Raw genomic sequence first — 57087 nt, 5'->3', positions numbered from 1 at the left:
GGCCAGGTGGCCGGCGTGAGCCTGTCCGAGGAAGGTCGCCTGATCGCCACCTACGCGCTGTGCGGCTTTGCCAACTTCAGCTCGATCGCGATCCAGATCGGCGGCATCGGCGGCCTGGCCCCGGAACGTCGCCACGACCTGGCCAAGTTCGGCCTGCGCGCGGTGTTGGGCGGTACCATTGCCACCTTCATGACGGCGACCATCGCCGGCGTGCTGACGCACTTCAGTTGAACCCTTGGTTGAGAAAAGATTCCCTATGAGCAGCAGTGTCGTTGTCGTCGGTTCCTTCAATGTCGATCACGTGTGGCGGTGTGAGTCGCTGCCGGCACCGGGTGCGACCATTGCCGGCCGCTACAGCACCGGCCCCGGGGGCAAGGGCTTCAACCAGGCGGTGGCGGCCTGCCGCGCCGGTGCCGACACGCACTTCGTGTGCGCGTTGGGCGATGACGCCGGTGGCGCCACCGCGCGTGAACTGGCTGCGCAGGATGGCTTCGCGCTGATCGCCGAGGCCAGCAGCGAACCGACCGGCACCGCGGGCATCTACGTGGACGCGCGTGGCCGCAACACCATCGTGATCGGCCCGGGTGCCAACGCCGCGCTGGGCACCGATTTCCTGCAACAGCAGCAGGCCCTGCTGACCCGCGCCAAGGTGGTGCTGGTGCAGCTGGAATCGCCGGTGCAGACCATCGAAGCGGCGCTGGCCACGGCCCGCGAGGCCGGTGTCACCACCGTACTCAATACCGCACCGGCCGATGCGCCCTCGACCATCGGCCTGCTCAAGCTGGCCGATGTGATCACCCCGAACGAAACCGAGTTCGCTGCCCTGCTCGGCCGCCATGTCGGTGAGCGCGTGGATGCCAACGACGTCGCCGCGCTGGATGGCGCCAGCCTGCACGCGCTGTGCCGCAAGCTGGTCGGCAACGGCACCGTGGTGGTGACCCTGGGTTCGGTGGGCGTGTTCGTGTCGCATGCCGACGAGAACCTGCGCGGCGATACCCAGCCGTACTACCGCGTGGGTGCCGAACAGGTGCAGGCGATCGACACCACCGGTGCCGGTGACGCCTTCAACGGTGCGCTGGCCGCGTCGCTGGCGCAGGTGGCCGACGCCCCGTTCGCCCGCCACGTGCGCTTCGCCAACCAGTTCGCCGGCCGTTCGACCGAGAAGGAAGGCGCCGCTGCGGCGATGCCGCGCTTCACCCCGGCCGACGCTGAAGCCAGGTAATTCCACGCCACGCGTGGATGACAAGGCCCGGGTGTGCAGACACCCGGGCCATTCTTTTGCCCATTGCCCAGCCCCTGCGACCGCCTGTCGCATTGCCCACATCCTGCCCCTCGCCCACCATCCGCGCAGCTTCCTCGCACGGGCAGGACATGGACGGATTCCCCTGGCTGCTGGTCGCGGCCGCCGGCAGTGCCGTGGCGGCGCTGCTGCATATCGGCTGCATCGCCTTCGGCGCCGCGTGGTACAGGTACTTCGGTGCCGGCCAGCGCGTGGTCCGGCTGGCGCATGCGGGGCACTGGTGGCCACCGCTGATGACCGCCGGCATCACTGCCGTGCTGGTGGCCTGGACCCTGTACGCACTGGCCGCCGCGGGCTGGCATTCGCCGCTGCCGGCCAGCCGCCTGGTCCTGCCCGGCATCGCCGCGCTGCTGTTGCTGCGTGCCGCGATGGGCTTCGGCCTGGCGCTGTTCCGGCCGGGGTACAACGGCACGCGCTTCTGGGCGGTCAGCTCGCTGGTCTGCCTGGGCTTGGGGCTGGCCTTCGCGCTGGGTACCCGCCAGGCCTGGCAGAGCCTGGGGTAGCCGCCCACCATCGCCCGCCCGTGGGGGCGGCGGAAGCAACCGTCAAGCATCTGCTGATGCCGGTACGGCATGAGGTCGGTGCCGATCGGCCTGAACCGGACCGCGCGCGGCACGGCCGTACCGCCGCCCGCGCCCTACAATGGGCGCATGCAGATCGGCCCGTACACCATTGCCCCGAACGTCGTGCTGGCACCCATGGCCGGCGTCACCGACAAGCCCTTCCGCCTGCTGTGCAAACGGCTGGGTGCGGGACTGGCCGCCTCGGAAATGACCATCAGCGACCCGCGCTTCTGGAACACGCGAAAGTCGATCCACCGCATGGACCATGACGGCGAGCCGGCCCCGATCAGCGTGCAGATCGCCGGCACCGAGCCGCAGCAGCTGGCCGAGGCCGCGCGCTACAACGTCGACCACGGCGCGCAGATCATCGACATCAACATGGGCTGCCCGGCCAAGAAGGTGTGCAACGCCTGGGCGGGCTCGGCGCTGATGCGCGACGAGCAGCTGGTGGCGCGCATCCTCGAAGCCGTGGTCAACGCAGTGGACGTGCCGGTCACGCTGAAGATCCGCACCGGTTGGGACTGCGACCATCGCAATGGCCCGGTGATCGCCCGCATCGCCGAGGCCAGCGGCATCGCCGCGCTGGCCGTGCATGGCCGCACCCGCGACCAGCATTACACCGGCCAGGCCGAGTACGCCACCATCGGCGAGATCAAGGCTGCGCTGCGCATCCCGGTGATCGCCAACGGTGACATCGATTCACCGCAGAAGGCCGCCCACGTGCTGCAGCAGACCGGGGTGGATGCAGTGATGATCGGCCGCTCCGCGCAGGGCCGGCCGTGGATCTTCCGCGAAGTGGCGCACTACCTGGCCACCGGCGAGGAACTGCCGCCGCCATCGCTGGCGGAAGTGCGCGACATCCTGCTCGGCCACCTGCACGCGCTGCATGCCTTCTATGGTGAACCGCAGGGCGTGCGCATCGCGCGCAAGCACCTGGGCTGGTATGCCAAGGACCGGCCGGAGAACGCCGCCTTCCGCGCCGTGGTCAACCGTGCCGAAGACCCGCAGGGCCAGATCGCGCTGACCACGGAGTACTTCGACCGCCTGATCGCCGGGGAACCCGCGTTGTCATCTGCTGCCTGAGCGTACTGCCATGCCGTCGAGTCGAGCTTGCTCGACTGAATTTCCAGAGCCGTCGAGCACGCTCGACGCTACAAGAGCCCGCCCCATGACCCCGCCGATTTCCTCCCCGACCTATCTGCACGGATTTTCCGGCACCGAACAGCAGCGCCTGATGACCCAGGCCCGGCTGCTGGAATCGAGCATCTTCGGCCAGATCGACTACAGCGGCGCGCGGCGCCTGCTGGAAGTCGGCAGTGGCGTCGGTGCGCAGACCGAGATCCTGCTGCGCCGCTTCCCCGAGCTGCACGTGACCGGCGTGGACCTGAGCGAAACGCAGCTGGCCACCGCGCGCGAGAACCTGGCGCGCACGCCGTGGTGCAGCGACCGATACACCCTGCAGCAGGCCGATGCCGGCGAGCTGCCGTTCGAGGCACGCAGCTTCGACTCGGCGTTCCTGTGCTGGGTGCTGGAACACGTGCCTTCACCGGCGCGGGTGCTGAGCGAAGTGCGCCGCGTGCTGGCACCGGGTTCGCCGGTCTACATCACCGAAGTGATGAATGCCTCGTTCCTGCTCGACCCGTACTCGCCGCACATCTGGCGCTACTGGATGGCCTTCAACGACTTCCAGTACGACCATGGCGGTGACCCGTTCGTCGGTGCAAAGCTGGGCAACCTGCTGCTGGCCGGCGGCTTCCGCGACGTGCACACCGAGATCAAGACCATCCACCTGGACAACCGCGAACCGGCGCGTCGCAAGACGATGATCGCGTTCTGGGAACAGCTCCTGCTGTCGGCCGCCGACCAGCTGCTGCAGGCCGGCTCGGTGGACGAGGAAACCGTGGAAGGCATGCGCCGCGAGTTCCGCCTGGTGCAGAACGACCCGAACGCCGTGTTCTTCTACTCGTTCGTCCAGGGCCGCGCCACGGTGTATTGATCCGGTGTTCTGCTGCCGATCGGGGGCGTAGAGCCACGCCATGCGTGGATCCAGTGATCAATGCACGGCGGTGTGGTCGGCCGCGCCCGGCGCCGCCGCCGGCTCCTGCCAGATCCGCTGCCACATCGCCGCCAGGCGGCGACCGGCGTCGGCACGCGCGGCGGGACTGCTGTAATCCACCCGCACCTGCTCGGGAACGATCGCCCGCCACTGCCCGTCGGCCTGCCCGGCCACGACGAAGTTGAAGGTGTAGTACGGCTCCAGCCCCATGCGCAGGTCACTCAGCACCAACCGGCCGTCAACCACCTGCGCACGCATGAAACCGCGGTTGAACCACGTCAGCTGCTGCACCGCCGGGATGGCCTGCGCTTCGCGCAAGGCCTGTACGTTGGACGCATGGCCTTCGAACCGCATCGGCCCGTGGTCGGCCACCAGCGAGCGGTCACCCACCACGTAGCCATTGGGCGTCATCGCCACCACCCGCCACAGCAGGGTGTTGAACGGCATCGGTACCGAGAAGCGCGGCGCATCGCCCAGGCCCATCGCGGCCAGGCTCTGCTGTGCGGCACGGTCGACCTGTGACTTGGCGATCAGGCCCCAGCCCAGGTAGCCACTGCTGAGCAGCAGGGCCACGCCCAGCACCTTGCCCGCCCAGGGCCGGGCGCGGCCGAACCAGGCCAGCACGCAGCCCAGCAGAAGCCACACCGTATACCCCGGATCGATGATGAAGACACTGGATCCCATGGTCGGATGCGGGCGCAGCGGCCACCACAACTGGGTGCCATACACGGTGAACGCATCCAGCACCGGATGGGTGACCAGCGCCAGCTGGATCGCCCAGAACCAGCGCAGCGATGACTGCGCGACGCGGCCATTGCCGAAGCGCTTGAACAGCCACCAGATCAATGCCGCCACCCATGGCAGTACCAGCAGCGAATGACTGAAACTGCGGTGCTCGATCATGTTCGCCACCGGATCGGCTGCGGTGAAACCGAGCCACAGCGCGTCGAGGTCCGGCAGGGTGCCAAGCGCGGCACCAGCGAGCAGGGCCGCGCGGCGATGTCCGGGCGGGGCGATGGCAGCGGCGACGGCGCCACCGAGCACGATCTGGGTCAGGGAGTCCATGGGCCGATGCTAGCGGCTTGCGGGCGGTGCATGTAGAGCCGAGCCCATGCTCGGCTGCGCTTCGTTCGGCGCCACGTCAGCCGAGCATGGGCTCGGCTCTACAGTAGGACAGACGCGCGTTATGCCGCCTGCGACAACCGCGCGCCTGGCAGTTCCACCAGGGTCTGGCCGTTGTGGTCGAGCAGGCGCAGCGCACCATCATGGTCCTCGGCCAGTGCGGTCAGGCTCTCCACCCAGTCGCCGTCGTTGGCGTAGACCAGGCCATCGCGTTCGACCAGCGCCGCGCGGTGGATGTGGCCGCAGACGATGCCATCCAGGCCGCGCCGGCGCACGTCGTCCAGCCCGGCCTGCACGAAGCGCTCGATGTAGCGTTCGGCGGCCCCGCTGCGCTTCTTCAGGAACTCCGACAGCGACCAGTAGCGCATGCCAAGCCGGCGCCGTACCGCGTTCAGCGCCTGGTTGCCGGTCAGGATGCGGTAGTACAGCCAGTCGCCGAACTTTTCCTGCAGGCCACCGAAATGGGTCACGCCGTCGTAGTCGTCGCCATGCGCGACCAGCAGCCGGCGGCCATCGGCGGTCACGTGGATGGCACGGCGGCGCACCTGCATGGCCGGCAACATCAGCCCGCACACCTGGCGCAGCGAGGCATCGTGGTTGCCGGGAATGTAGATGATCTCGGTCCCTGCACGGCGCAGCGCGTGCAGGGCCTGGATGACTTCGCTGTGCGACTGCCGCCAGTTGGCGCGGCGATGCGCCATCCACCACAGGTCGATGATGTCGCCGACCAGGTACAACCGCTCGCAGCGCAGCTGCGAGAGGAACCGCGCCAGCTCGGTGGCATGGCAATGACGTGAGCCCAGGTGCACGTCGGAGACGAACACTGCGCGCCGGTGCGGCGACAGGTTCGCCAGCGTGCTCATGCCGGCGCACCCGCGTCGCGCAGATAGCGTTTGCGCTTGTTCGGCCGGATCGCGTACAGGTCCACTTCGATCAGGCCGTCGATCGAATCGCTGAAGTCCGGGTCCACGCCGAAGGCGAGGAAGCGCGCGCCGCCGGGTTCGCACAGATCGGTGTACTGGCGGTACAGCGTCGGCACGCCGGTACCCAGTGCGGCCAGGTTGGCCTTGAGCACATCGAACGCGGCACCAGCATCCAGCTCGCCGAAACTTGGCGGTGCGGCGAAGTACTGGAAGGGGCGGTTCGATTCGGCCAGCCCGGCGGTTCCGCCGTAGTAGCGCTGGTAGTAGGCCACCAGCTGCTCGCGCGCATCGCGCGGCAGCGCTGCGCTGATCGAGACCGCGCCGAACAGGTAGCGGATGCCCGGCCGGCACTGCAGGTAGGCGCCGATGCCCTGCCACAGGTAGTCCAGGCTGCGGCTGCCCCAGTAATCGGGCACCACGAAGCTGCGGCCCAGCTCCAGGCCCTCGGCAATGTGGGTGATGGCATCGTCGGAATAGCGGAACAGCGACGCGCTGTAGAGCCCGGACAGGCCGTGCCGGGCCAGGGCCTGGGCGCCGCGCATGATGCGGTAGGCACCGGCAATGCGCTGCGCCGCCGCGTCCCAGATCACGATGTGCTCGTACTGCGGATCGTAGGCGTCCAGGTCGCGGCTGCGCCCGGTGCCCTCGCCCACCTGGCGGAAGGTCAGCTCGCGCAGGCGGCCCAGTTCCAGCAGCAGCGGTGAATCGGCGGTACAGGTCGCCAACAGGATCTGCTTGCCATCGGCGGTCTGGCCCAGCTGGGTGGCCGCGGCAATGCCGGCGGCGACCTGCGAAGGCGGCACCGGAGACGCCAATGGCTCGGGGCCAGCGCAGGCAGCGGCATTGCCGGCCGCGCCGTTGCGGCCCAGCGCGTACAGCGCGCGGCGCACCGCCAGCAGCTGTGCGCCCGGGTCACCGCCCTTGCCCAGCTGCATCGGCTCGCCGATGCTCAGCCGCAGCGGGCGGCCACGGCGGGTGAACATTTCGCGCGCCAGCAGCGCAGTGCCGGCCGGCTTGAACAGGGTCGAGGCGCCGTAGAACAGCGCCGAGTTGCGCGCTTCCACCCGCACCGGCAGCACCGGCGCGCCGGCTGCGCGGGCAAAGCGGACGAACCCGCGCTGCCAGCGGCCATCACGGATGCCGCGCAGCGACAGCCGCGAGACCTCGCCGGCCGGGAACACGATCACGCACTGCTCGGCGCTCAACGCTTCCTCCACGGCATGCAGGCTGCCGCGCCGGGCCTTGCCGCCGAGGATGCGCACCGGCAGCAGCAGGTCCTGCAGCGGCGCGATCGCCCCCAGCAGATCGTTGGCCACGATCCGCACGTCGCGGCGGATACGGCCAACCGCGTCCAGCAGTGCGAGGGCATCCAGTGCCCCGGAGGGGTGGTTGGCGACGATCAGCAGGCGGCCGGTGGCCGGGATCCTGGCCAGCGCGGCCGGATCCACCTGGTACTGGCCGCCGATGAATTCCAGGCCGGCGGCGACGAAACCGAAGCCGCGCAGTCCTGAGCTGCGCTGCAGGAAGGCTTCGATCTGGTCCAGGCGCGACCAGCGCCCGACGCTGCGCAGCAGCGGCCGCGCCAGTTGGCCGCGACGGCCATGGAACCAATCGGGGAAACGTTGCTGGAGACGCTGTTCGAGTTCCTGCATGGCGGATCCACTGATGCCCGGCGGCCGGATTGGCCGACAGCCTGCGCCCGGCAGGCGGCAGCCAGATGGCGGTTTCGGGGCAGAACGATGACGGCCGGCCCGCCTTCGCGGCGAGGTCGCTGCCTGCGCGGTCGGGGCCGGCAGCCGTCCCGTCTGTTGTCACGCTGGTGGAACACTGGGCCTCAAGGCTGGGCCCCAATCCCCAAGGGACGGCCCCTCCAGGCCTACGCGGGCTTAACCACCGGCAACCGGCACAGGTTCACAATGCACAGGCGGCGCACCCCGTGTATCATGCGCGCCCATCTTTCCATCCGAATCAAGGGATATTACGCCTGATGTCCAGCTATCTCTTCACCTCCGAGTCGGTCTCCGAAGGCCATCCGGACAAGGTTGCCGACCAGATCTCCGATGCGGTGCTGGACGCGATCCTGACCCAGGACCAGCGCGCCCGCGTGGCCTGCGAGACCATGGTCAAGACCGGCGTTGCCATCGTGGCCGGTGAAATCACCACCAGCGCCTGGATCGACCTGGAAGCGCTGACCCGCAAGGTCATCACGGACATCGGCTACGACAGCTCCGACGTCGGTTTCGACGGCGCCACCTGCGGCGTGCTGAACCTGATCGGCAAGCAGTCGCCGCACATCGCCCAGGGCGTGGATCGCAAGAAGCCGGAAGAAATGGGCGCTGGCGACCAGGGCCTGATGTTCGGCTATGCCACCAACGAGACCGACAGCTACATGCCGGCCGCGATCCACCTGTCGCACCGCCTGGTCGAGCAGCAGGCCAAGATCCGCAAGAAGAAGAACTCGCCGCTGTCGTGGCTGCGTCCGGACGCCAAGAGCCAGGTCACCCTGCGCTATGAAAACGGCGTGGTCTCGGCCATCGACGCCGTGGTCCTGTCGACCCAGCACGCCCCCGGCATCAAGCAGAAGGACCTCATCGAGGCCGTCCGCGAAGAGATCATCAAGCCGGTGCTGCCGGCCAAGTGGCTGCACAAGGGCACCAAGTTCCACATCAACCCGACCGGCAAGTTCGAGATCGGTGGCCCGGTGGGCGACTGCGGCCTGACCGGCCGCAAGATCATCGTAGACACCTACGGCGGCTGGGCCCGTCACGGTGGTGGTGCCTTCTCCGGCAAGGACCCGTCCAAGGTCGACCGTTCGGCAGCCTACGCGGCCCGCTACGTCGCCAAGAACGTGGTGGCCGCCGGCCTGGCCGACCGTTGCGAAGTGCAGGTCTCCTACGCCATCGGCGTGGCTGAGCCGACCTCGATCTCGGTCACCACCTTCGGCACCGGCAAGATCAGCGACGACAAGATCGAGAAGCTGATCCGCAAGCACTTCGACCTGCGCCCGTACGGCATCATCAAGATGCTGGACCTGGTGCACCCGATGTACCAGCAGACCGCGGCCTACGGCCACTTCGGCCGCAAGCCGAAGGAGTTCAGCTACCTCAACGGCGAAGGCGAGACCGTCAACGCCACGGCCTTCTCCTGGGAGAAGACCGACCGCGCCGCCGCCCTGCGCGCCGATGCGAAGCTGAAGTAAGAAACGCGAAGGGCCGCTCACGCGGCCCTTCTGCTTTCTGTAGAGCCGAGCCCATGCTCGGCTTTCTTTTTCCTGCGACAAGAGCAGCCGAGCATGGGCTCGGCTCTACAAGAGCTACGCCACGCCGATACAATCGCCGCATGTCGACCGAACTGAAAACCCACCAGCTGTCCATGACCGTGCTGATGTCGCCGGAGATGGCCAATTTCTCCGGCAAGGTCCACGGCGGCGCCATCCTGCGCCTGCTCGACCAGGTTGCCTACGCCTGCGCCAGCCGTTACGCCGGCAGCTACGTGGTCACCCTGTCGGTGGACCAGGTGATGTTCCGCCAGCCGATCGCGGTGGGCGAGCTGGTCACCTTCCTGGCCTCGGTGAACCATACCGGCACCTCGTCGATGGAGATCGGCATCAAGGTGGTGGCCGAGGACATCCTCAAGCGCAGCGTGCGCCACGCCAACAGCTGCTTCTTCACCATGGTGGCCGTGGATGAGGAAGGCCGGCCGACGCCCGTCCCGCCCCTGCAGCCGGCGACGTCCGACGAGAAGCGCCGCCAGGCCGCCGCGCAGATCCGCCGCCAGCTGCGCCAGGAAATGGAACAGCGCCATCTGGAACTGCTGGCATCGAATCCGCCGTCACCGGAGGAATGAGGTAGTGCCGGCCGCTGGCCGGCAACCTCGCGCGTGCTGCCGGACATCATGAGGTTGCCGGCCAGCGGCCGGCACTACCATTGCGAATTCGCCGGGCCATGCCCGGCGGATGCGGATCAACCGGTGTTCTGCACGCCCTGCGCAACACCGTTCACGCAGGCCACCAGCGCGCGCAGCAACCCGTCATCCTCGCGCCCGCTGGCCCGCCAGCGCTGCAACAGGTCCACCTGCAGCACGCTGATCGGATCGACGTAGGGATTGCGCAGGCGGATCGACAGCGCCAGCCGCGCATCGTGGTCGAGCAGCGTCCGCTGGTCCATCAGCGCCAGCAGCCAGTGCCGGGTGAGTTCCAGTTCGCGCTGCACCTGCGGGAAGAAGTGCCCGTGCAGTTCACCCGACAACAGCGAAAACTGCTCGGCGATGGTGATATCGCCCTTGGACAGCACCATCGCGATGTCGTCCAGGAAGGTGCGGAAGAACGGCCAGTCCCGCGCCATCTCGCGCAGGGTCTGTTCGTGGCCGGCAGCAACCGCCGCCTGCAGGCCACTGCCCACGCCGTACCAACCAGGAATCACCGCGCGCGCCTGGCTCCAGGCGAACACCCAGGGAATCGCACGCAGGTTGCCCAGCGCGGCGTCCTGGCCGAGCCGGCGCGATGGCCGCGAGCCCAGCGTCATGCGTTCGATCACGTCGATCGGCGTGGCGGTGCGGAAGTAGTCCATGAAACCGGCCTGGCCAACGAACGCGCGATACACCTCGCTGCTGGCCGATGCCACCGCGTCCATTACCGGTCGCCACTCATCCTCGCGCGGCTCGGCGGCACGCGGGCGCAGGCTGGCACGCAGCACCGCACCGGTGGCCTGCTCCAGCGAGCGCAGGGCCAGCGCACGGATGCCGTACTTGCGATGGATCACCTCGCCCTGCTCGGTCACCCGCAGGCGGCCATCGATGCTGCCGCGCGGCGATGCGTCCACCGCGTGCGTGGTCTTGCCGCCACCGCGGCTGATCGAGCCGCCACGGCCATGGAAGAAGGTCAGGCGGATGCCGGCCTCGGCCGCCACCTCCAGCAGTTCCACCTGTGCACGCTGCAGGCCCCAGCGCGATGCGGCGATGCCACCGTCCTTGCTGCTGTCCGAATAGCCCAGCATCACCATCTGCACGTCATCGCGTGCTTGCAGGTGCGCGCGATAGATCGGGTCGGCCAGCAGATCACGCAGGGTCACGGTGCCGCGCTTGAGGTCCTCCACCGTCTCGAACAGCGGCGCGATATCCAGCGGTACTGATCCGTTCTCTTCCACCAGGCCGCCACGGCGCGCCAGCGCCAGCACCGCCAGCACGTCGCTGCGGTCATGTGCCATCGAGATGATGTAGCTGCCCAGTGCATCGCCACCATGCCGCGCACGGGCATCGGCCAGCGCGGCGAACACGGCGTCCAGTCGCCGGTTGCCTTCGTCGTCGCCCTTCGGCAACGGCGCGTCACCACTGGCATGCGGCGCCAGCAGGCGCGCGCGGCCCACTGCATCCAGGCCGTCCCACGCTGCGTCGCCGCCCAGCACCGTGGCCAGCGCGCGCGCGTGCACGCTCGATTCCTGGCGCACGTCCAACCGCGCCAGGTGGAAGCCGAAGGTCTTCACCCGCCACAGCAGGCGCTGCACGGCGAAGCCACCGGCATGTTCGCCGCGGTTGGCGCGCAGGCTGTCGAGGATCAGCTGCAGGTCGTCGATCAGTTCGTCCGGGCCGGCGTAGGCGCCCTCGCCATCGTCCAGCGTTGCCTGCAGGCGTGCGCGCATGCGGTCGTTGAGCAGGCGGTACGGCATGTCGGCATGGCGCGGGCGCGACTGCACCTGCGGCAGCAGCTGCTGGTAGTGCGCCACGCGCGCCTGCAGCGCCTCGCTCACGCCCACCCGCTCGGTGGACTGGCTGAGCAGGCTGGCCAGCTGCAGCAGTTCCTTCTGGTAGCGACCCAGCACGGCCTGCCGTTGCGCGTCCAGCGTAGTGCGGATGGTGTGGGCATCCACGTTCGGGTTGCCGTCCATGTCGCCGCCCACCCACGTACCGAAGCGCAGCAGGCGCGGCAGCGGCAGTTCTTCGCCGTAGGTATCGCGCAGCGCCTGCTGCAGCGATTCGTACAGCACCGGGATCACCCGGTACAGCACCTGCACCAGATAGAAGCCGACGTGCTCGCGCTCGTCATCGACGGTAGGCCGCACCGGCGAGGAATCGGTGGTTTGCCACGAAGCGGTCAGCGCCATGCGGAAGCGCGCAGCATCGGCGGCCGCTTCCCCCGGCGTGCGCTGGCCGTCGAGGTTGTCGACCAGGCTGGCCACCATCAGCTGCTCTTTCTCCAGCAGCGCGCGGCGCACCGCTTCGGTCGGGTGCGCGGTGAACACCGGTTCGATGTCGATGCGCGGCAGCCACTGCGCCAGCTCATCCAGGCCCACGCCCTGCGCCTTCAGGTGCTGCAGCGCATCCTGCAGGCCGTCGGGCTGCGCCCCGGCGGTACCGGCACGCTGGTAATCACGGCGGCGGCGGATGCGATGCACGCGCTCGGCGATGTTGACCACCTGGAAGTAGGTGCTGAAGGCCCGCACCATGGTCTCGGCCTGCTGCGGCGTGCGCCCGGCCAGCCCTTCGGCCAGCTCCGACAGCGGCGCCTGGTTCTCGCGGCGGGCAATGGCGCGGGTGCGCACGTCCTCGACATCGTCGAGAAACGCGGCCGAAACCTGTTCGACCAGCAGGTCACCCACCAGTGCGCCGAGCCGGCGCACGTCATCGCGAAGCGGAAGATCGGGGGAAGCAAACTCGATGCTGCTGCGGTACTCGTTCATCGGCGACGCACAGGCCTCGGTCAACGGATCCAGACCCCAAGCCTATCCCAGATCGGGCGTCGTGCTGCGATGCAAGAATGGTTTCATCTGCACGTATCCATGGCGGACGCAGCCGAGCATGGGCTCGGCTCTACAAGCGTCATGGCGCGTGACACCGTGTAGCGCCCGAGCCCATGCTCGGGCGGCGGCGCAGCCGCACAGGCGGCCGCTGTTGCAGCGGCCACCCTCATGCACGTATCAGCGCTTCTTCTTCGCCGTGCCCTGCTCGGCCGGGCCGATGGTCTGCTCCAGCCAGCGCTCGCTCTCGGCCAGCATGGTCATGATCGATTCGCGTGCGCGGTAGGCATGCGATTCGTTGGGCAGCATCACCAGCCGCGCGGTGCCACCCAGGCCCTTCACCGCCGCGAACATGCGCTCGCTCTGGATCGGGAACGTGCCGGAGTTGTTGTCGTCCACGCCGTGGATGAACAGGATCGGATCCTTGATCCTGTCGGCGTAATTGAACGGCGCCATCTTCTGGTAGACGTCCTGCGCCTGCCAGTAGTTGCGCTCCTCGGCCTGGAAGCCGAACGGCGTGAGCGTGCGGTTGTAGGCGCCGCTGCGCGCAATGCCCGCCTTGAACAGGCGGGTGTGTGCCAGCAGGTTGGCCGTCATGAACGCACCGTACGAATGGCCACCAATGGCGATGTGATCGCGGTCGGTCACGCCACGCCGCACCACTTCATCCACGGCCGCCTGCGCATTGGCCACCAGTTGTTCGATGTAGGTGTCGTTCGGCTCCTTGTCGCCCTCGCCGATGATCGGCATCGACGGGCTGGCCAGCACCACGTAACCCTTGGCCAGGAACGCCTGCGGGCCCCAGTAGCTGACCGCATTGAAGCGATACGGCGAATCGGTCACCTGGCTGGCCGCGGCCGCGCTCTTGAACTCGCCCGGGTAGGCCCACATCAGCAGCGGGCGCGGGCCGTCGCGCTTCGGGTCGTATCCCGGCGGCAGCAGCAGGGTCGCGGTCAGGTCGACGCCGTCCTTGCGCTTGTAGCGGATCTGCTCCTTCTGCACACCCTTCAGCTGCGGCAGCGGATGCGCGAAATGGGTCAGCGCGCGCGGTGCGCTCCCAGCATCGGCCAGCGACTGCACGTAGAAGTTGGCCGGCTCGTCCGGGCTCTCGCGGCTCAGCAGCAGCGAACTGCCCTGCTTGTCCAGCAATGCCACCGGCAGCGCATAGCTCGGTGCCTGCGAGTGGAACAGGCGCGTTGCCTTGCCCGTGGCGATGTCGAAGCGGTCCACGAACGGACGGTCGCCTTCCGGCGAAGCACCGGCGCCGGCCAGGTACAGGCTGCCGCCATCGGCGCTGGTCTGCAGCAGCGAACGGCCGCGCTCGTCGCTGGCCCGCAGCGGCCGGCCCGGATCGGCGTAGCGGTCCTGCGCATCGCGATCCCACAGCAGGCGCGGTTCGGCGCTGGCATTGTCCGGGGCGATCAGCCAGGTCTTGGTCCTGCGGGTCTTCCACCACGATTCGGTCAGCAGGGCCAGGTCGCCACGGCCCCAGCTGATACCGGCCAGGCGGCTGCCCAGCTGGGCCAGCGTCACCGGCGGCGTGTCGAACGGCGCGGCCTGCATCAGCACCGCATCGCGCACCTTGGCATCCCTGTTCGGGTCGCCACCATCCTGCGCTTCGGCCCAGACCAGGGTCGCGTCGGCATCACCACGCCAGCCGATGTCACGCACGCCGGTCACTTCGGCGTCGTTGCCGGTCGGCAGGCCTTCCACCAGTGGACGCACGGCCACGGTATGCACCAGCTTGCCGCTGGCACGGTCGATCACTTCAATGCGGCGCGGGAAACTGCTCACCGGCACCACGTAGGAATACGGGCGCTGCACCGGCTGGCGCAGCACGAAGCGGCCATCCGGCGACACGGAGAAGCCCATGAAGATGCCGGCCGCGCCGATCGGGCGGGTGCTGCCATCCAGGCTGACTTCCACCGGCTGTGTGGTGGCGTAGTAGTCGAACTGGCGCGCGTCAGCCTCGTTCTTCAGCAGGTCCTGGTAGGTACGGATCGACACCACGCCATCGCCCCGGCGGGTCTGCTGCACGGCCGGGCCGGTCGGGATGCCGTCGGTGGCCGGGGCCGCACCGAGGTTGGCCGGGCGGGTGAACACCACCAGCCCGCGGCTGTCCGGCAGCCACTGGTAACCGCTGCCGATCACCGTGTTCAGGCCGGCAACCAGGCGGCGGGCGCTGCCGGAGGCCACGTCCACCAGCCACAGTTCGTTGGCGCCGCTGGTGGCGTCGACCTGGTTGAAAGCGAGCCACTTCTGATCCGGAGACCACATCAGGCTGGCGATCGACAGCGTGGCCGGCAGGCCGCTGATCTGCCGTTCCTTGCCATCGGCCACGTTCATCAGCCACAGCTTCTCGCCGAAGCTGAAACGGCTGTCGGAGAACGTGCGCGGGTTGATGCGCAGGCCGGCCAGCTTCAGTTCCGGCTGCGCCACCACCCGGATCGACGGCAGCGACGGCATCTGCATCAACGCGGCCATGTCGCGGCGAGGCGACAGGTGCAGCGACGGCGCGCGCGGTGCGTCGACCACCGCCTGCAGCGCCGCCGAGGGCAGTTCGTAGCCATTGACGCCCTGGGCCTGTGCTGCAGCGGGCTGTGGGGCCACCGCCCAGGCCAGCGGGGCCACGGCCAGCAGTCCCATCGACAGGACCAGGCCGGTCCAGCGCCGCGTACGGCGCGCGTGCATGCTCATCGTTCTACCTGCGTGATGCGTGAAAGCACCGACCTTAACAGGCCGTGCACGCGCCCCCATCTGCCGATGGTTGGGTCATCCGGATGTCATGCCGGGGCCGCGATATAATGGGGGTTCTCCCCTGCCGAGGGGCGCTGCGACCGGATCCGATGAGGCCCGGCCAGGCTCGGTAAGGTGGCTTTGTAACAACGGCGCCCGGCTAGATGCGAGCACCCGCTCGCCCACAACCGGAGCACACGAATGAACGCTGTTGCCAAGACCTTCTCCACCGAAGGTGATTACAAGATCCGCGACATCACGCTGGCCGACTGGGGCCGCAAGGAACTGGACATCGCCGAGCACGAAATGCCGGGCCTGATGTCGATCCGCCGCAAGTACCAGGCCGAGCTGCCGCTGAAGGGCGTGCGCGTGACCGGCTCGCTGCACATGACCATCCAGACCGCGGTGCTGATCGAGACCCTGAAGGACATCGGCGCCGACGTGCGCTGGGCCTCGTGCAACATCTTCTCGACCCAGGACCACGCGGCTGCCGCCATCGCCGCCACCGGCACCCCGGTGTTCGCCTGGAAGGGCGAGACCCTGGAAGAGTACTGGGACTGCACCCTGGACGCGCTGACCTTCACCCTGGCCGACGGCACCCTGACCGGCCCGGAACTGGTGGTGGACGACGGCGGTGACGTGACCCTGCTGATCCACAAGGGCTACGAACTGGAGAACGGCAGCGACTGGGTCAACACCGCGTCCGCCTCGCACGAAGAACAGGTCATCAAGAACCTGCTCAAGCGCGTCGCCAAGGAGCGCCCGGGTTACTGGGGCCGCGTGGTCAAGGACTGGAAGGGCGTCTCCGAAGAGACCACCACCGGCGTGCACCGCCTGTACCAGCTGGCCCAGGCCGGCACCCTGCTGATCCCGGCGATCAACGTCAACGACTCGGTCACCAAGAGCAAGTTCGACAACCTGTATGGCTGCCGCGAGTCGCTGGCCGACGGCCTGAAGCGCGCGATGGACGTGATGCTGGCCGGCAAGGTAGCCGTGGTCTGTGGCTACGGCGATGTCGGCAAGGGCTGCGCCGCGTCGCTGCGTGCCTACGGCGCGCGCGTGATCGTCACCGAGATCGACCCGATCTGCGCCCTGCAGGCGGCGATGGAAGGCTATGAAGTCAACACCATCGAATCGACCCTGGGCCGTGCCGACCTGTACGTCACCACCACCGGCAACAGGGACATCATCCGCATCGAGCACCTGAGCGCGATGAAGGACCAGGCCATTGTCTGCAACATCGGCCACTTCGACAATGAGATCCAGGTCGACGCACTGGTGTCCTTCGCCGGCATCAAGCATGTCAACATCAAGCCGCAGGTCGACAAGTACATCTTCCCGAACGGTAATGCGATCTTCCTGCTGGCCGAAGGCCGCCTGGTGAACCTGGGCTGCGCCACCGGCCACCCGAGCTTCGTGATGTCCAACAGCTTCGCCAACCAGACCCTGGCACAGATCGACCTGTGGGCGAACAAGGACAGCTACGAGAAGAAGGTGTACCTGCTGCCGAAGAAGCTGGACGAAGAAGTGGCTCGCCTGCACCTGGAAAAGATCGGCGTGAAGCTGACCACCCTGAGCCAGGAACAGGCCGACTACATCGGCGTGCCGGTGGAAGGCCCGTTCAAGCCGGACCACTACCGCTACTGATCGTGCGCGGTGCCGGCCAGCGGCCGGCACTACCGGCGCAGGCGGGGTCGGATCCCTTTCCGCAGGAAAGGGCGCTGACCCCGGCAACAGATGCAGACAGAACGGGCGCCTTCGGGCGCCCGTTCTGCGTTGCGTCGCCCCGCAGCAGATCCGCGCGCCCTGTCACAGTGCCCTAAGAAGCCGCTTGCTAGTCTCTATGCCCCCATGGACTGCCAACTGCAGGCCATGCGCCGGGACGCAGACAGCAAAGGACAGGACATGCCGCGCAACAATGACCGAGTGACCCGGGCGATGAAGCCCCTGATGATCCTGTGCTGGGTGGCCCTGCTGGCCGCCTGCAGCCCGCCTGGCAGCGATGCCGGTGCCAGCGCGCCGGCAGCGAACACCGGCCAGGCAAGCACCGACGGCAAGGCAATCAGCCCCCCGGCAGCGGCCACGGGCAGCAGCGCTGCCTGCGCCGAGGGGGCATCACAGGTGCAGACCCTGATCTGCAACGACCCCGCCCTGTTGCAGCAGGAAGCTGAGCTGGCCAAGGCTGAAGCCTCCGCACGCGACACCCTCGATGCCGCCGGCAAGGCCAAGCTGCAGGCCGAGCAGCAGCGCTGGATCCGGCATACGCGCGACCTGTGCGGTGACGCGCACTGCCTGCAACAGGTATTTGCCGATCGCCTCAAGGTGCTCTCGGCCACGCGCGACGGCCTGGTCGACCAGGACGCCTGCGAAGTGCCCGACGGCCAGCAGCAGTGCGTGGACCTGCTGGTGCTGCGCGACCCCAACAGCCAGTTGGCGAACTTCAACACGCTGCTGGGAGAAAACGGCCAGGAAGGCCGCCTGCTGGGCTGTACGGCCGCCACCAACGTGGGCGGTGGCCCCAACGCCGTGCTGGCGGCCAACTGCATCCAGGAAACCACCGCCGGCAAGCGCAACGTGCAGTTGTGCAGCAACCAGATGGTCGGCCAGTTCGCCCTCGAACCGGCATCGGCCGCCTACGGCACCCAGGCCGTCCGCCAGCTGCTCGGCTTCACGCAGCAGCACTGCGCCGGCTGACATCCGCTGGGTGCGCCCGGCGCTTTTTCCCACATTGAAGGACGATGACCATGGCAAAGGATTCCACCCTTACCCGCGAACAGCTGTCCACGCTGTTCCTCAACACGGAGCTGGGCGGCAACACCCGCCACCTGGACCACTTCTCATACGCGCAGAAAGGCGCAAGCACCTACTCGTTCGGACTGGTGCAGTTCGATGTCGGCGGCAATCCGCAGGCCAGGCGTTTCCTGCGCGACAACGGCTTCACCGCCGCTGACATCGAACTGCTGTCCCAGCAGGGCGGATTGAGCACCCGGCAGCTGGCGGCGCTTGACGCCAAGTTGCAGGCCATTCCGCAGGCGAAGATGGACCAGCTCACCAACGACAAGCTGGACAGCGCCATCGAGCGCGTCGATGAAGCCATCGCCAAGGTGCGTGCCACCAACCCGGCCGCCGCCGATGCCATCGCGGCCAACCCCGAACTGCAGCTGGCCATGGCCGACTATGACAACCAGTTCGGCGGCATGGGCCCGCAGTTCATCAGCTATCTGGCCGGCAACGCGGAAAAGCTGCAGGGCGGTACGGTCCAGGCCGGCAATCCACCGACCCGCGGCGACGTGCAGAACTTCGTCGATGCCACCAAGTACGGCATCCAGTCGCCGGCCGCGGTGACCAGCCGCGATGAGCGCTTCGACCGGGCCATGACCCAGCTGGGCATCACCCCCACCCATGCCCCCTCGCACGGGTCGCCCGGCGCGCCCGGCGGCAACGGCGTACTGGTCAGCGGCGCCAGGGGCGATGAGGTAAAGGCGATGCAGCAGAAGCTGGCCGACCTGGGCTATCTGGGCAAGGACGGCAAGCCACTGGTAGCCGATGGCGATTTCGGGCCCGGCACCCTGGAAGCGGTCAAGCAGTTCCAGCGTGAGCACCAGCTCACCGTCGATGGCAAGGTCGGTGCCACCACCCTGGGTGCGCTCGACAAGGCCATCGCGCAACAGCAACAGCAGGCCGCCGAACCGACCATGGCCACCCCCGGCCACGCCGACAACCCGCGTTACCAGCAGGTCGTGGAAAAGCTGGAAACGCTGGAAGAACAACGCCGCCAGGGTGGCCTGGCGCCACTGTTCAATGACCGCAGCCAGCTCGAGAACGCCGCAGGCCTGGTGGCTTACGAGTCCAAGCTGGCCGGCATGAGCCAGGTCGATACCGTGCTGGCGCGGCCGGACAACCAGGGCGTGTTCGCCGTGCAGGGCCAGCTTGGCGATCCCGCCATGCACCGCACTTACGTCGACCTGTCGCAGGCGGCGAACCACACGCTGCAGGACAGCACGCGGCATAGCCAGGCGCTGGACAACGAACTGTCGCAGCGACAGACCCAGGAACAGATTCAGACGCAGCAGTCGATGTCGCGCTGACGCGGGATGCCGACGATCACAGCCGGGACGGGCGCCTTCGGGGGCCCGTCCTGCGTTGATGCGCGAGTTTCGGTCAAGGCAATATCCCTATCTCGCGCTAGGATGCGCCCATGACCCCGGCCATCAACCTGCTCAAGCGCGAGAAGATCGCCCACACCGTGCGCAGCTACGTGCACGACGCCCACGCCGAATCGTATGGCGGCGAAGCCGTCGACAAGCTCGGCCTCGACCCGGCCCAGGTGTTCAAGACCCTGCTGGCCAGCACGGAAGCACGCGAACTGCTGGTGGCGATCGTGCCGGTCGCCGGTCAGCTTGACCTGAAGGCGCTGGCTGAAGCCGCCGGCTGCAAGAAGTGCGAGATGGCCGCCGCCGATGCCGCACAGCGCGCGACCGGCTACCTGGTCGGTGGCATCAGCCCGCTGGGGCAGAAGAAGCGCCTGCGCACGTTCCTGGACGCCAGTGCCGAAGCGTTGCCCGCGCTGCATGTCAGCGCCGGGCGCCGTGGCCTCGAGGTAGAACTGGCACCGGCCGACCTTCTGCGCCTCACCGCCGGCCACTACGCTGCCATCGGCAAGTCACGCTGATGCGCTGGCCGTGGTCTGCAGCGCCGGTACCCCGGCTCGACGATGCACAGGCCGACGTGCTGCTGCAGGACCTGCTGTCGCGCGATGCCACGCGCATCACCGATGCCGCACGCACGGTGGCACGGCTGTTCAGCACCGCGTCGTTGGACGCGTTGGTCGCACATGTGGATACGATCGAACGCAGCTGCGAGGGCATCGCCCTTGGCGGCATGCTGATCAGCAACCAGGCGCACCTGAAGGCGGCCCTGCAACGGCTGCGCTACTGGCAGGCGCGTGAGGGGTGCCTGTGCGCACTCTACCCTTCTTATGTGTTCTTTAACCCTGCACCGCTGCTGGAACAGGGCCACGTGCTGCTGCTCGGACGAGGCGAGGCCGAGGATGGCTGGGGTGAGTGCTACCGGGTGACGTGCACGTCCTGCACGCAGCCGTGGAGCGCCACCGAGCGCGAATACCACTACCCGTGGTGGGAGTGGAAGCGCCTCTGACAGTGATGCAGCCACGCACGGCGTGGCTCCGCTGCGGTACGTCCAGATCCGTGCCATGCATGGATGACGCTCACTCCACGAATTCATACCGCATCGGCATGCGCACGAGGGTCAACGCCGGCACCGTACCCTTCGCATCGGCGCGGCTGAAACGCCAGCCCTGCAGCTCCTCCGCTGCAGCGTCATCCAGCAACGCATGACCGCTGGAGGTCTCCACGATCACGGCCGCAACGCGCCCCCGCGCATCGACCAACGCCTTCAGCATGCTGCGGCCGGACAGCCCCTGCCGCATGGCCTCCACCGGATAGCGCGGCGACACGCCGTGTGGAGGCAGCCAGGGAATACCTTCACCCGCGAACAGATCCCGTTTGCTGCGTGCCGTGCAGGGCGTCGGCAGGCGCAGCTGCAGGGATACCTGCACCTCATTCACGGTCACGTGCGCCGGCGCGGCACAGGCATGCTGCACCAGCGCCTCCAGCATTCGTTGCTGCCGACGCAGCGCGTTGCCATTGGCCGCCGCCACTTCAATCACGCAGCGGCCGTCCTGCGGCTGCATCGACAGCGCGGTCACGCCCGCATCGCGCAGCCCGGGAAGGCGTGCCATGGGTTCGCAGGCCATCCCGGCAGAGGGCTTCGCGGCCAGTACCGGGGTGGCGGGCAGCGTGCCCGCCAGCAACATCAGGATCATCCTTGCCCAGACCGCCATGCCCTGCCCTCCTTGGGTTTGCCTGGCCCGATCATAGCGCGCGCCTGGGGTCGGATCCCCTCCTCAGGGAAAGGCTTCGACCGGGGGCTCGAATGATCGGGTCAGAGCCCTGCGATGCGGGGATCCGACCCCGGCCGCCAGTTGGCGTTGTTCTCCCAGAACTCCACCGAGCGCCGGTAGGCCTCCTTGTCCAATGGCACGCCGGAACCGCCCTCCTCCACGCCCAGCGCATTGCGCATCATGGTGATCGGCGCCATCGGCACTTCTTCCGGTTCGGCGGTATAGATGCAGCCGACGATGCCCCAGTCGGCTTCGATCGGTGAGCCTTCCCTGGCCAGCTGCTCGGCGTTGTACAGGATCACCACCAGGTAGTTCGCGCGCGGCGACTCCACGCCCTCGAACCAGCGCACCAGTACCGGCAGTTCCTCGCGGTTGCGCGCTTCGTAGCCGCTGCGCAGCTGGTGGCGGTTGGCCTCGGTGACCGGCACCGTCAGGCAGCGCGTGCTGGTCCAGTTCTCGTAGACGAACAACTTGCAGAACGGGGCGTAGCCGTCGAGCACCTTCAGCGGCGCGTGCGCATTGAGGTGTGCCTCGAACTGCTCGGCAGTGCAGTCCTGGATGGTATTGCCGCGTGGCACGCGCGGGAACAGGCGGGGACGGGCGAAATCGGTGAGGACGATGGACATGGCGCGGCGTGATCTGGGAATCCGCTGCACAGGGTAACCGCTGGCAGCACCTACAACGCCATCCGCTCGCGCAGCTCGCGTGCCTGCCGCCGCGATACCTCCACCTCGCTGCCATCATCCAGCGTCAGGTCATAGCCGTCGCCGATGCTGGGCGACACCCCACGGATACGGCGCAGGTTGACCAGTGTGTTGCGGTTGGCGCGGAAGAAAAGATCCGGCGGCAGGCGTGCTTCCAGCGCGCTCAGGCTGCGGGTCAGCAGTGCGTTCTGGTCGCGGAACCACAGCCGCGTGTAGTTGCCATCCACCACCAGCCGACGGATCTCGGAGACTGCCACGAACCAGCAGCGTTCACCCTCGCGCACGAACACCTGGTCGTGCGCGCCCAGCGTGCCGCGCGATTCCGGCACGTCGGCCGCAACCGCCTCGCACTGCCGCGCCCGCTCGAGCGCTTCCAGCAGCCGCGGCGCCTCCACCGGCTTCACCAGGTAGTCCAGCGCGTTGGCCTGGAACGCACGCACCGCATAGGTGTCGTAGGCGGTGACGAAGACCACGGCCGGCACCGTGTCCAGGCCGTCCAGCACGTCGAAACCACTGCCGGAGGGCATCTGCACATCCAGCAGCACCAGGTCCGGTGCCAGCGTGGTGATCGCCTCGCGTGCGGCGGGCACGTCGTCGGCCTCGCCCACGCACTGCACCCACGGCAGCGCCGACAGCAGCGTGCGCAGCTCCTGCCGGGCCAGCCGTGCGTCATCGACGATCAACACGCGCAGCATGCCAGTCATTGCGGAATCTCCAGCAGGGCCTGCATGCGGTCACCGGCCGGTTGCAGCACGAATCGGCCACGCATGCCCAGCTGCGCACGCAGGTAGGCCAGGCCGACGCCATGGCCATGGGTGGGTTCGCTGCCGGTTGGAAGTGGATTGTCCACCTGCAACCGCAGCACGTCATTGTCCAGCGTGGCGCGGATCTGCACCTCGCCGCCGCCGGGTCGGCTGGCGATACCGTGCTTGATCGCGTTCTCCACCAGCAACTGCAACGCCATCGCCGGCAGCTGCGCCTGCGTGGCATCGGCATCGATCTGCTGCCGCACCTGCAGGCGCTGTTCGAAATGGACCGCCTCGATGGCCAGGTAATCATCGACCACCGCCAGTTCCTCGGCCAGCGTGACCTGCTCGCTGCGGTTGTGGGCGAGCGCCTGGCGCAGCGTGCGCGACAGGCGGGTGACCATGTCACGGGCCCGTTCCGGGTCTTCCAGGATCAGCGCACGCAGGTTGTTCAGCGCATTGAACATGAAGTGCGGATTGAGCCGCGCACGCAGTGCGTCACGTTCCAGCGCACTGCGTTCGGCTTCGGCGCGCAGGCGTGCCAGCTCGCTGTGGCGTGCCCGCCGCAGGCCGTGCAGGCCCGCCCACAAACCGGTCCACACCAGCAGGAACAACGCGGTGTTCATCCAATACAGCAGCACCGAAGACCACTGGTAATCCGCATGGCCGCCAGGCAGCTGCACCCAACCCAGCGCCAGCGCCGGCAGCAGCAGCGCCGCCGTTACCGCCTGTGCGACGCTGGCCCCGAGCACCACGCCGGCAGCCAGTTTCAGCACCAGGCTGCCCAGGCTGCCCTCCCACCAGCGCTGGCGCAGTGCAACCGAACGCAATGCGCCGCTGCACAGCCAGAGTGAGACCGCCACGCTGACGGTGATCAGCACGATGCCACTGAACACGATGCCGCCACCGATCCGCATGCCGACCCACAGCCCGTACAGCGCATAGCCGGCCCATGCCAGTGCATTGAGCGTCCAGAAACGGCGGGAAGGCGTGGTGGCGTCCATGCGGGCTCTCGGCGGTGGCAGGAGGGCGGACAAGGGTCAGGGATGCGCGGCGAGGAATCGCTGCACCTGTTCCTGCAACCAGCGCGGATCATCCCACATCAGGAAGTGGAAACCCTGCGCGCTCATCGCGATCTGCACGCCCTGCAGGTTCGCGTACTGGGCCTGGAACACCGCACGCGTGCCGTCCTCGGTGCCGCCCATCGGCTGGTAGCCGGCCCAGCTGCCGAGCACCAGCGTCGGCGCGGTGATCGAAGCGATGCTGTCGCGCAGGTCGGTGGTCATCACCGCATGCATCGCATCGGCCGTGGTCTGGCGGTCGCTGGCTTCGCCCCAGCGGCCCAGTTCGGCCTGGCGCCGCGGATCGCGGGTCATGCCCGGCAGGCCCGCCTTCAACTGCGCCTGCCATTGCGCGGCGTCGGCGGCCAGCATGCCCTTGCGCAGCTGGTCGGCCATCGGCCGCACGCTGTCAGCGGTGGCACTCGGGTCGCGCGCCGCCGGCAGGAACGGCAGGGCATCGACCACCACCAGTGCGCTGATCGCCTTCGGCTCGGCCTGCGCCATCTGCAGGCCCAGCACGCCACCGAGGCTGTGGCCGACCACCACCACCGGCCCCAGGTGCTGGTCATGCAGGTAGGCCAGCAGCTGCCCGCGCATCGCCGGCAGGAAGCCGGCCGGGCGCGGGTCGGCCGCTGCCGCGCCAGCAAAGCCCGGCAACTGCACCAGGTGGCACTGCACGTCCTTCAGGGCCAGGCAGGTCTCGCGCCAGGCCTCGGCGCTGCTGTTGAGGCCGGGGATCATCAGCAGCGGTCGCCCCATGCCGACCACCTCGACCTGTACCTTGCCAGCGGTCGAGCCGGTGGCGGCATGCGCGGAACCGGAGCCGAGCACGGCCATCGCCATGCCGATCATCGCCAGCCGGGCCAGGGCCTTCATCGCGTACCAGAGTGCCAGGAAGATCTTCATCGTGTGCTCCTTCATCAGGTGGGGGGTGCCGGGATGGGAGCAGCGTGCGCCCGGCTACGGCAGCCAGGTTGCGATTCCGGAGCAACGGCCGCAGACCCGGGCAAACGGTCGCCGGCGGCGGACGGTGCCAGTCCATGCAGCCAACTAACATCCATCTTGATGAAGCGATATACTGACCCGCACCCGCCGCTGCCGCCCGTGCCATGACCGCCATCAGCTTCGAGTTCTATCCGCCCAAGACCGACGAACAGCGCAGCCAGCTGGACCGCGCCGCGGCCAGGCTGAAGGACTACGACCCCGAGTACGTGTCCTGTACCTTCGGCGCCGGTGGCTCGACCCTGAGCTATACCTCCGAGACCGTGCGCCACCTCAACCAGCACCACGGCTTCGAGGCAGCACCGCACCTGTCCTGTGTCGGCGGCACCCGCCAGGAAATCCGCGAACTGCTCAAGCTGTACCGCGCCATCGGCTGCCATCGCCTGGTCGCGCTGCGCGGCGACCTGCCCTCCGGCATGGGCTTCCCCGGTGACATGCGCTACGCCGCCGAGCTGATCGACTTCATCCGCGCCGAACACGGCACCGCCTTCCGCATCGAAGTCGGTGCCTATCCGGAGACCCATCCACAGGCCTCCGATGCACTGGCCGACCTGAAGCACTTCAAGGCCAAGATCGATGCCGGCGCCGACGCGGCGATCACCCAGTATTTCTACAACCCGGATGCGTACTTCCACTTCGTCGATGCCGTGCGCCGGCTCGGCGTTCAGGTGCCGATCACGCCCGGCATCATGCCGATCGCCAACTTCAGCCAGCTGCGCCGCTTCTCCGAGCAATGCGGTGCGGAGATCCCGCGCTGGATCAGCCGCAAGATGCAGGCCTATGGCGATGACGCCGAATCGGTGCGGGCGTTCGGTACCGAAGTGGTGGCCAAACTGTGCCAGCGCCTGATCGAGGGCGGCGCGCCGGGCCTGCACTTCTACACCTTGAACCTGGCCAAGCCGACCACGTCGGTGTTGAAGCTGCTGCACGGCTGAAAGCACGCCATGCCACCGCGATCGGCGCTACCCTGCGCCGATGAACCGGTTTTCCTTCCTGCTGTTGCTGCTGTCGTTGTGTTCGGTATCGAGCATTGTCCATGCGCAGTCCCCGCGCTTGAACCGCTGCACCGATGCGCAGGGGCAGAGCGTGTATACCGACCGCCCCTGCGACAGCGTTGGCGCCCGGTCGCGATTGCCACCGCCCGCGCCCACCGGCAGCACCCTGCCACGCGACACCCTGGGTGCGCGCTGCCCACGACGCCTGAGCGAGCTGGTGGACGCACTGCGCACCGGCATCGTCAGCAACGATGTGAACCGGCTGTCCTCGCTGTACCTGTGGGGTGCGGTCTCCGATGCCGGCGCGCAGCGCATCCTCGGCCAGTTGGAATCCTTGGCACGGCGGCCACTGGTGGACGTGGTGCCGGTGTATCCGCCACAGGGGCTGGCGTCCTCGCAGGAAGAGGGTCAGAGCCCTGCGGCGCAGGAATCCGACCCTGAGCCGCCAGCGCCACGGCATCCGGTCGGCCTGCGCCTGGAGCAGACGCTGCCCGGCAGCGCGTCGCGAGCGTCCACGGTGCTGGGATTGCGGCGGCAATACGGATGCTTCTGGATCACGTTGTGATCGGGAGGGGTCGGATCCCTTCCAGCGGAAAGGGCTCCGACCCCAGATTGCCGCGATGGGGTCAGAGCCCTGCTGCGCAGGGATCTGACCCTGCATGCCGGCTCACGCCGGCCACAGCCCACGAATCGCAGCGATGCCCTGCCCGCCATGCCGACGCGCTTCGGCGATATGGCCGGCGGCCATGCCGCCCAACGCGTAGATCGGCAGCGATACCTGCGCGCGCAGCGCAGCGAAGGCCTCCCAGCCCAGCGGCACCGCCCCGGGATGGCTGGCCGTGGCCTGCACCGGGCCGAGCACCGCGAAGTCGCAGCCCAGCTGCTGCGCCGCCTGCAGCTGCTCCAGGTCGTGGCAGGACGCGGCGACCAGCTGTCCTTCCGGCAAGGGCCGCTCCTGCAGGGCCAGCAACTGCTCGCTGCCCAGGTGCACGCCCACGCCCAGTGTGCGGGCCAACGCGACATCGCGGTTGAGCAGCCACTGCACGCCGCGACGATGCGCGCGCACGGCCTGTTCGATCATCGCCTGCCGTTGCGGATGCTCCGGCGGCAGGCGCAGCTGGATGCGCTGCTGGCCCGCCGCCACTGCCTGCTGCAGCCGTTCATGCCAGTGCTGCACGCCGCCGGCATCTTCGGCCGGCGCCGGCGTGATGAGGTAGCGATCCGGTTGGCGCAGTGCGGCCACCACCGGCAGGTCGGCCGGCGGCATGGAATAGCGGCCCAGCTTGTCCTGCGCCACCCAGGTGATCGCCTGGCCCTCGCGCCCGCGCGGTGTGCCCTTCCAGCTGCGCACGTGGCGCACTTCCAGGGTCAGGTGCTTGTCCGGATAGCGCTGCGGCACATCCATCAGCCAGGGCCCGACATCGGCCTCGATGCCCAGCTCTTCGCGCAGTTCACGCACCAGCGCCTGTTCGGAGGTCTCGCCGGATTCGCGCTTGCCGCCGGGGAACTCCCACAGGCCAGCCATGTCGCGGTTCTCGGTACGGCGGTTGAGCAGCACGCGGCCACGGGCGTCGGTGATGACGGCGGCCACGACATGGATCGATCGGGTGGGAGAAACCATGGGGCCAGCATGCCCAGAACAGGGCGGCCAGCGCAATCACGAATCCGCGCCGGATCGCCCGCGCCAAAGCAGAAGGCCCCGCTTGCGCGGGGCCTTCCGGGGTCAGCTCAGCTGGCCGTGGCAGTGCTTGTACTTCTTGCCACTGCCGCACGGGCACGGATCATTGCGGCCGATCTTCGGCTCGTCGCGCTGCAGCGTGGCCACGCCCTGCTGGGCGGCTTCGACCTGCGCGGCTTCCTCGTCGGCGCTGTAACCGCCGGCATCCTGGTGCTGGAACTGCGACTGGCTCAGGCGCGCCTGCGCCTGCTGGCGCTCGGCCGCTTCCAGCGCCTGCACTTCCTCGTCGCTGCGGATGCGCACGCGGGCCAGCAGGGTCACCACTTCGCGCTTGACGTTCTCCAGCATGTCCGAGAACAGCTCGAAGGCTTCCTTCTTGTATTCCTGCTTCGGCTGCTTCTGCGCGTAACCACGCAGGTAGATGCCCTGGCGCAGGTAATCCATGCGCGCCAGGTGCTCCTTCCAGCTCTGGTCCAGCACGGTCAGCATCACGTGCTTCTCCAGCGCGCGCATGGTTTCTTCGCCCAGGCCGGCTTCCTTCTCGGCGAAGTGCTGGTTGACGCGCTCCTGGACCTTGGTGGCGATGGCCTCGGCGTCCAGTTCTTCGTGTTCCTTGACCAGGTCGGTCAGCGACATCTGCAGGCCGAAGTCCGACTCCAGGGTCGCTTCCAGGCCGCGCAGGTCCCACTGCTCGTCGATCGAGTTCGGCGGCACGAAGCGCGCCACGATGTCGAAGATCACGTCGTCGCGGATGCCATCGACATTCGCCTTCACCGACTCGGCATCCAGCAGCTCGTCGCGCTGGGCATAGATCACCTTGCGCTGGTCGTTGTTGACGTCGTCGAAGTCCAGCAGGTTCTTGCGGATGTCGAAGTTGTGGGCCTCGACCTTGCGCTGCGCCTTTTCGATCTGGCGGCTGACCAGGCGGTCCTCGATGACGTCGTCTTCCTTCATGCCCATCATGCGCATGGCCTTCTGCACCCAGTCGGAGGCGAAGATGCGCATCAGGTTGTCTTCCAGCGACAGGTAGAAGCGGGACGAACCCGGGTCACCCTGGCGGCCCGAACGGCCGCGCAGCTGGTTGTCGATACGACGCGATTCGTGGCGCTCGGTGCCGACGATGTGCAGGCCGCCCGCCGCCTTCACTGCCTCGTGGCGCTTCTGCCATTCGGCCTTGACCGCCGCCTTCTGCTCGTCGGTCGCGTCCTCGCCCAGGGCGTGGATCTCGGCTTCCAGCGAACCGCCCAGCACGATGTCGGTACCGCGGCCGGCCATGTTGGTGGCGATGGTCACTGCGCCCGGGCGGCCAGCGTTGGCGACGATGGTCGCTTCGCGGTCATGCTGCTTGGCGTTGAGCACTTCGTGCTTCACGCCGGCCTTGCTCAGGTGCTCGGACAGCATTTCCGAGGTTTCGATCGAGGTGGTACCCACCAGCACCGGCTGGCCGCGCTTGGCGCACTCTTCGATGTCGGCCAGCACCGCATTGAACTTGCCCTTGCGGTTGAGGAACACCTGGTCCGGACTGTCCTTGCGGATGGTCGGGCGGTTGGTCGGGATCACCACCACTTCCAGGCCGTAGATGCTCTGGAACTCGAATGCTTCGGTATCGGCCGTACCGGTCATGCCGGACAGCTTCTTGTACATGCGGAACAGGTTCTGGAAGGTGATGCTGGCCAGCGTCTGGTTCTCGCGCTGGACCGGCACGCCTTCCTTCGCTTCCACCGCCTGGTGCAGGCCATCGGACCAGCGGCGGCCGGCCAGGGTGCGGCCGGTGAATTCATCGACGATGACCACTTCGCCGTCGCGCACGATGTAGTCCACGTCACGCTGGTAGATCGCGTGCGCGCGCAGGGCGGCGTTGAGGTGGTGGACCACGGTCAGGTTCTGCGCCGCGTACAGGCCTTCGGTCTCGCCGTCGAGGATGCCGGCTTCAACCAGCAGCTGCTCGGCGTGCTCCATGCCCGCTTCGGACAGGTGCACCTGCTTGCCCTTCTCGTCGACCCAGAAATCGCCCTCGCCGTCTTCCGCTTCCTGCTTGACCAGGTGCGGCACGACGCGGTTGACGCGGATGTACAGCTCCGGGGAATCATCGGCCGGACCGGAGATGATCAGCGGGGTACGCGCTTCGTCGATCAGGATGGAGTCGACTTCGTCGACGATGGCGTAGTGCAGGCCGCGCTGGTAACGGTCGGCCTTGGACAGCGCCATGTTGTCGCGCAGGTAGTCGAAGCCGAATTCGTTGTTGGTGCCGTAGGTGATGTCGGCCGCGTAGGCTTCGCGCTTGTCGCTGTGCGGCATGCCCGGGTACACCACGCCCACGCTCAGGCCCAGCCAGTTGTACAGCTTGCCCATCTGCGCGGCGTCGCGGCGGGCCAGGTAGTCGTTCACGGTGACCACGTGCACGCCCTTGCCTTCCAGCGCGTTGAGGTACACCGGCAGGGTCGCCACCAGGGTCTTGCCTTCACCGGTGCGCATTTCTGCGATCTTGCCCAGGTGAAGCACCATGCCGCCGATCAGCTGCACGTCGTAGTGGCGCATGCCCAGCACGCGGCGGCCGGCTTCGCGGCAGACCGCGAACGCTTCCGGCAGCACCTTGTCCAGGGCTTCACCGCCGGCGATGCGCTGCTTGAACTCCGGCGTCTTGGCCTGAAGCTGCTCGTCGGAAAGCTTCTCGATCTCCGGCTCCAGCGCATTGATCTTGGCGACGATGCGGTTGAGCTGGCGCAGCTGTCGTTCGTTACGACTGCCAAATACGCGGGTAAGCAGGCTGTTGATCATTGAAGGAACCGGGTTGGATGGACACGACGCCCGGCCTCCCCCTTGGGATCCGTCCGCCGCAAACGAAACAGGGCGCCTGGCGCCCTGTCGATGGCAACACCCATTGTAGCTTGGGACGGGCGGCTGAGGTTTCAAGCGCCAATCCGGTCGCAATCGCCCCGGATTCGGCAAAGAAACACGGATGCGGGGTCGGACCCCTTTCGCCATGGCGAAAGGGCTCTGACCCCAGCCCTCAACCGAATCGGGTCAGAGCCCTTCCGCGGCGCGGAAGGAATCCGACCCGGGCATCAGCCGCGGCTGACGCGGCCGACCGGCGTGTTGCCGCCGTCGCCGAGGAACTTGCGCGGGTTGACCACGTTGCCGTTCTCCCACACCTCGAAGTGCACGTGGGCACCGGTCGAACGGCCGGTGGAACCGGCCTTGGCCACTTCCTGGCCGGCGCGGACCAGGTCACCGGCCTTCACCACCAGGCGCGAATTGTGCGCGTAGCGGGTGACATAGCCGTTACCGTGGTCGACATCGACGACGTTGCCATAGCCGCCCTTCACACCGGCGAAGCTGACCACGCCTTCGGCCACGGCCATCACCGGGTCACCGACCTTGGCGTGGAAGTCCATGCCCTTGTGGGTCGCGGCGCCGCGGCCGAACGGGTCGGCACGGGTGCCGAAGCCGGAGGTCACGTAGCTGTTGCGGATCGGCATGCGCGACGGCACGGCGTTCTGCTGCAGCTGGTGGTCGAACATCAGCGATTCCATCACCGACAACTGGCGGCCTGAAGCAGCGAAGCGCTGCTCCAGCACCTGTAAGTCGGCGTTGACGTCCTTGACCGGGATGTCGCTGGTCGGGCCGCCGGCGTCGCCATCACCGAGGCCGGGGGTCTCGTTGAAGTCGAATTCGCCATCTTCCAGCTTGCCCATCTGGGTCAGCCGTTCGCCGAGGGCGTTCAGGCGGGTGGCCTGCGCCTGCAGCTCGCCGAGGCGGGCGGCCAGCGCGTTGACCTGGGTCTGCGCATCGCGCTTGACCTTGGCCAGCTCCGCATCCTGGCGCTCGACCTTGGCCTGCAGGCGCGAATCATTCAGCGCACTGGCGCCAATGCCGCCGGCAAGGCCGATAATGCAGCCTACCCCGAGCACGCTGCCCAGCAGGGCGCGGGGGCGGTCCTCGAAATAGAACCGCAAACGCGTGATCGGCGACGCCTTGGCCTGTCCTTCACGCGTTTTGATTACGATCTTTTTGAATGCCATCAGTGAGTTTTCATGTCTGAGCCGAAATCCAGCGTTCGCCCCGCGTCAGTGCCGAAACCGGCGCTGGATGCGGTAATGGCGGACAAAAGCGGGAACCCGCTGCGTCGGGCCTTGTGGCTCGACGCGCTGGACCGGCAGTTGCGCCCCCAGTTGCCGCCACCTCTGCGCAGCCGCTGCCGGCTGGCCAATGTGGACGGGGAACACCTCGTTTTTCTCGTCGAGTCCCCGGTCTGGCATGCCAAGTTGCGGCTTGCCGAAGCCCAGTTGCTCGACGCGGCCCGTTCCATCGGGCTGAAGGCCACCAGGGTGACCATCAAGACTGCGTCCACCACTCCCTCACGCTCCCCAGCGATCGACAACCGGAATGGCCCCCACGCAGTTTCAGCCGCCACGCACAAAGGGCTACGCGACGCCTTGGCTTGCCTGCAGGACGTTCCCTCGAAGCCGAAGAAGCGGTCCTGATGGCAACGGAGCATCCGGCTCCGCTCCCCGTCGCGCGTGTCACCACGGCGTGAAACATTTCGGGGGCCGGGTCGCATCCTAGCGGCCATCCGGGGGCCTGTCGTTAGATTGAAGTTAAAACTTCGTTAAATTCAGGCTTCCGATCCAACAGGTTCACAAAACCGTGACCTTGAACCGGCCTTGACGCCTTTCAAGCACGCTGAATGCGTCGCAAGCGCCGGAAACAACGACGCCGCCCTGGAAGGCGGCGTTTTTATCTTGAAATTCAACGATCTATGGAATCAGGCGTAGGCCGGGGTGGCATATTCCACCGGATCCGGGCTGGTCGGCGAGTCGAAGCTGACCCATTCCCAGGCGCTGGCGTCGGCCATCAGGGCCCGCACCAGCTTGTTGTTGAGCGCGTGGCCGGACTTGAAGCCCTCGTAGGCGCCCAGCACCTGGCCACCGGCCAGGTAGAGGTCGCCAATAGCGTCAAGGATCTTGTGGCGCACGAACTCGTCGGCGTAGCGCAGTCCGTCTTCGTTGAGCACGCGGAACTCGTCCAGCACGATGGCGTTGTCCATCGAACCGCCCAGGCCCAGGTTGCGCTCGCGCATGTATTCCAGGTCGCGCATGAAACCGAAGGTGCGCGCGCGGGAGATTTCCTTGGTGTAGGCCAGCGTCGAGAACTCGATTTCCTGCCGCGACTGCTTGGCCGGGATCATCGGGTGGTCGAACTGGATGGTGAAGCCCAGCTTGTAGCCCTCGTACGGGGTGAAACGGGCCACCTTGTCGCCCTCGGTCACCTCCACGGTCTTGAGCACGCGGATGAAGCGCTTGGGCGCATCCTGTTCGATGATGCCCGCCGACTGCAGCAGGAACACGAACGGGCCGGCCGAACCGTCCATGATCGGCAGCTCGGCCGAGGACAGTTCGACGATGATGTTGTCCACACCCAGGCCGGCCAGCGCCGACATCAGGTGTTCGACGGTCTGGATCTTTGCGTCGTTGCAGGTCAGGCCGGTGCACAGGGTCACTTCGGTGACCAGTTCGGCCTTGGCCGGCACCTCCACCACCGGGTCCAGGTCCACGCGGCGGAACACGATGCCATGGTTGACCGGTGCCGGGCGCAGGGTCATGTAGACCTTGTCACCACTGTGCAGGCCAACGCCGGTGGCGCGGATCGTGTTCTTGAGGGTGCGTTGCTGGATCATGGGGGATGGACCGGAAGTGACACATTAGATTAACACGCGCACTCCCCTACCCCGGCTGAAACGCCAGTTGCAGCCACCGGCAGGATCCACCGGCACGCCGCTGGAAAGCGCGTGAAGCAGGGCGGCCGGGCCCATCCTGGCCCGGCGCCCGCGTTTTCAGGACATGGTGGCGCAACCCGGGGAGGACAACCCCGGGCCGCCCCGCTTAGTCCGCCTGGCGGCGCAGGAACGCCGGGATGTCCAGGTAATCGTTCGGCAGTTCCGCCGCCGCCGGGGCCGAAGCGGCCGGGGCCGAAGGGGCGGAGGCCGCTGCGGTATCGCTGCTGGCGCGACGCAGGCCCAGGCCCATGCCACCCACCGCCTTGGAGACGGCATCGCCGCCGTTGTCGAACTCGCCGAACTCCGGCTGGCCGGTGGTGGCGTTGCGGACCAGCTTGATCGGCGCACGCTCGCCCGGACGCTGGGTCTTGCTGGCCGAGACGCGGTTCAGGCCGGTGGCCACCACGGTCACGCGCACTTCGTCCTGCATGTCCGGATCGAGCACGGTGCCGACCACCACGGTGGCATCTTCGGAAGCGAAGCCATCGATGGTGCGGCCGATCTCGTCGAACTCGGCCATGGTGAAATCGGCGCCGGCGGTGATGTTGACCAGGATGCCGTTGGCACCAGCCAGGTTCACATCGTCCAGCAGCGGGTTCTGGATCGCCGATTCGGCAGCGGCCTGGGCGCGGTCATCGCCACGGGCGGTGCCGGTACCCATCATCGCCAGGCCCATTTCGGACATGACGGTGCGCACGTCGGCGAAGTCGACGTTGATCAGGCCCGGACGCACGATCAGGTCGGCGATGCCCTGCACGGCGCCCTGCAGCACGTCGTTGGCAGCGCGGAAGGCCTGGATCATGGTCGCGTTGCGACCCAGCACGGTGATCAGCTTCTCGTTCGGGATGGTGATCAGCGAGTCGCAGTGCTGGCTCAGTTCCTCGATGCCCTTCAGCGCCACCTGCATGCGGCGACGGCCTTCGAACGGGAACGGCTTGGTGACCACGGCCACGGTCAGGATGCCCATTTCCTTGGCCAGCTGTGCCACCACCGGCGCAGCGCCGGTACCGGTGCCGCCGCCCATGCCGGCGGTGATGAACACCATGTCGGCGCCCTGCAGCGCGTCCATGATGCGCTCACGGTCTTCCAGCGCGGCCTGGCGGCCGACTTCCGGGTTCGCGCCTGCGCCCAGGCCCTTGGTCACGTTGGTACCCAGCTGCAGCTGCAGCTTGGCACCACAATTCTTGATGGCCTGCGAGTCGGTGTTGGCAGTGATGAATTCCACGCCATCCACCGCCGAGTTGACCATGTGCGCCACGGCATTGCCGCCGCCGCCGCCCACGCCAACCACCTTGATCACCGCATTGGGTGCCATCTTTTCGATCAGTTCAAAATGCGCCATGTCCGTGTCCTCGTTGTATCCGCTTTGGCTGGCATGGGCATTCGGGCGTCCTGCCGTCCTGCTGCATGCCGACGTTGCGGCTGTGTGGGTTGTGTGTAGCCGGTATTGCGTTGTGATGCGGGTACTGCGGGTGTTGCGCCCGGGCGAGGCCCGGGTTTACGGGTTCCGCGTCAGAACTCGCCGCGGAACCAGGTCTTGAGTTTCTTGAACATGCTTCCGGCGCGCCCGGTGGGCAGCGACGGCCGCCGCGGGTGCTCGATCTGGCTGCCCATCAGCAGCAGGCCCACGCCGGTGGCGTGTACCGGGTTGCCGACCACTTCGCCCAGGCCGGTGACGTGCTGCGGGATACCCACGCGCACCGGCATCTGCAGCATTTCCTCGGCCAGTTCGACCACGCCTTCCATCTTCGACGCGCCACCGGTCAGCACCATGCCGGCGCGCACCAGCTCCTCGAAGCCGGAGCGGCGCAGTTCGGCCTGCACCATCTCGAAGATTTCCTCGTAGCGGCCCTGCACGGCCTGCGCCAGCGAATGGCGCGGCATGCGGCGCGGCGGGCGGTCGCCCACCGACGGCACCTGGATGCTCTCCTCGGCCGTGGCCAGCTGGGCCAGGGCGCAGGCATAGCGCACCTTGATCTGCTCGGCTTCCGGGGTCGGCGTGCGCAGCATGTGCGCGATGTCGTTGGTCACGTGGTCGCCGGCGATCGGCAGCGAGGCGGTGTGGCAGATCGCACCCTGCACGAACACCGCGATGTCGGTGGTGCCGGCGCCCATGTCGACCAGCACCACGCCCAGCTCGCGCTCGTCGGCGGTCAGCACTGCCACGCTGGAGGCCAGCGAGGACAGCACCAGGTCGTCCACCTGCAGGCCGCAGCGCTGCACGCACTTGCTGATGTTGGCCGCCGCCGACTGCGCGCACACCACCAGGTGCGCATGCACTTCCAGGCGCACGCCGGTCATGCCGACCGGGTTGCGGATGCCTTCCTGCGAATCGTCCAGCACGTACTCGCGCGGGATCGCGTGGAGGATCTTCTGGTCGGCCGGGATCGCCACCGCCTTGGCCGCGTCGAGCACGCGATCCAGGTCGCCCCAGGTCACTTCACCGTCACGGATCGGCACGATGCCCGGCGAGTTCTTGCACTGCACGTGGTTGCCGGAAATCGAGGCGTACACCGAACGGATCTCGCAGCCGGCCATCAGCTCGGCTTCTTCCACCGCGCGCTGGATCGACTGCACGGTCGATTCGATGTCCACCACCACGCCGCGCTTCAGCCCGCGCGATTCGTGCGAGCCGATGCCGATCACTTCGATCGGGTTGCCCGGCGAATACTCGCCCACCAGCGCCACCACCTTGGAGGTGCCGATGTCCAGGCCAACGATCAGCGATTTGTCACCCTTGCGATTCATGTCCTTTCCTGCGTGCTTCTGGCCGGGGTCGCCGGCGTTTTCGCCGGCGTGGCCGGGGTACCCCAGCTCAGCGTGAAACCATTGGTGTAACGGAGGTCGGCGCGCTCGATCGGCGCGTCCTGACGGTTGAGCTGCGGCAGTACCTTGACGAAGCGCTGCATGCGCGAGCGCGCGTCGTCGCGGCCGACCACCACTTCGGTGCCGTTGCTCAGCACCAGCGACCAGCTGCCGCGTGCGTCCATCGTCACCCGGCGCACATCGACGCCGGCCGGTGCGAACAATGCACGCGAGTCGCTGTACAGCTTCATCACTTCCGCGGTCTGGCTGTCCGGGCCATCCAGCTCCGGCAGCGCCAGGTCGGACAGCTTCTTCGGCGTGGGGAACAGCTTGCCCTGCTCGGACACCAGGCGGTCGGTACCCCAGCGGGCGAACGGCTTGTGCTCGACCAGGGTCACTTCCAGCACGTCCGGCCACTGCTTGCGGACCTGCGCGCTTTCCACCCACGGCAGCTTTTCCAGGGCGTCCTGCGCGTCCTGCAGCTTGACCGCGAAGAAACCGGCGCGCGCATACGGCAGCAGCACCTGCTGCAGCTGTTCGGCCGGCACCCGCTTGAACTCACCATGCACGCGCAGCTTCGCCAGTGGCCAGCGCTCGGCGCCGACCCAGCCATTGACCACGGCCACCACCGGCAGTGCAACCACCGACAGCGCCAACAGCCAGACGAAGATGCGCAGCACCGCGTTCATGCGTGCGAGGCCTCCAGGGTCTGTTCCAGCACGCGCCACACCAGTTCCTCGAAACCGATGCCGGCCTGGCGGGCCGCCTTGGGCACCAGCGAATGGCTGGTCATGCCCGGCGCGGTGTTCACTTCCAGCAGGAAGAAACGGCCGCTGTCGCGATCGCGCATCACGTCCACGCGGCCCCAGCCACGGCACCCGGCGGCACGGAACGCGGCCAGCGCGATGCGCCGGATGTCCTCTTCGTCGCCACCGTCCAGGCCCGGGCACAGGTACTGGGTGTCCTCGGCGATGTACTTGGCGTTGTAGTCGTACCACTGGCCCTTGGGCACGATGCGGATCGACGGCAGTGCGACGTCGCCAAGGATGGCCACGGTCAATTCGTCGCCGACCACCATCTGCTCCATCAGCAGCTGGCCGTCGTAGCGCGCGGCCAGGGCCACCGCTTCATCCAGCCCGGCGTCATCGGTGACCCGGCTGATGCCCACGCTGGAGCCTTCGTTGGCCGGCTTCACCACCACCGGCAGGCCGAGTTCGGCGGCATTGGCGTGCACGTCCTCGGCAGTGACCTTGCGGTACTGCGGGGTCGGCAGGCCCAGCGACAGCCACACCTGCTTGGTGCGGATCTTGTCCATGCTCAGCGCCGAACCCAGCACGTTCGAGCCGGTGTACGGCACGCCGAAGGCGTCCATCAGGCCCTGCACGATGCCGTCCTCACCGCCACCGTTGTGGCCGTGCAGGATGTTGAAGACGCGATCGATGCCACCGGCGGCGAGCGCGCTGGCGAGCGCCGGAATGCCGTCCACCGCGAACGCATCGACGCCACGCGACTGCAGGGCTTCGAGCACGTTGCGGCCCGAATCCAGCGACACCTCGCGTTCGCTGGAACTGCCGCCCAGCAGCACGGCGACGCGGCCGAACTCGGCCGGGTCGGTCACGCGCAGCGGCGGGAAGGTCAGCGTGCTCACGCCTGGCCCTCCCCCTTGAAACCTTCCACCGCGATATGGGTGGCCACGGCACCGATGTCGCCGGCGCCCATCATCAGCAGCAGGTCACCGTCCTGCAGCACGTCCGGCAGCACGCTGGCCAGCTCGGCGGCCTTGCCCACCACCACCGGCTCACTGCGGCCACGCGCGCGGATGGCACGGGCCAGCGCGTGCGAGTCGGCGCCGGCAATCGGTTCTTCACCGGCCGGGTAGACCTCGCTCAGCACCAGCGCATCAACGCTCGACAGCACGGCGGCGAACTTGTCGAACTGGTCGCGGGTACGGCTGTAGCGGTGCGGCTGGAAGGCCACCACCAGGCGCTTGTCGGCCCAGCCACCACGAGCGGCGGCGAACACTGCCTCCAGCTCGCTCGGGTGATGGCCATAGTCGTCGATGATGCGGACCTTGGCGCCACTGGCGGTGGTCACCTCGCCCAGATCGTTGAAGCGACGGCCGACACCGGCGAAGCCCTCCAGCGCGCGTGCGATCGCGTCCGGTGCCACGCCCAGCTGCCAGCCCACCGCAGCGGCGGCCAGCGCGTTGAGCACGTTGTGCCTGCCCGGCAGCGCCAGCACCACTTCCTGGCTGGTGCCCTGCGGCAGGCGCAGGGTGAAGCGCATGCGCGACCCTTCCTGCACCACGTTCTCGGCGCGCACGTCGGCCTGCGGGCTCATGCCGTAGCTCATCACGTGGCGCGGGGTCCTGGCGGCCAGCGCGGCGACTTCCGGATCATCGATGCACAGTACCGCCAGGCCGTAGAACGGCAGGCGCTGCAGGAACTCGGCAAACGCCGCCTGCACGCGGGCGAAATCGTTGCCGTAGTTTTCCAGGTGGTCGGCATCGATGTTCGTGATGATCGACATCAGCGGGTTCAGGCGCAGGAAGCTGCCATCGCTTTCATCGGCCTCGGCCACCAGCCACTGCCCGCCACCCAGCTTGGCGTTGGCACCAGCGGCCAGCAGCTGGCCACCGATCACGAACGTCGGGTCCAGGCCACCTTCGCTCAGCACCGCAGCGGTCAGGCTGGTGGTGGTGGTCTTGCCATGGGTGCCGGCCACGGCGATGCCGCGGCGGAAGCGCATCAGCTCGGCCAGCATCGCCGCACGCGGCATGATCGGAATGCGCTGGCTGCGCGCTTCCATCAGCTCCGGGTTGTCCTCGCGGATGGCACTGGAGACCACCACGCAGTCGGTGCCCAGCACGTTGGCCGCGGAGTGGCCGCGCATGATGCGCGCCCCCAGGCTGGCCAGGCGGCGGGTCGCAACGTTATCGGCGTTGTCCGAGCCGGACACTTCATAGCCCAGCGTCAGCATCACTTCGGCGATACCGCTCATGCCGGTGCCGCCGATGCCGACGAAATGCACGCGCGGGAACGCGCGCACCAGGTCGTTGGTGTCGTGCAGGCGGCGGATCATGCGCGGCCTCGCGCAGGGCAGGCGCGGTGGCATGCCTTCTTCATACAGCTTCCTCGAGAATGATATCGGCGATGCGCTCGGCGGCATCGACCTTGGCCAGGGCACGCGCGGCTTGCGCCATCTGCATGCGGCGGGCGGGATTTTCGGACAGATCGCGCAGCAGTGCGGCAATGCCGTCGGCCAGCGTTCCGTCCTGCTTCAGCAACACCGCCGCGCCGCGCTCGACCAGGTACTCCGCGTTGCGGGTCTGGTGATCGTCGACGGCAGCGGGGAATGGCACCAGCACGCTGCCGACACCGACCGCGCACAGCTCGGCCAGCGTGGACGCGCCGGCGCGGCAGACAACCAGGTCAGCCCAGGCAAAGGCTTCGGCCATGTCGGCGATGAACGGCGTGATTTCCGCCTGCACACCGGCCTTGGCGTAAGCCTCCACCGCTTCGGCATGCATCTTCTCGCCGCTCTGGTGGCGCACCTGCACCGGCAGGCCGGCGCCCAGCGCGGCAATCGCCTGCGGCACGCCGGTATTGAGGGCACGCGCGCCCTGGCTGCCGCCCACCACCAGCACCCGCAGCGGGCCCTGCCGGTCGGCGAAGCGCTGTTCCGGCGGCGCGATGGCAGCGATTTCCGCGCGCACCGGGTTACCGACGAACTCCTCGCCCTTGGCGAAGGTGCCCGGGAAACCGGTCAGCAGGCGACGCGCATAACGCGACAGGATGCGGTTGGTCAGGCCCGGCGCACGGTTCTGCTCATGCACGATCAGCGGCAGGCCATGCAGGCGCGTGGCCATGCCACCGGGGCCGGAGGCAAAGCCACCGAAAGCGACCACCGCGCGCGGCTGGCGCTGGCGGATGATGAGCCCGGCCGCGCGCAGCGCGCGCATCAGCCGCCACGGCGCCGCCAGCAGGGCCAGCTTGCCCTTGCCGCGCAGGCCAGTGATGGCCAGCGTATCGATGGCGATGTCGTGCTGCGGCACCAGGCGGGTTTCCATCGCACCGTCGGCGCCCATCCAGGTCACCGGCACGCCGCGCTGGCGCAGCACGCGGGCCACGGCCAGGCCGGGGAAGATGTGACCGCCGGTGCCTCCGGCCAGGATCATCACCGGGCGCCCACTCTCGGTGGCTGCACTCATGACAGCCTCCCGAAGGTCGGTTCGATGCGCGACTGCAGGCGGCTGGTGCCACGTGCGGCGCTCGCTGCAGCGGACGCGGGTGCGACCGGCTCGGCACGCATCGGCACGCTGGCGTCCACCGCTGCGGCGGGCTTGTCCATCGGTTCGGCCGCGGCGTCTTCGGCGCCACCGATGCGCACGGCCTGGCGGCGCTCGGCGCGCTTGAGTTCATACGACACGCGCAGCAGCAGGCCCATCGCCACGCAGGTCATCAGCACCGACGAACCGCCGGAGGAGATCAGCGGCAGGGTCAGGCCCTTGGTCGGCAGGATGCCCAGGTTCACGCCGATCGAGACGAAGGTCTGCATGCTGATCCACAGGCCGATGCCGAAGGCGATGTAGCCGGAGAAGTGGCGCTTCATTTCCACGCAGCGCATGCCCAGCCAGAAGGTGCGGCCGACCAGCAGCGCATACAGCGCCACGATCACGCAGGTACCCAGGAAACCGAATTCCTCGGCGGTGACCGAGAAGATGAAGTCGGTGTGCGCTTCGGGCAGGTAGTACAGCTTCTGCACGGAGTTGCCCAAGCCGACGCCGGTCCATTCACCACGGCCCACCGCCATCAGCGCGTTGGACAGCTGGTAGCCGTCGCCCTGCTGGTCGGCCCACGGGTCCAGGAAGGAGGTGATGCGGCGCATGCGGTACGGCTCGATGATCGCCAGCGCGCTCATGCCGACCAGGCCGATGATCACCGGCATCGACATGCGCGGCATGTTCACCCCGCCCAGCACCAGCATGCCGGCGGTGATCGCCAGCAGCAGGGTCGAGGAACCGAAGTCCGGCTGCAGCAGCAGCAGCACCACCAGCGCACCGGCCACGCCCAGCGGCTTGAGCATTGCCGGCCAGGTCGCATTGACCTCGTCGCGGAAACGCACCAGGTAGCTCGACAGCCAGACGATGTAGAGCACTTTCACCGCTTCGACCGTCTGGAACTTGGAAATGCCCAGGTTGATCCAGCGGCGCGCACCGTTGACCGTGCTGCCCAGTCCCGGTGCGAACACCGCCAGCAGCAGTACGAAGCAGCCCAGCAGCAGCATCTGGTTGTACTGCTCGATCGACTTCAGCTCGGTGCGGGCGGCAATGACCGCCAGCACGATACCCACCGCCAGGAAGATCAGGTGGCGGTTGAGGTAATAGAACGGGCTGCTCATCAGCGCGATCGAGCTGGAGGCCACCATCACCACGCCGACACCGGTGAGCGCGATGATCGCGCCCAGCAGCCACTTGTCGTAGCTGCCTTCGATGGCTTCAAGGCGTGTTGCCTGGCGGGACAGGTCGTTCATCTCAGCGCACCTTCAACGTGGCCAGGCCGATCAGCACGAGCACGACGGAGATGATCCAGAAACGCACGATCACGCGCGGCTCCGGCCAGCCCTTCAGTTCGAAATGGTGGTGGATCGGCGCCATGCGGAACACGCGCTTGCCGGTCAGCTTGAACGAGGCGACCTGGATCATCACCGACAGCGTTTCGATGACGAACACGCCGCCCATGATCACCAGCACCAGCTCCTGGCGGGTGATCACCGCGATCGTGCCCAGCACCGCACCCAGTGCCAGTGCGCCGATGTCGCCCATGAAGACCATGGCCGGGTAGGTGTTGAACCAGAGGAAGCCCAGGCCCGCGCCGGCGATGGCCGCACAGATGATGACCAGCTCGCCGGCGCCCGGGATCTGCGGGATCTGCAGGTAGTTGGCGAACACCACGTTGCCCGAGGCATAGGCGAACACGCCCAGCGCGCAGGCCACCAGCACGGTGGGCATGATCGCCAGGCCGTCCAGGCCGTCGGTCAGGTTCACCGCGTTGGAGAAACCGACGATCCAGAAGTAGGCGATGGCCACGAAGCCGATGCCGGCCAGCGGCAGCGCGACCGACTTGAACATCGGGATGTAGAACGTCAGCGCCGCCGGCACGTCGGCCGTGTAGAACAGGAACAGGCCCGCGGCCAGGCCGAAGATCGACTGCAGCAGGTACTTCCAGCGCGACTTCAGGCCGTTCGGGTCACGGCGGACGATCTTGATCCAGTCGTCATACCAGCCGATGGCGCCGAAGCACAGCATCACCGCCAGCACCAGCCACACGTAGCGGTTGCGCAGGTCGGCCCACATCAGCACCGACAGGGTGATGGTGAGCAGGATCAGCGAACCGCCCATGGTCGGCGTGCCGGCCTTGGAGAAATGGGTCTGCGGACCGTCCTTGCGGATCGGCTGGCCGCCCTTGAACTGGGCAAGCTTGCGGATCATCGCCGGGCCCAGCCACAGCGACAGGAACAGGGCCGTCAGCGCGGCAAGGATGGCGCGGAACGTCTGGTAGTTGAACAGCCCGAACAGGCTCTCCAACTGCTGCAACCATCGAGCCAGTTCATACAACATGCGGGGATTCCTCTCCTTGCGCCAGCAGCGCTTTGACAATCGTGTCCATGGCGCTGCCACGGGAACCCTTGACCAGGCAGCGCACGCCGGCGTGCAGCTCGTCCTTCAGCGCCTGCGACAGCGCGTCGTGGGTGGCGAAATGGCGGCCGCCTTCGCCGAAGGCGGAGGCGGCAGCGGCGCTGAGCGGGCCCAGTGCATACAGGCGCTTCAGGCCGGCAGCACGTGCGCGGAGGCCGGCCTGCGCATGCAGCGCTTCCGCGTCCGGGCCCAGCTCGCGCATGTCGCCCAGCACCAGCCAGCCCTCTTCCGGCGCCGCGGCCAGGGCATCGATGGCCGCGGCCAGCGACCCGGGGTTGGCGTTGTAGCTGTCATCCACCAGCACCGCGCCATTGCGCAGCTGATGGGCGATCTGGCGACCCGGCACCGGCTGCGCTTCGGCCAGGCCGGCGGCAATCAGCGCCAGACCGACACCGGCGGCCAGCGCCAGGCTGGCGGCGGCCAGCGCATTGCTGACGTTGTGGCGACCCGGCAGGCCCAGCACCACGCGGGCTTCGCCGGCCGGTGCGACCAGAGTGAACTGGCTGCCCTGCGCACCGGCGCGGATATCGCGCGCGGTCACGTCCGCCGAGTGTTCCAGGCCATAGCGCAGCACGCGGCAACGCGCCGGGGTGCTGATGAAATGCTGTTCGAACCAGCGGCCATAGGCATCGTCGGCGTTGATCACCGCCACGCCATCGGCCGGCAGCGCGGCGTAGATCGCGCCCTTGGTCACCGCCACGCCGAGCAGGCTGCCCATACGTTCCAGGTGCGCCGGGGCGATGTTGTTGACCAGCGCATAACGCGGGCGGGCGATCTCGGTCAGGTAGGCGATGTCGCCCGGCTTGCCGGCGCCCATCTCGTAGACGGCGTAGTCGGCATCTTCCGGCGCATCGATCACCGCCAGCGGCAGGCCGATCTCGTTGTTGCGGTTGCCCGGGTTGGCGTAGACCACCTTGTGCGCGTGCTGGGCCACCTGCTGCAGGATCGACAGCAGCAGGCTCTTCACGCTGGTCTTGCCATTGCTGCCGGTGATCGCGAACACCTCGGTGCCACGGTCACGCTGCATGCCTGTGGCGATCTTCGCCAGCGCCAGTTCGCTGTCGGCCACCAGCACCTGCGGCAGTTCGACCGGCAGCAGGCGCTCGACCAGCAGCGCACTGGCACCGCGCGCCTGCGCGTCGGCCGCGAAGTCATGGCCGTCGAACCGCTCGCCGCGCAGCGCCACATACAGACTGCCCGGACCGAGATTGCGGGTGTCATTGCTGACCGCATCGATGGCCACGTCGTCGCCGTGGATCTCGCCACCGGCCCAGTGTGCGATCAGCGAAAGCAGGGTGCGCTTCATGCGGCACCCTCCCCGGCCTGCGCGCTGAGCACACCGGCCTTGGCCGCCAGTGCGGCGGCGGCCACTTCGGTGTCGTCGAAGTCATGGCGCACGCCATTCACTTCCTGGTACGGCTCGTGGCCCTTGCCGGCGATCAGGATGATGTCGCCTGCACCGGCACGCTTCACCGCCAGGCCGATCGCACGCGCGCGGCTGCGCTGCACGGTCACGGCATCGGCGTTCTGGAAGCCGGCCAGGATGTCAGCCACGATCACATCGCCATCTTCGCCGCGCGGGTTGTCGTCGGTGACGATGACCTGGTTGGCCAGGCGCTCGGCAATCGCCGCCATCTGCGGGCGCTTGCCGGTGTCGCGCTCGCCGCCGCAGCCGAACACGCAGAACAGCGTGCCCTGCAGGTGCCCGTGGAGGCTGTCCAGCGCCTGTTCCAGCGCATCCGGGGTGTGCGCGTAGTCGACCACCACCGTCGGCAGGCCGTCTTCACCGCCCAGGCGGTTCATGCGGCCGCGGATCGGCTGCAGCGCCGACAGCACTTCGGCGATACGCGGCAGCGGCTGGCCCTGCGCGTGCAGGGTACCGGCCACGGCCAGCAGGTTGTCCACGTTGAAGCGGCCCAGCAGCGGCGACTGCACCGCCGCGCGCTGGCCGTCGATGACCAGTTCAAAGGCGATGCCACGACCGTCCAGCTGCAGCGCCTCGGCGCGCACGCTGGCGTCGGTGGCACCACGCGAGCTCAGCCCGATCGCCTGCACGCCGGCTGGCAGGCCCGCGAACAGCTGCCGGCCGAAGGCATCGTCCAGATTGATCACCGCGGCCTTCAGGCCCGGGCGATGGAACAGCCGCGCCTTGGCCGCGCCGTAGCTGGCCATGTCGCCGTGGTAGTCCAGATGGTCGCGGGTGAGGTTGGTGAACACCGCCACGTCGTAGTGCACGGCGTCCACGCGGCCCTGGTCCAGCGCATGCGAGCTGACTTCCATCGCCACCGCGCGCGCGCCGGCGTCGCGCAGCTGCGCCAGAAGCGCATGCATCTGCAGCACCAGCGGCGTGGTGAAGCCGGTCGGCTCGACCGCACCATAAAGTCCGGCACCCAGCGTGCCGATACTGCCACTGGGCGTTCCGAGCAGATGCCAGGCCTGGGCCAGCAGCTGCACGGTGGAGGTCTTGCCGTTGGTGCCGGTCACGCCGACCATCGCCATCGCCCGCGATGGCGCGCCATGGAACTGGTCGGCCATCGCGCCCATGCGCGCGCGCAGGCCCGGCACGGCGATCGCATCAGCCGGGGCCGGCAGATCGGCCGGTGCCGGCGGTTCGAACAGGATGGCACTGGCACCGGCAGCGCGCGCCTGCTCGACAAAGCCCAGGCCATGCGCGCCGAAACCGGCGATGGCGACGAAGGCATTGCCGGGGCGCACGGCACGGCTGTCCAGCACCAGGCCGGTCAGAACGGGATCGTGACCCGCCAGGGCCACGTCCGGAAGCAACTGCGAAAGCAACATCGAAGGACTCATTGCGTGCCTCCCGTAGCGGGCGGCGTCTGGGCTTGCGCGCTCGGCAGCGCAGCGTCGAATTCAGCGGCGGCATCGACCGGCAGCGCGGTCTCGGCCGGCGGCGCAGGCAGGATCGAGGCCGAATGGCCGACCTTGCCCGACTGCTGTGCGGCCAGCCACGACTGCAGGTCGTCCAGCGGCACGTCCATCAGGCGCAGGGTGCCTTCCATCACGTTGTGGTAGACCGGCGCCGACACCAGGCCGCCGTAGAACTTGCCGGCCTGCGGGTCGTTGATGACGATGACGGTGGCGAAACGCGGGTTGGTGGCCGGCACCACGCCGGCGAACAGCGCGTTGTAATGGCCGCGCTCATAACCGCCCGGGCCGGCCTTGCGCGCGGTGCCGGTCTTGCCGGCCACGCGGTAACCCAGCACCGCCGCCTGCTTGGCGCCGCCCTGGGTGACCACCGTTTCCATCATCGCCACCACCTGCCGGGCGACGTTCTCGTCGATGATCTGCTGGCCTTCATTGCGCTGGCCCTTGACGAAGGTCGGCGCGATCAGGCGCCCGCCGTTGGCCAGCGCCGAGTACGCGGTGGCAATCTGCAGCGGCGTGACCGACAGGCCATAGCCATAGGACATGGTGGTCTTGGTGGTACCCGACCAGCGTGCCGGACGCATCACCACGCCGGCCGATTCGCCCGGGAAACCGCTGTGCGGCGCCGAGCCATAGCCGAAGCGGCGCACGCCGTCGTAGAAGGTCTGGTCCGGCATCTTCGCCGCAACCTTGGCCGCACCCACGTTCGAACTGCGGGTGATCACGCCGGTCACGTTGAGCACACCGTTGTTGCGCGGCACGTCGCGGATGGTGAAGCGGCCCAGGGTCATGTAGCCCGGGTTGGTGTCGATGATGGTGTCCTTGGTCACCGCACCGGCCTGCAGCGCGGTGGCGATGGTCAGCGGCTTCATCGTCGAACCCGGCTCGACCAGGTCGGTCACCGCGCGGTTGCGGCGCGTATCGGGGATCGCGCCGGTCAGCGAGTTCGGGTTGTAGGTCGGCAGGTTGACCATGGCCAGGATCTCGCCGGTGGTCACGTCCATGATCACCATCGAACCACCGGCCGCCTTGTTGGCCACCAGCGCGTTGCGCAGTTCCTTGAAGGCCAGGTACTGGATGCGGCGGTCGATGCTGAGGGTCAGGTCCTTGCCCGGCTCGGCGGCGCGCAGCAGATCGCTTTCGACGGTCTCGCCCTTGCGGTTGCGGATCACCCGCTTGGCACCGGCCTTGCCGCGCAGCCATTCGTCGAACGCCAGTTCCAGGCCTTCCTGGCCGCGGTCGTCGATGTTGGTGAAGCCCAGCACGTGCGCCATCGCTTCGCCCTGTGGGTAGAAGCGGCGGAACTCGCGCTGCGCGGCCACGCCCGGAATCTTCAGCGCGACCACCTTCTCTGCCTCGTCCGGATTGATCCGGCGGCGCAGGTACATGAATTCCTTGTCCGACTTCTGCGACAGGCGGCTGCTCAGCTCATCCACCGACATGCCGACCGCCTGGGCCAGCTCCGGGATGCGCTCGGGCGAACGCAGCAGGTCCTGCGGGTTGACCCAGATCGAGGCGACCGGGGTGGACACCGCCAGCGGCTCGCCGTTGCGGTCGGTGATCATGCCGCGCGAGGTCTTGATCGGTAGCTCGCGCAGGTAGCGGGCCTCGCCCTGGCGCTGGTAGAAATCGCTGTTGATGATCTGCACGTAGGCCGCGCGACCCACCAGCGACACCGAGCACAGGCCAAGCGCCAGCGCGACCCAGCGCAGGCGCTGGCGCAGGTTGAAGGCGTTGCGCGGGCGGTTGCGGCCGGTCTTGCTCATGGGCGCACCACCACGATGTCAGCGGCCTCGGGGAACTTCATGCCCAGCTTCTCGCGGGCAATGCGGTCCACGCGGTTGGCTTCGGCCAGGGTGGCCTGTTCCAGCTGCAGGCGGCCGAACTCAAGGTTGATGTCATCGCGCTTGCGCTCGGCACGCGACAGCTCGATGAAGGTCTGCCGGTGGCGGTGGCGCACGAACACCACGCCGATCGCCGAGGCGACGGTGCAGGCCAGCAGGATGATCAGCAGCAGCCGGCTCATGCATCGCCCCCCCGCTTCTGTGCCACGCGCAGCACGGCGCTGCGGGCACGCGGGTTGGCGGCCAGCTCTTCGTCGGTGGCCTTGATGGCGCCGCCGATCAGGTCCAGCGTCGGCACGAACGCAACCGCCTCGGGCAGCCGGCGGTTGGCCGGCGGCGCCTTGGCCAGGCGGTTCATGTACTGCTTGACGATGCGGTCTTCCAGCGAGTGGAAGCTGATCACCGCCAGGCGGCCACCGGGCTTGAGCCGTTCCACCGCCGCATCGAGCCCGGCTTCCAGATCGGCCAGCTCGCGGTTGATGTGGATGCGGATGGCCTGGAAGCTGCGCGTGGCCGGGTGAATCTTGTCCTTCCCACGCGGCATCACCGAGGCGATCAGCTCGGCCAGTTCGGCGGTGCGGGAGAACGGCTGCTTCTCGCGGCGGGCCACGATGGCGCGGGCGATGCGCCGGCTCTGGCGCTCTTCGCCGTAGGTCCACAGCACATCAGCGATCTCGCGCTCTTCGACGCGGTTGATCCACTGCGCGGCGCTTTCACCGCTGTCCGGATCCATGCGCATGTCCAGCGGGCCGTCCTTGCCGAAGCTGAAGCCACGTTCGGCCACGTCCAGCTGCGGCGACGACACGCCGAGGTCGAACAGCACGCCGTCCAGGCCTTCGGCCGTCGCGTCCCACTGCAGCAGCTGGGCGAAGCTGCCCCGGAAAATGGACACGCGCGGGTCCGGCGCGAAATCGCGTTCGGCAACGGCGATGGCTTCCGGATCCTTGTCCATGACCAGCAGGCGCCCCTCGGGACCGAGCTGGGTGAGCACGCCACGTGCATGACCGCCACGACCGAACGTGCCATCCAGATAACGTCCGTTTTCGATCACCCTCAGGCCTTCAAGGACCTGGGTGTACAGGACCGGCAGGTGCACCGCCGGCGACTGCGACACCGGAAGGTGACCGGCCTGCGCTTCTGGGCGCATCCGGGCACCCCGGCTCACAACTTCAGGTCGAGCAACCCATCACCCAGATCCTCGTCAGACAACGTCTGCTGGATCAGGGCCCGATGCGCCTGCTCGCTCCACAATTCGAACTTGTCGCCCATACCGAGCAATACCGCCTTCTTCTCAATGCCCACCGCACCGCGGTGGCTGGCGGGGATGCTGATGCGACCGTTGCCGTCCAGTTCCAGATGGGCGGCCGAGCCGACCAGCTTCTGCTGCAACAGGCGCACGACGCGCTGGGTGTTGGGCTTGGACATCACATCGTCGCGGACCCGCTCCCATTCCGACTCTGCATACAGCCACAGGCAGCCGGCTTCGAACGGGTTGTAGGTCAGCACGAGACGGTTGTTGCTGGCGCGCGCGACGAGGTCGCGGTAAGCGGTGGGAACCGCCATGCGCCCTTTGTCGTCAACTGTGATGGCCGTCTCGCCCTGGAACACGACGCCTGCACCTTGTCCTTCGCCCGGTGAAACATTGAACCACGAAAACCCACAAAACACCCGGATTTCCCTCTGATGCCCACCTTAGCAGTGGGCCGAGGGTTGTCAACAACTTTTCAGCGGGGAAATCGCCAGCCGCATCAATGGCTTGCAACAACCTTTAGAGAATTGTTCAAGGCTTATCCACAAGTTGCTGATCCGTCTCAATTTTTGAGATTGAACGGAAGTTCAGGGGCGTGGAGAGGGCGTGAAACATCGGCCGCGCATTCATCCGGAACGGGCCGGAAACGGCGCCGGACTGCGCAAACCGTGCACAATGAGGCCATGTGCCTGCTCGCTCTTGGCTGGATGCACCACCCGCGCTGGCGGCTGGTGATGACCGGCAACCGTGATGAGTTCCACGCCCGCCCGACGGCGGCGCTGGCCCCCTGGCAGGATGAGACGTCCGTCATCGGCGGGCGCGACCTGCGCTCCGGCGGTGGCTGGGCCGGGGTTGGCGCCTCGGGCCGGATGGCGGTGGTCACCAACGTCCGCGACCCGCTGGCGGCCCAGACCGGCCCGTCGCGGGGCGCGCTGGTGGCCGACTTCCTGCGCGGCCGCGACCCGGCCGCTGTGCATATCGACCGATTGGCGACCGTGGCTGGCGCCTATGCCCCGTTCAATCTGTTGCTGGCCGATAGCGACAGCCTGGAGTACCTCGGCAACCATCCCGCCGAACGGCAGACCCTCGGCCCGGGCGTGCACGGCATGTCCAACGGCGCGCTGGACGCGCCCTGGCCGAAGACCCGGCGGCTGATGGCGGCCCTTGAAGCCTGGCTTCAGAATGACGGGGTCAGATCCCTTTCGCACAGCGAAAGGGATCTGACCCCGGACCTGACCCCACTCTGGAATGCTCTGGCCGACGAACACCGCCCTGCCGACAGCGACCTGCCCGACACCGGCATCGGCCTGGAACGCGAGCGCTGGCTGAGCCCGGCCTTCATCCGTGGCGATGACTACGGCACCCGCGCCAGCACCGTGCTGCTGATCGACGCCGACGGCCATGGCGAGATCCACGAACGCCGCTTCGGCCCGCAGGGCGCTCCCAGCGGCCAGAGCCACGTCATTTTCTGACCCGGTCATGACGGCCCTTGGCCGGATGCTCTTGGCGGGGGGGGGGTAGTGCCGGCCGCTGGCCGGCAACCTCTGGATCTTCGGATGCAGCATGAAGTTGCCGGCCAGCGGCCGGCACTACCCGCAGCGTGCTGTCGCGATCCACGCGACGGCAGTCGTCATCGCAGCGGGCCTGAAACGTCATTCAGCTTCCAGCCGCGACCGCGATCCGTCCGCGCCACAGCGGTTTCAGCATCACAGCCAGCCGACTGTGCCCTTTTCGCAATCGGCACTGTGTCTATAAATGTCGCCCCTGACCTCCCAGGGTGGTCGCGCCCGGCATCGCGCCGCGCAATCGACCACAACCCTCAAGGAGGCCCCATGCGTCGCATTCTCATCCTGTTCGCCACCCACCTGCTTGCTCTCGGCCTGGGCTTCGGCCTGGGCATCTATCTGCTGCCGATCCTGATCGCCCCCGATGACCCGCCGGTCACGCAGGTGCAGGCCGCGATGAGCGACGCCACCTATCGCACCACCTTCCGTCGCGACCTCAAAGGCAGCGACGCGGTGCACTGGGCCGAAGGCAAGGTCAGCGTCAGCGCCACCCAGGTTGCCTTCGACGGCAAGATGGGACCGGGCCCGGACTACAAGGTCTACCTGGTCCGCGACTTCGTCGACAACAAGGCCGACTTCCTGAAGATCAAGGCGCAGGCCCAGCGCATCGGCGAGGTGAAGACCTTCAACCGCTTCCTGGTGGATGTGCCCGCGAACGTGGACGTGGACGACTACACCACGGTGGTGGTGTGGTGCGAGCGCTTCTCGCAGTTCATTTCCGCCGGGCAGTACCGCACGCCGGGCTGAACAACCTCCCGAGCGTCTGGACGGAGAGCAGCCGAGCATGGCTCGGCTCTACTGTAGAGCCGAGCCATGCTCGGCTTACCGGAAAAAGAGGCGGAGCCGGCCGATAAGCCGGGTTCTGTCGTGGACAGTCATTCCTCTAGGCGTTACGTCACCGCAACGCTCAAGCAACCTACCCGGATCCAACGCGGGCCGCGCCAAAGGATCCCTATTTGGTCTTGCTCCAGGTGGGGTTTGCCGTGCCGGTCTGTTGCCAGACTCGCGGTGCGCTCTTACCGCACCATTTCACCCTTACCGGCCTTCCGAAGAAGACGTAGGCGGTATCTTTCTGTTGCACTTTCCGTCGGCTTGCGCCGCCCAGGCGTTACCTGGCACCTTGCCCTGTGGAGCCCGGACTTTCCTCGGCACCCCCGAAGGGATGACGCGACTGTCTGGCCGGCTCCGCCAGCGCATATTCTAGCGTACGCAGGTCCTTCCTGCCGTGCTGATCGCGGCGTCCGGTTCATCCATCCACGCATGGCGTGGATCTACTGCAGTAGCGCCACGCCATGCGTGGCTGCAGCAATCCATCAACTACCGTACAACGCCTTGCGCGGCGCGCCGGTCAGTTCCGCGGCCAGTTTGGCGGCGGTGGACGGTGGCAGGTGCTCGCTCAGCTTCGCGTAGACGCGGCGGCCGTGCGCCAGCTGCGCTTGTTCGTCATCACCCGCGCCCTGCACCATCACCACGAACTCGCCCTTGCGCTGGTTGTCGTCGGCCTCGACCTTGGCCAGCAGGCCCGCCAGGTCACCATCGAGCACGGTCTCGAACAGCTTGGTCAGCTCGCGGGCCAGCACCGCCGGGCGTTCGCCACCGAAGATCGCCGCCATGTCGGCCAGCGATTCGGCGATGCGGTGCGACGATTCGTAGAACACCATCGTGCGCACTTCGCCGGCCAGCGCCTGCAGGCGGTCGCGGCGGCCGCTGGCCTTGGCCGGCAGGAAGCCCTCGAAACTGAAACGGTCGCTGGGCAGGCCGGCCACGCTCAGCGCGGCGATGGCGGCACAGGCACCGGGTACCGGGCTGACCTTGATGCCCGCCGCGCGCGCGGCACGCACCAGGCGGAACCCGGGGTCACTGACCAGCGGGGTACCGGCATCGCTGACCAGCGCCAGCGACTCGCCGGCCTGCAGGCGCGAGACCAGGCGCTGCGCCAGGGCCTCTTCATTGTGTTCGTGCAGGGCCACCAGTGGTTGCTGGATGCCGAAATGGGACAGCAGCTGGCCGCTGCGGCGGGTGTCCTCGGCACAGATGGCCGCCACCGAACGCAGCACCTCCTGCGCGCGCGGGCTCAGATCGGCCAGGTTGCCGATCGGGGTGGCGACGACGTACAGGGTTGGGACACTCATTTCAGCGGTACTCACGGGGCAAGGGTAGAATCGTAGCGTGTACCCGGCCAAGGCCGCTGCCCTCATCGCATGGACCCGATCATGAACAAGCCCGCCGCACGGATCTCCGCCCTGTCGTTGTCGCTGATGCTGCTGGCCGGTTGTGCCACCACCAGCCTGACCAGCACCCCCGATTCGCCGGCCCAGGGCCAGGCGCTGGCGCTGATCGAACAGGGCAAGCCGCGCGACGCCGCACTGCAGCTGGAAGGCCTGGCCGCCACGCTGCGTGGCGGTGCCCGCAGCAACGCACTGGCCGATGCGGCCTGGGCCTGGCATCTGGCCGGTGACAGTGCCCGCGCGCGCAGCCTGCTGGGCCAGCTCACCGCCCGCCAGCTGTCCGGCGCCAGCCTGCAGCGCTACCAGCTGACCGGTGCCGAGCTGGCGCTGGCCGACAAGCAGCCGGCGCAGGCGCTGACCCTGCTGAAGGATCATGCCGACAGCGTTGCGGTCGGCCTGCGCACCCGCTGGCTGCTGGCCCGCGCCCAGGCCCTGCAGGGCACCGGCGATGCCTTCGGTGCCGCCAACGAGCGCGCCCGTGCCCATGCCGGCCTGACCGGCAGCGCGCGCAGCGAGAACCAGGCCGCCATCGCCGGCCTGCTCGGCACCCTCGACGACGCCACCCTGCGCAGCCGTGCCGCCGCGCTGCCGGCCAACGACCCGCTGTACAACTTCGCCGGCCGTGCGCTGATCGCGCGCGGCCTGCCGCTGCCGCGCCCGTTCGACCGCGATGGCGCGGCCCAGTTCGACACCAGCAAGCGCCCGCCGGCGATGAGCGACGGTTACCGCCCGCCGGCCAAGCTGGCCGTGCTGCTGCCGCTCAGCGGCCGCCTGGCCACCGCCGCGCAGCCGGTGCGCGATGGCCTGTTGAGCGCCTACTACGGTGAAAGCCGCCGCCGCCCGGACATCAACTTCTTCGACACCGCCGGCACCCCGGCCGGTGCCCTCGCCGCCTATGACAAGGCGGTCGCCTCCGGTGCCGACTTCGTGGTCGGACCGCTGGGCCGCGACGAAGTGGACGCCGTGTACGGCCGCCAGCAGCTGCAGGTGCCGGTGCTGGCCCTGAACCGTGGCAAGGACGCACCGCCGGCCGGCAGCGCCGGTTTCTCGCTGGCACCGGAAGACGACGGCATCGTCGCCGCCGAATACCTGCGTGGCCGCGAACGCAACCGCGCACTGGTGATCAGCAGCAATGACGACACCGGCCGCCGTTCCGCCGCCGCCTTCGCGCAGCGCTTCGCACAGCGCGGTGGGCAGGTGGTGGCCACCTTCAACGTCAGCGATGCCGTTGGCGATGTCGGCGCGCAGGTGCGCAATGCCGGCCAGGTCGATGCGGTGTTCCTCGCCGTGCGTGCACCGCAGGCCCGCCTGCTGGCGCCGCAGCTGGCGCTGGCCGGTGCCGGTGGCGCCACCCGCGTCGGCACCTCGCAGCTGACCGTCGGCAGCGGCAAGGTGGAAGAAGACGTGGCCCTGGACGGCATCGTCTACCCGAATGAAGCCTGGAACGTGCGCAGCGTGTCCGGCCTGCCCTCGGCCAGCCAGGTGGCCAGCACCCTGCCGAGCGCACGCGGTGCGGCCGGCCGCCTGTTCGCGTTCGGCGCCGACGCCTGGAAGATCACCGCCTATCTGGACAAGCTGTCCAACGAAGGCGGCCTGGACGGTGCCACCGGCACCCTGTTCCTGGACAGCAACGGCAACATCCTGCGCCAGCCGGCATGGTCGACCTTCAATGGCGGCCGGCCGATGCCGATCGTCGGTGGTCGCTGAGCGCAGCCAACGTGGCTCGGCGGTGGAAGCCGCCGCCGAGCAGCATCTGCAACAGGCCGGACTGCAGCCGCGCGCGCGCAACGTGCGTTATCGCGGCGGTGAACTGGACCTGGTGATGGACGATGCCGGCATCGTGGTGTTCGTGGAGGTGCGCTATCGCGCGCGATCAGAGTACGGTGGCGGTGCCGCTTCAGTCGATGCGCGCAAATGCCGGCGCCTGGCGCATGCCGCGCAGCTGTACCTGCAGGACCACCCCGCGCTGGCCAATGCGCCCTGCCGCTTCGACGTGGTGGAAGCCAGTGGCGAACCGCCGCAGCTGCATTGGCTGCGTGACGCATTCCGGCTGGATGATTGCTGATGTGTACTGTCCGCCTTGGTAGAAGCCGACCTTGGTCGGCGCGTCTGTGCCAACCAAGGTTGGCCCCCGCCAGAGCGCAGCCTGGCCGGCACTACCATGGTGCGTGACTGATGCCTTCGATCATCACCCATGCCGCCGTGCCGCTGGCGCTGTGGTGCGCCGCTGATCGTGGCCGCATCCCGCCGCGCCTGCTGGTTGCAGGCGTGATCGCCGCGATGCTGCCCGATGCCGATGTACTGGCCTTTGCGCTGCACATTCCCTATGCGGATGCCTTCGGCCATCGCGGTGCCAGCCATTCGCTGCTGTTTGCCGGAGTGCTGGCGGCATTGGCGGCGGCGTTGGCGTTCGTTGGTAGTCGCCGACCTTGGTCGGCGCAGCACAGCCCCGGTAGTCGCCGACCTTGGTCGGCGCAGCACAGCTCCGGTAGTCGCCGACCTTGGTCGGCGGTTTCGTGCCAACCAAGGTTGGCACCTACCAAGGCAGGGCCAACGGTGGCATCGACCGTACAAGCCGCTGTATTCGTCTTCGTCTGCGCCGCCAGCCATCCACTGCTGGATGCGATGACCTCCGGCGGCCTCGGCGTCGCACTGGCCTGGCCGTGGAGCGAACACCGCTTCTTCGCACCGTGGCGACCGATCCGCGTTTCACCCTTCGCCCCACAGTTCTTCAGCGCACGCGGCGTGGCTACCCTGCTCTCCGAACTGCGCTGGGTGTGGTTGCCGCTGGCCGGCGCCGTTGTCGCCTGGAAACTGATCCAACCCGCTCCTGCTGCCTCTCGAGATCCGTCATGAGTCCTGCCCTGCCTGCTGCCCTGGTTGCCGAACTGTCCGTCCTGCTGGGCGCGGAGGGCTGGCGCATGGATGACAGCGCGCTGGAGGCCAACGCGCAGGACAATTCATGGCGCCGCCAGCGTCCGGCAGCCGTGGCGCTGCCCGCCGACGTCGAACAGGTTCAGGCACTGGTACGTGCCTGTCGCGCGCATGGCGTGGCGCTGGTCGCGCGCGGCGCCGGCACCGGCACGACCGGTGCAGCCGTCCCGCAGCCGGGCAGCATCGTGCTGTCGTTCACCCGCATGGACCGCATCATCGAGATCCGCGCCGGTGATCGCTGCGCGGTCGTGCAGCCCGGCGTGCTCAATGGCACCCTGCAGCAGGCACTGGCCCCGCATGGCCTGTTCTGGGCGCCGGATCCTTCCAGCGCCGAGATCTGCAGCATCGGCGGCAACCTCGCTTGCAATGCCGGCGGCCCGCGCGCGGTGAAGTACGGCACCAGCCGCGACAACGTGCTGGGCCTGGTGGCGGTGACCGGCACCGGCGAGCTGATCCGCTGCGGTGGTGCCTACACCAAGGACGCCACCGGCTACGACCTCACCCATCTGCTTGTGGGCAGCGAAGGCACGCTGGCACTGATCGTGGAAGCCACGCTGAAGCTGACCCCGTTGCCGGTCAGCCAGGCCGGGCTGCGCGTGCTGTACCGCGATGCCGATGCTGCTGCGGCCGCCGTGTCGCGGTTGATGTCGCAGCCGGTGGTACCCACCCGCCTGGAATTCATGGACGCGCGCAGCCTGGAGCTGCTGCGGCTCAATGGTGCTGACGTGCCAGAGGCCGGTGCGATGCTGCTGGTCGAGGCCGATGGTGACCACGACACCCTGCCCTATCTACTGCAGGCCCTGGCCAGCGCCGCCGAAGGCGACGGCATGATCGAACTGGACGTGGCGATGGAAGGCCGCGCACGCGACCAGCTGTGGGCGGCGCGCAAGGCGCTGTCGCCTGCGCTGCGCAGTGTGGCGCCGGGCAAGATCAATGAAGACGTGGTGGTCCCGGTGTCGCGCATTCCAGACCTGGTGGCCGGCGTGCAGGCCCTGGCACGCGACTACACGCTGACCATCGTCACCTTCGGCCATGCCGGCAATGGCAACCTGCACGTCAACATCCTCTACCACCCGGACGATGCCGACGAGAACACGCGCGCGCATGCCGCGCTGCCAAGGATCTTCGAGCTGACGCTGGCATTGGGCGGCACGTTGTCGGGCGAACACGGCATCGGCCTGGCCAAGCGCGATTTCATGGCGCAGGCCTTCACCCCGGAAACACTGGCAACGATGCGCGCGATCAAGGCCGCGCTGGACCCGGACGGCATCCTCAACCCCGGTAAGGTGCTGCCGCCGGCATAGACTGCGCGCACTCCTGCGCGCTCCTGTAGAGCCGAGCCATGCTCGGCTGCTCTTCGACCAGATCGCGATGACGCCCGCGCTGTGTGCGCAAGCCGAGCGTGGGCTCGGCTCTACAACGACGTGTCGTTCACCTTCGCGCTCCTGTAGAGCCGAGCCATGCTCGGCTGCTCTTCGACCAGATCGCGATGACGCCCGCGCTGTGCGCGCAAGCCGAGCGTGGGCTCGGCTCTACAACAACGTGTCGTTCACCTTCGCGCTC

The 57087-nt window shown here is 68.0% G+C and carries 49 protein-coding genes, 1 other RNA gene, 1 pseudogene and 1 riboswitch (1 of these 52 only partly in view); of the genes and pseudogenes, 21 read left to right on the top strand and 30 right to left on the bottom strand.

The genetic code is table 11. The features are described from left to right. From AC5P8R_RS18470 to AC5P8R_RS18450, 5 genes are all read left to right on the top strand, one after another. Window positions 1-231 carry the final stretch of a NupC/NupG family nucleoside CNT transporter gene (locus tag AC5P8R_RS18470; protein WP_014645968.1) on the top strand. It extends 1068 nt beyond the left edge of the window, so only the last 231 of its 1299 coding nucleotides appear in the window; its start codon lies off the left edge, out of view; it ends in the stop codon at window positions 229-231. A gap of 25 nt (window positions 232-256) precedes the next feature. Next, a complete protein-coding gene (locus AC5P8R_RS18465; RefSeq protein WP_014645967.1) occupies window positions 257-1222 on the top strand; it encodes a ribokinase in 966 nt (321 codons plus the stop codon). Window positions 1223-1371: 149 nt separating this feature from the next. Then, window positions 1372-1803: a hypothetical protein gene (locus AC5P8R_RS18460; RefSeq protein WP_049406097.1), complete on the top strand. Its 432-nt coding sequence runs from the start codon at window positions 1372-1374 to the stop codon at window positions 1801-1803. A 147-nt stretch (window positions 1804-1950) separates the two neighbouring features. Beyond that, entirely contained in the window at window positions 1951-2946 is a 996-nt protein-coding gene (dusB, locus tag AC5P8R_RS18455; protein ID WP_046428891.1) for a tRNA dihydrouridine synthase DusB, read from the top strand. A gap of 85 nt (window positions 2947-3031) precedes the next feature. Beyond that, complete coding sequence (locus tag AC5P8R_RS18450; RefSeq protein WP_005415318.1) at window positions 3032-3859, top strand: class I SAM-dependent methyltransferase; 828 nt, start codon at window positions 3032-3034, stop codon at window positions 3857-3859. Between the two features lie 57 nt (window positions 3860-3916). On the opposite strand, the gene AC5P8R_RS18445 is transcribed toward AC5P8R_RS18450, so the two are convergent. The 3 genes from AC5P8R_RS18445 to olsF form a co-directional block, all read right to left on the bottom strand. Beyond that, the gene (locus AC5P8R_RS18445) at window positions 3917-4984 is read right to left on the bottom strand and encodes a metal-dependent hydrolase (RefSeq protein ID WP_495223710.1); all 1068 of its coding nucleotides are present in this window, start codon (window positions 4982-4984) and stop codon (window positions 3917-3919) included. Between the two features lie 119 nt (window positions 4985-5103). Further along, window positions 5104-5904 (bottom strand): UDP-2,3-diacylglucosamine diphosphatase, encoded by an 801-nt coding sequence (locus AC5P8R_RS18440; RefSeq protein ID WP_005412268.1) that lies wholly within the window; start codon window positions 5902-5904, stop codon window positions 5104-5106. After that, entirely contained in the window at window positions 5901-7616 is a 1716-nt protein-coding gene (olsF, locus tag AC5P8R_RS18435; protein WP_495223709.1) for a bifunctional ornithine lipid synthase OlsF, read from the bottom strand. The genes AC5P8R_RS18440 and olsF overlap by 4 nt, the downstream gene beginning before the upstream one ends. A gap of 335 nt (window positions 7617-7951) precedes the next feature. On the opposite strand from olsF, the gene metK reads away from it, so the two are divergent. Both metK and AC5P8R_RS18425 read left to right on the top strand, forming a co-directional pair. Beyond that, entirely contained in the window at window positions 7952-9163 is a 1212-nt protein-coding gene (gene metK / locus AC5P8R_RS18430) for a methionine adenosyltransferase (protein ID WP_010481882.1), read from the top strand. 140 nt (window positions 9164-9303) lie between these two features. Beyond that, window positions 9304-9810, top strand: coding sequence for an acyl-CoA thioesterase (locus AC5P8R_RS18425; protein WP_010481883.1), 507 nt, complete (start codon window positions 9304-9306; stop codon window positions 9808-9810). Window positions 9811-9926: 116 nt separating this feature from the next. Here AC5P8R_RS18425 and ppc read toward each other — a convergent pair whose 3' ends face one another. Both ppc and AC5P8R_RS18415 read right to left on the bottom strand, forming a co-directional pair. Then, complete coding sequence (gene ppc, locus AC5P8R_RS18420; protein ID WP_414611595.1) at window positions 9927-12638, bottom strand: phosphoenolpyruvate carboxylase; 2712 nt, start codon at window positions 12636-12638, stop codon at window positions 9927-9929. Window positions 12639-12875: 237 nt separating this feature from the next. Further along, the gene (locus AC5P8R_RS18415; RefSeq protein ID WP_169411164.1) at window positions 12876-15392 is read right to left on the bottom strand and encodes a S9 family peptidase; all 2517 of its coding nucleotides are present in this window, start codon (window positions 15390-15392) and stop codon (window positions 12876-12878) included. A 120-nt stretch (window positions 15393-15512) separates the two neighbouring features. Beyond that, a riboswitch (S-adenosyl-L-homocysteine riboswitch) is annotated at window positions 15513-15596 on the top strand. Window positions 15597-15632: 36 nt separating this feature from the next. Between AC5P8R_RS18415 and ahcY the strand changes: the two genes are divergently transcribed. The 5 genes from ahcY to AC5P8R_RS18390 all read left to right on the top strand — a co-directional run bounded on the left by ahcY (window position 15633) and on the right by AC5P8R_RS18390 (window position 20588). Further along, on the top strand, window positions 15633-17078 hold the full coding sequence (ahcY, locus tag AC5P8R_RS18410; protein WP_014645960.1) for an adenosylhomocysteinase: 1446 nt from the start codon (window positions 15633-15635) through the stop codon (window positions 17076-17078). A 258-nt stretch (window positions 17079-17336) separates the two neighbouring features. Then, entirely contained in the window at window positions 17337-18125 is a 789-nt protein-coding gene (locus tag AC5P8R_RS18405) for a lysozyme inhibitor LprI family protein (RefSeq protein ID WP_495223708.1), read from the top strand. A gap of 50 nt (window positions 18126-18175) precedes the next feature. Further along, a complete protein-coding gene (locus AC5P8R_RS18400) occupies window positions 18176-19519 on the top strand; it encodes a peptidoglycan-binding domain-containing protein (RefSeq protein ID WP_014645958.1) in 1344 nt (447 codons plus the stop codon). Between the two features lie 110 nt (window positions 19520-19629). Next, complete coding sequence (ybaK, locus tag AC5P8R_RS18395; RefSeq protein ID WP_495223707.1) at window positions 19630-20103, top strand: Cys-tRNA(Pro) deacylase; 474 nt, start codon at window positions 19630-19632, stop codon at window positions 20101-20103. After that, the gene (locus AC5P8R_RS18390; RefSeq protein WP_100449348.1) at window positions 20103-20588 is read left to right on the top strand and encodes a hypothetical protein; all 486 of its coding nucleotides are present in this window, start codon (window positions 20103-20105) and stop codon (window positions 20586-20588) included. The genes ybaK and AC5P8R_RS18390 overlap by 1 nt, the downstream gene beginning before the upstream one ends. A gap of 70 nt (window positions 20589-20658) precedes the next feature. On the opposite strand, the gene AC5P8R_RS18385 is transcribed toward AC5P8R_RS18390, so the two are convergent. The 5 genes from AC5P8R_RS18385 to AC5P8R_RS18365 all read right to left on the bottom strand — a co-directional run bounded on the left by AC5P8R_RS18385 (window position 20659) and on the right by AC5P8R_RS18365 (window position 24771). After that, window positions 20659-21294 carry an energy transducer TonB gene (locus tag AC5P8R_RS18385; RefSeq protein WP_053494934.1) on the bottom strand — a complete coding sequence of 212 codons (636 nt, stop codon included), beginning with the start codon at window positions 21292-21294 and terminating at the stop codon, window positions 20659-20661. A 101-nt stretch (window positions 21295-21395) separates the two neighbouring features. Further along, window positions 21396-21980, bottom strand: coding sequence for a DUF3228 family protein (locus AC5P8R_RS18380; RefSeq protein WP_014645954.1), 585 nt, complete (start codon window positions 21978-21980; stop codon window positions 21396-21398). 50 nt (window positions 21981-22030) lie between these two features. Further along, window positions 22031-22762, bottom strand: coding sequence for a LytR/AlgR family response regulator transcription factor (locus AC5P8R_RS18375; RefSeq protein ID WP_014645953.1), 732 nt, complete (start codon window positions 22760-22762; stop codon window positions 22031-22033). Further along, entirely contained in the window at window positions 22759-23808 is a 1050-nt protein-coding gene (locus tag AC5P8R_RS18370) for a sensor histidine kinase (protein ID WP_049440189.1), read from the bottom strand. Before AC5P8R_RS18370 ends, AC5P8R_RS18375 begins: the two co-directional genes overlap by 4 nt. A 36-nt stretch (window positions 23809-23844) precedes the next feature. Next, window positions 23845-24771, bottom strand: coding sequence for an alpha/beta fold hydrolase (locus AC5P8R_RS18365; protein ID WP_014645951.1), 927 nt, complete (start codon window positions 24769-24771; stop codon window positions 23845-23847). Between the two features lie 203 nt (window positions 24772-24974). Between AC5P8R_RS18365 and metF the strand changes: the two genes are divergently transcribed. Both metF and AC5P8R_RS18355 read left to right on the top strand, forming a co-directional pair. Then, window positions 24975-25802 carry a methylenetetrahydrofolate reductase [NAD(P)H] gene (metF, locus tag AC5P8R_RS18360; RefSeq protein ID WP_014645950.1) on the top strand — a complete coding sequence of 276 codons (828 nt, stop codon included), beginning with the start codon at window positions 24975-24977 and terminating at the stop codon, window positions 25800-25802. Window positions 25803-25842: 40 nt separating this feature from the next. Beyond that, entirely contained in the window at window positions 25843-26427 is a 585-nt protein-coding gene (locus AC5P8R_RS18355; protein WP_075076538.1) for a DUF4124 domain-containing protein, read from the top strand. A 102-nt stretch (window positions 26428-26529) separates the two neighbouring features. On the opposite strand, the gene AC5P8R_RS18350 is transcribed toward AC5P8R_RS18355, so the two are convergent. The 3 genes from AC5P8R_RS18350 to AC5P8R_RS18340 all read right to left on the bottom strand — a co-directional run bounded on the left by AC5P8R_RS18350 (window position 26530) and on the right by AC5P8R_RS18340 (window position 31562). Then, complete coding sequence (locus AC5P8R_RS18350; protein ID WP_049406070.1) at window positions 26530-27483, bottom strand: Nudix family hydrolase; 954 nt, start codon at window positions 27481-27483, stop codon at window positions 26530-26532. A 102-nt stretch (window positions 27484-27585) separates the two neighbouring features. Beyond that, window positions 27586-30318 carry a preprotein translocase subunit SecA gene (secA, locus tag AC5P8R_RS18345; RefSeq protein ID WP_014645947.1) on the bottom strand — a complete coding sequence of 911 codons (2733 nt, stop codon included), beginning with the start codon at window positions 30316-30318 and terminating at the stop codon, window positions 27586-27588. Window positions 30319-30605: 287 nt separating this feature from the next. Next, complete coding sequence (locus tag AC5P8R_RS18340) at window positions 30606-31562, bottom strand: M23 family metallopeptidase (protein ID WP_014645946.1); 957 nt, start codon at window positions 31560-31562, stop codon at window positions 30606-30608. Window positions 31563-31574: 12 nt separating this feature from the next. On the opposite strand from AC5P8R_RS18340, the gene AC5P8R_RS18335 reads away from it, so the two are divergent. Beyond that, complete coding sequence (locus AC5P8R_RS18335) at window positions 31575-32024, top strand: DciA family protein (RefSeq protein ID WP_032956682.1); 450 nt, start codon at window positions 31575-31577, stop codon at window positions 32022-32024. 281 nt (window positions 32025-32305) lie between these two features. On the opposite strand, the gene lpxC is transcribed toward AC5P8R_RS18335, so the two are convergent. The 15 genes and pseudogenes from lpxC to mraZ all read right to left on the bottom strand — a co-directional run bounded on the left by lpxC (window position 32306) and on the right by mraZ (window position 49156). Continuing rightward, the gene (gene lpxC, locus AC5P8R_RS18330; RefSeq protein WP_014645945.1) at window positions 32306-33217 is read right to left on the bottom strand and encodes a UDP-3-O-acyl-N-acetylglucosamine deacetylase; all 912 of its coding nucleotides are present in this window, start codon (window positions 33215-33217) and stop codon (window positions 32306-32308) included. A gap of 205 nt (window positions 33218-33422) precedes the next feature. Continuing rightward, window positions 33423-34658, bottom strand: coding sequence for a cell division protein FtsZ (ftsZ, locus tag AC5P8R_RS18325; RefSeq protein WP_005415297.1), 1236 nt, complete (start codon window positions 34656-34658; stop codon window positions 33423-33425). A gap of 170 nt (window positions 34659-34828) precedes the next feature. Beyond that, window positions 34829-36064 carry a cell division protein FtsA gene (gene ftsA, locus AC5P8R_RS18320; RefSeq protein WP_005408083.1) on the bottom strand — a complete coding sequence of 412 codons (1236 nt, stop codon included), beginning with the start codon at window positions 36062-36064 and terminating at the stop codon, window positions 34829-34831. Between the two features lie 68 nt (window positions 36065-36132). After that, a pseudogene (locus AC5P8R_RS18315) lies at window positions 36133-36810 on the bottom strand (cell division protein FtsQ/DivIB); the annotation flags it as partial. Continuing rightward, entirely contained in the window at window positions 36807-37769 is a 963-nt protein-coding gene (locus tag AC5P8R_RS18310) for a D-alanine--D-alanine ligase (protein ID WP_014645943.1), read from the bottom strand. The pseudogene AC5P8R_RS18315 and the gene AC5P8R_RS18310, both read right to left, overlap by 4 nt. Further along, window positions 37766-39202: a UDP-N-acetylmuramate--L-alanine ligase gene (murC, locus tag AC5P8R_RS18305; protein ID WP_014645942.1), complete on the bottom strand. Its 1437-nt coding sequence runs from the start codon at window positions 39200-39202 to the stop codon at window positions 37766-37768. The genes AC5P8R_RS18310 and murC overlap by 4 nt, the downstream gene beginning before the upstream one ends. Window positions 39203-39242: 40 nt before the next feature. Continuing rightward, on the bottom strand, window positions 39243-40331 hold the full coding sequence (gene murG / locus AC5P8R_RS18300; protein WP_049406067.1) for an undecaprenyldiphospho-muramoylpentapeptide beta-N-acetylglucosaminyltransferase: 1089 nt from the start codon (window positions 40329-40331) through the stop codon (window positions 39243-39245). Next, window positions 40328-41653: a putative lipid II flippase FtsW gene (gene ftsW / locus AC5P8R_RS18295; RefSeq protein WP_014645940.1), complete on the bottom strand. Its 1326-nt coding sequence runs from the start codon at window positions 41651-41653 to the stop codon at window positions 40328-40330. Before ftsW ends, murG begins: the two co-directional genes overlap by 4 nt. Before the next feature lies 1 nt (window position 41654). Continuing rightward, the gene (gene mraY / locus AC5P8R_RS18290) at window positions 41655-42740 is read right to left on the bottom strand and encodes a phospho-N-acetylmuramoyl-pentapeptide-transferase (RefSeq protein ID WP_004154219.1); all 1086 of its coding nucleotides are present in this window, start codon (window positions 42738-42740) and stop codon (window positions 41655-41657) included. Then, window positions 42730-44124, bottom strand: coding sequence for a UDP-N-acetylmuramoyl-tripeptide--D-alanyl-D-alanine ligase (locus AC5P8R_RS18285; protein ID WP_014645939.1), 1395 nt, complete (start codon window positions 44122-44124; stop codon window positions 42730-42732). Before AC5P8R_RS18285 ends, mraY begins: the two co-directional genes overlap by 11 nt. Beyond that, window positions 44121-45629, bottom strand: a complete 1509-nt coding sequence (locus tag AC5P8R_RS18280; protein ID WP_111205763.1) for a UDP-N-acetylmuramoyl-L-alanyl-D-glutamate--2,6-diaminopimelate ligase — start codon at window positions 45627-45629, stop codon at window positions 44121-44123. The genes AC5P8R_RS18285 and AC5P8R_RS18280 overlap by 4 nt, the downstream gene beginning before the upstream one ends. After that, window positions 45626-47470: a peptidoglycan D,D-transpeptidase FtsI family protein gene (locus AC5P8R_RS18275; protein ID WP_014645937.1), complete on the bottom strand. Its 1845-nt coding sequence runs from the start codon at window positions 47468-47470 to the stop codon at window positions 45626-45628. Before AC5P8R_RS18275 ends, AC5P8R_RS18280 begins: the two co-directional genes overlap by 4 nt. After that, window positions 47467-47730 carry a cell division protein FtsL gene (ftsL, locus tag AC5P8R_RS18270; protein ID WP_005415286.1) on the bottom strand — a complete coding sequence of 88 codons (264 nt, stop codon included), beginning with the start codon at window positions 47728-47730 and terminating at the stop codon, window positions 47467-47469. Before ftsL ends, AC5P8R_RS18275 begins: the two co-directional genes overlap by 4 nt. Continuing rightward, window positions 47727-48695 carry a 16S rRNA (cytosine(1402)-N(4))-methyltransferase RsmH gene (gene rsmH / locus AC5P8R_RS18265; protein ID WP_014645936.1) on the bottom strand — a complete coding sequence of 323 codons (969 nt, stop codon included), beginning with the start codon at window positions 48693-48695 and terminating at the stop codon, window positions 47727-47729. The genes ftsL and rsmH overlap by 4 nt, the downstream gene beginning before the upstream one ends. A 14-nt stretch (window positions 48696-48709) precedes the next feature. Further along, window positions 48710-49156: a division/cell wall cluster transcriptional repressor MraZ gene (mraZ, locus tag AC5P8R_RS18260; protein ID WP_004143635.1), complete on the bottom strand. Its 447-nt coding sequence runs from the start codon at window positions 49154-49156 to the stop codon at window positions 48710-48712. Between the two features lie 324 nt (window positions 49157-49480). Here mraZ and AC5P8R_RS18255 point away from each other — a divergent pair, with 324 nt between their 5' ends. Then, window positions 49481-50269 carry an NRDE family protein gene (locus tag AC5P8R_RS18255; protein WP_014645935.1) on the top strand — a complete coding sequence of 263 codons (789 nt, stop codon included), beginning with the start codon at window positions 49481-49483 and terminating at the stop codon, window positions 50267-50269. Window positions 50270-50629: 360 nt separating this feature from the next. After that, window positions 50630-51109: a DM13 domain-containing protein gene (locus tag AC5P8R_RS18250; protein ID WP_289213864.1), complete on the top strand. Its 480-nt coding sequence runs from the start codon at window positions 50630-50632 to the stop codon at window positions 51107-51109. An 88-nt stretch (window positions 51110-51197) separates the two neighbouring features. Here AC5P8R_RS18250 and rnpB read toward each other — a convergent pair. After that, window positions 51198-51549, bottom strand: an RNA gene (gene rnpB / locus AC5P8R_RS18245) — RNase P RNA component class A. 126 nt (window positions 51550-51675) lie between these two features. Further along, on the bottom strand, window positions 51676-52494 hold the full coding sequence (gene rsmI, locus AC5P8R_RS18240; RefSeq protein WP_014645933.1) for a 16S rRNA (cytidine(1402)-2'-O)-methyltransferase: 819 nt from the start codon (window positions 52492-52494) through the stop codon (window positions 51676-51678). Window positions 52495-52575: 81 nt separating this feature from the next. On the opposite strand from rsmI, the gene AC5P8R_RS18235 reads away from it, so the two are divergent. From AC5P8R_RS18235 to AC5P8R_RS18220, 4 genes are all read left to right on the top strand, one after another. After that, window positions 52576-54297, top strand: coding sequence for a penicillin-binding protein activator (locus AC5P8R_RS18235; RefSeq protein WP_495223706.1), 1722 nt, complete (start codon window positions 52576-52578; stop codon window positions 54295-54297). After that, window positions 54287-54655: a YraN family protein gene (locus AC5P8R_RS18230; RefSeq protein WP_041864068.1), complete on the top strand. Its 369-nt coding sequence runs from the start codon at window positions 54287-54289 to the stop codon at window positions 54653-54655. Before AC5P8R_RS18235 ends, AC5P8R_RS18230 begins: the two co-directional genes overlap by 11 nt. A 110-nt stretch (window positions 54656-54765) precedes the next feature. Continuing rightward, window positions 54766-55446, top strand: coding sequence for a metal-dependent hydrolase (locus tag AC5P8R_RS18225; RefSeq protein WP_169411180.1), 681 nt, complete (start codon window positions 54766-54768; stop codon window positions 55444-55446). After that, entirely contained in the window at window positions 55443-56828 is a 1386-nt protein-coding gene (locus AC5P8R_RS18220) for an FAD-binding oxidoreductase (protein WP_495223705.1), read from the top strand. Before AC5P8R_RS18225 ends, AC5P8R_RS18220 begins: the two co-directional genes overlap by 4 nt. Window positions 56829-57087: the final 259 nt, after the last annotated feature.

It is taken from the genome of Stenotrophomonas sp. YJH_SMC_73, from assembly GCF_059370155.1.
This window is presented reverse-complemented; position numbering and strand designations above follow the sequence as displayed.

Coding starts and splice junctions, on each gene's coding strand:
- AC5P8R_RS18340 (WP_014645946.1), bottom strand. CDS start 31,562: ATGGCATTCAAAAAGATCGTAATCAAAACGCGTGAAGGACAGGCCAAG.
- rsmH (WP_014645936.1), bottom strand. CDS start 48,695: ATGCGCCCAGAAGCGCAGGCCGGTCACCTTCCGGTGTCGCAGTCGCCG.
- AC5P8R_RS18350 (WP_049406070.1), bottom strand. CDS start 27,483: ATGGTTTCTCCCACCCGATCGATCCATGTCGTGGCCGCCGTCATCACC.
- AC5P8R_RS18440 (WP_005412268.1), bottom strand. CDS start 5,904: ATGAGCACGCTGGCGAACCTGTCGCCGCACCGGCGCGCAGTGTTCGTC.
- AC5P8R_RS18255 (WP_014645935.1), top strand. CDS start 49,481: ATGTGCCTGCTCGCTCTTGGCTGGATGCACCACCCGCGCTGGCGGCTG.
- AC5P8R_RS18335 (WP_032956682.1), top strand. CDS start 31,575: ATGTCTGAGCCGAAATCCAGCGTTCGCCCCGCGTCAGTGCCGAAACCG.
- AC5P8R_RS18375 (WP_014645953.1), bottom strand. CDS start 22,762: ATGACTGGCATGCTGCGCGTGTTGATCGTCGATGACGCACGGCTGGCC.
- mraY (WP_004154219.1), bottom strand. CDS start 42,740: ATGTTGTATGAACTGGCTCGATGGTTGCAGCAGTTGGAGAGCCTGTTC.
- secA (WP_014645947.1), bottom strand. CDS start 30,318: ATGATCAACAGCCTGCTTACCCGCGTATTTGGCAGTCGTAACGAACGA.
- ppc (WP_414611595.1), bottom strand. CDS start 12,638: ATGAACGAGTACCGCAGCAGCATCGAGTTTGCTTCCCCCGATCTTCCG.
- murC (WP_014645942.1), bottom strand. CDS start 39,202: ATGATCCGCCGCCTGCACGACACCAACGACCTGGTGCGCGCGTTCCCG.
- lpxC (WP_014645945.1), bottom strand. CDS start 33,217: ATGATCCAGCAACGCACCCTCAAGAACACGATCCGCGCCACCGGCGTT.
- ftsZ (WP_005415297.1), bottom strand. CDS start 34,658: ATGGCGCATTTTGAACTGATCGAAAAGATGGCACCCAATGCGGTGATC.
- AC5P8R_RS18445 (WP_495223710.1), bottom strand. CDS start 4,984: ATGGACTCCCTGACCCAGATCGTGCTCGGTGGCGCCGTCGCCGCTGCC.
- AC5P8R_RS18280 (WP_111205763.1), bottom strand. CDS start 45,629: ATGAGTCCTTCGATGTTGCTTTCGCAGTTGCTTCCGGACGTGGCCCTG.
- rsmI (WP_014645933.1), bottom strand. CDS start 52,494: ATGAGTGTCCCAACCCTGTACGTCGTCGCCACCCCGATCGGCAACCTG.
- ftsW (WP_014645940.1), bottom strand. CDS start 41,653: ATGAACGACCTGTCCCGCCAGGCAACACGCCTTGAAGCCATCGAAGGC.
- AC5P8R_RS18370 (WP_049440189.1), bottom strand. CDS start 23,808: ATGGACGCCACCACGCCTTCCCGCCGTTTCTGGACGCTCAATGCACTG.
- AC5P8R_RS18450 (WP_005415318.1), top strand. CDS start 3,032: ATGACCCCGCCGATTTCCTCCCCGACCTATCTGCACGGATTTTCCGGC.
- metK (WP_010481882.1), top strand. CDS start 7,952: ATGTCCAGCTATCTCTTCACCTCCGAGTCGGTCTCCGAAGGCCATCCG.
- AC5P8R_RS18220 (WP_495223705.1), top strand. CDS start 55,443: ATGAGTCCTGCCCTGCCTGCTGCCCTGGTTGCCGAACTGTCCGTCCTG.
- AC5P8R_RS18465 (WP_014645967.1), top strand. CDS start 257: ATGAGCAGCAGTGTCGTTGTCGTCGGTTCCTTCAATGTCGATCACGTG.
- ybaK (WP_495223707.1), top strand. CDS start 19,630: ATGACCCCGGCCATCAACCTGCTCAAGCGCGAGAAGATCGCCCACACC.
- dusB (WP_046428891.1), top strand. CDS start 1,951: ATGCAGATCGGCCCGTACACCATTGCCCCGAACGTCGTGCTGGCACCC.
- ftsL (WP_005415286.1), bottom strand. CDS start 47,730: ATGAGCCGGCTGCTGCTGATCATCCTGCTGGCCTGCACCGTCGCCTCG.
- AC5P8R_RS18275 (WP_014645937.1), bottom strand. CDS start 47,470: ATGAGCAAGACCGGCCGCAACCGCCCGCGCAACGCCTTCAACCTGCGC.
- ahcY (WP_014645960.1), top strand. CDS start 15,633: ATGAACGCTGTTGCCAAGACCTTCTCCACCGAAGGTGATTACAAGATC.
- AC5P8R_RS18285 (WP_014645939.1), bottom strand. CDS start 44,124: ATGAAGCGCACCCTGCTTTCGCTGATCGCACACTGGGCCGGTGGCGAG.
- AC5P8R_RS18380 (WP_014645954.1), bottom strand. CDS start 21,980: ATGTCCATCGTCCTCACCGATTTCGCCCGTCCCCGCCTGTTCCCGCGC.
- AC5P8R_RS18235 (WP_495223706.1), top strand. CDS start 52,576: ATGAACAAGCCCGCCGCACGGATCTCCGCCCTGTCGTTGTCGCTGATG.
- AC5P8R_RS18385 (WP_053494934.1), bottom strand. CDS start 21,294: ATGGCGGTCTGGGCAAGGATGATCCTGATGTTGCTGGCGGGCACGCTG.
- AC5P8R_RS18250 (WP_289213864.1), top strand. CDS start 50,630: ATGCGTCGCATTCTCATCCTGTTCGCCACCCACCTGCTTGCTCTCGGC.
- metF (WP_014645950.1), top strand. CDS start 24,975: ATGACCGCCATCAGCTTCGAGTTCTATCCGCCCAAGACCGACGAACAG.
- AC5P8R_RS18460 (WP_049406097.1), top strand. CDS start 1,372: ATGGACGGATTCCCCTGGCTGCTGGTCGCGGCCGCCGGCAGTGCCGTG.
- ftsA (WP_005408083.1), bottom strand. CDS start 36,064: ATGAATCGCAAGGGTGACAAATCGCTGATCGTTGGCCTGGACATCGGC.
- AC5P8R_RS18390 (WP_100449348.1), top strand. CDS start 20,103: ATGCGCTGGCCGTGGTCTGCAGCGCCGGTACCCCGGCTCGACGATGCA.
- AC5P8R_RS18365 (WP_014645951.1), bottom strand. CDS start 24,771: ATGAAGATCTTCCTGGCACTCTGGTACGCGATGAAGGCCCTGGCCCGG.
- AC5P8R_RS18355 (WP_075076538.1), top strand. CDS start 25,843: ATGAACCGGTTTTCCTTCCTGCTGTTGCTGCTGTCGTTGTGTTCGGTA.
- AC5P8R_RS18400 (WP_014645958.1), top strand. CDS start 18,176: ATGGCAAAGGATTCCACCCTTACCCGCGAACAGCTGTCCACGCTGTTC.
- olsF (WP_495223709.1), bottom strand. CDS start 7,616: ATGCAGGAACTCGAACAGCGTCTCCAGCAACGTTTCCCCGATTGGTTC.
- AC5P8R_RS18425 (WP_010481883.1), top strand. CDS start 9,304: ATGTCGACCGAACTGAAAACCCACCAGCTGTCCATGACCGTGCTGATG.
- AC5P8R_RS18415 (WP_169411164.1), bottom strand. CDS start 15,392: ATGAGCATGCACGCGCGCCGTACGCGGCGCTGGACCGGCCTGGTCCTG.
- AC5P8R_RS18225 (WP_169411180.1), top strand. CDS start 54,766: ATGCCTTCGATCATCACCCATGCCGCCGTGCCGCTGGCGCTGTGGTGC.
- AC5P8R_RS18405 (WP_495223708.1), top strand. CDS start 17,337: ATGCCGCGCAACAATGACCGAGTGACCCGGGCGATGAAGCCCCTGATG.
- murG (WP_049406067.1), bottom strand. CDS start 40,331: ATGAGTGCAGCCACCGAGAGTGGGCGCCCGGTGATGATCCTGGCCGGA.